Here is a 57,508-nt window from a genome sequence, read left to right as displayed (position 1 = left end):
CGCGCCCACGTAGTAGTTGCTGCGAATCATCTTGTAGCCCACCACGAGTCCCACCGTGACCGCGGCGATCAACGCCACCGACAGCAGCAGCCAGCGCAGTTTGTGCGACTTGGTCTCCACCGGCGGCGGTGCCGCGGCGGCCCGGCGCGGTTGCGCGCGCGGGGGACGCATGGCGGCGGCCCGACCCGCGGCGGTGTTCGGCGGCGGGGCGTCCTCCTCCTGCTCGGTGGAGGCGGCACCGGCCAGGATCGGATGACTCTGCCCGTAGTCCAGGTCGATCACGTCGGCCACGACAACGGTGACATTGTCGGGACCGCCTGAGCGCAAAGCCAATTCGATGAGCCGGTCGGCGCACTCGTCGGTATTGCCCTCGCGCATGGTGTTGCCGATGGTCTCGTCGCTGACCACATCGGACAGACCGTCCGAACACAGCAGATACCGGTCGCCCGCGCGGGCTTCGCGCATGATCAGCGTCGGCTCGATCTCGTTGCCGGTGAGTGCGCGCATGATCAGCGAACGCTGCGGGTGCGTGTGCGCCTGCTCGGCGGTGATCCGACCCTCGTCCACCAGCGACTGCACGAACGTGTCGTCGCGGGTGATCTGGGTCAGCTCGCCGTCGCGCAACATGTACGCGCGCGAGTCACCGATGTGCACCAGGCCGAGCTTGCGTCCCGCGAACAGGATGGCGGTGAGCGTGGTGCCCATGCCGTCGAGTTCGGGTTCGGCCTCGACATGGTCGGCGATCGCGGCATTGCCGGAATGCGTTGCGTGGTCGAGCTTTCCGAGGATGTCGTCGCCGGGCTCGTCGTCGTCGAGATGCGCCAGTGCGGCGATCATCAACTGGGAGGCCACTTCTCCGGCGGCGTGCCCACCCATGCCGTCGGCCAGCGCGAGCAGTCGTGCCCCCGCGTAGACCGAATCTTCGTTGTTGCCCCGGACGAGTCCGCGGTCGCTTCGCGCGGTGTAGCGCAGAACAAGAGTCACGATCGCAGCTCGATCACTGTTTTGCCGACCCGGACAGGAGTACCGAGCGGAACGCGGACGGCGGTGGTGACTTTCGCGCGGTCGAGATAGGTGCCATTGGTAGAACCGAGGTCCTCCACGTACCAGTCGTCACCACGCTGAGACAGTCGCGCGTGCCTGGTCGAGGCGTAGTCGTCGGTGAGTACCAGCGTCGAATCGTCGGCGCGTCCGATGAGAACCGGTTGCGTGCCGAGGGTGATCCGAGTGCCGGCCAGTGATCCATGAGTCACCACTAGATACTTGGCGCCCTTCTGGCTTCGGCTGAAGGAGGGCAGACCGATGGACCCGCGATTTCCGCGGGTTGCCCTCGGCTGAATCCGTATGCCGGATGCCGCGTAGATATCGCTGCGCAAGGTCCGCAGAACGGCCCAGACGAACAACCAGAGCAGCAGCAGGAACCCCGCGCGGGTCAGTTGCAGGATCAATCCCTGCACGGCGTTCCACCTCCTGTTCGCCCGGGTACGTCGATACGGCGGGTGCGGCGCGAACCACCCCCACCAGCGTGCTGGCTTGCGGGTCCCGAGGTCGGGACCGTGCGTGTAATGGCAGCATCATAGAGCCGACAGCGTCGACTCGAGACGTGCACCGCGCAGCTTACGGGATCAGACGATCCGGATCAGGATCTCGGAATGTCCGGCCCGGATGACGTCGCCGTCGGCGAGCTGCCAATCCTGCACGGGGGAGCCGTTGACCAGAGTTCCGTTGGTGGAACCCAGATCTGACAGCATGGCCGTCTGACCGTCCCAGCGCACCTCGATGTGGCGTCGCGAGACGCCGGTATCGGGGAGCCGGAAGTGGGCGTCCTGGCCGCGGCCGATGATGTTGGAACCCTCGCGCAGCGCGTAGGTGCGGCCGCTGCCGTCGTCGAGCTGCAGCGTGGCCGAGTAGCTGGACTGGGCGGGGGCGCCGTAGCCCGCGGCCTGCTGGCCGTAGCCCTGCTGCTGCGGTTCCGCGTAACCCTGCTGGCCGTAGCCGCCCTGCTGGTCGTAGGCGGGTTCGGCGTAGCCCTGCTGTCCGTATCCGGCCTGCTGGCCGTAGCCCTGCTGCTGCGGTTCCGCGTAACCCTGCTGGCCGTAGCCACCCTGCTGGTCGTACGCGGGCTGGTCGTAGCCGGGTGCGGGCGCGGGGGCGCCGTAGCCACCCTGCTGGCTGTACGCCTGCTGGCCGTAGCCGCCCTGCTGGTCGTAGCCGGGCTCGCCGTACGCGGGCGCGGCGCCGTACCCGGGCTGGCCGTAACCGGGCTGCGCGGGCGCGGCCGGGTCGTAGCCGTTCTGGTAGTCGCCGCCGTATCCGGGCTGCGCCTCGGGCGCGCCGTAGCCACCGCGGCCGTAATCATCGGCAGGGTAGGGAGCCCCCGGCGCGGCAGCGGGCGGCTGGTACCCGCGGTTGCGTGGATCGGACTCCGCGGGCTCTCGGCCGGGCTCGTAGCCTGAGTTATGCGTCATGGGGCCAGCTCCTGGTTGCGGGTGTGCGGGTCGTTGTGGCGGTTCGGGGCGAGGTGGGGCCGTCCCACGGCCTGCGTCGGGGTCGACGCGGCCGCTCGCTCTGAACATTCCGGTGTGCAGCGTAGGTGATGCCTCGAACGCCACGTGTACTTCGCCGTAGGTCTGCCACCCCTGCTCGCGGATGTAATCCTGCAAGTGTTTGGCGAACGCTTTGGTTGTCAGGTCGTGGTCGGCGTCGAGCTTGCCGTGATCGGTCTCGTTGATCGTGATCACGTAACTGTTGGGCGCCAGTCGATGCCCGCCCTCCAGATCCTGGATCTGATCTGCGGCTTCCCGCTGCAGCGCGGCCTCCACCTCCTGGGGGACCACACTGCCGCCGAACACCCGCGCGAACACGTCACCGACAGCGCCTTGTAGACGACGTTCGAATCTAGAGACGATCCCCATCACAGCCCTCCCTTCGGTGCGCGTGTCCGCCCTCCTCGACACACTGTTACGGCGTGTCCGAACCCGACCACGTTCCTTGCATGATATCCACGATCCTCCACCTGGGTAACTCCCGGCGGCTCCGCCTGGTTCCCCCGCCGAATTTCGCCGCATCGTCGCAGGTCAGGGAATCGATTTTATTTTCACACGCGGGGCATGTTAGATTTTTCCAGTCGCTCGGGCGAGTGGCGGAATGGCAGACGCGCTGGCTTCAGGTGCCAGTGTCCGTAAGGACGTGGGGGTTCAAGTCCCCCTTCGCCCACCAGACTAAAGGCTCGATCCAATCGGATCGGGCCTTCAGTCGTTTTCGGGCTCAGGGGCGGGCGATGCGAAGCAGGGCGGCCCGATCGTTGTGCGCGCGAGATTCAGGCCTTGTGGGCGATGAGCAGGTGGTGCGGGATGGGTGGATTCGGCAGGGTGCGCTGTTCGACGGTGAGTCCGGCGGCGGTGAGTGCCGCAGTGACCTCGGCGACGGGGCGCAGGGTGAATCCGTAAGGGGTGAAGGGCATTTTGCCCATCGCTTCGGGGTCGCCGATGCCGATCACCGCTGTGCCGCCCTGGCGTAGGACGCGGGCGAGTTCGGCGCAGGCGGCGGGGAGGTCGTCGAGGAAGTAGATGGTGTTGACGGTGATCGCCGCGTCCAGGCTCGCATCGGGGAGGGGGAGGGCGGTGAGGGTGCCGTCGGCGAGGGCGAGGCGGCGCTCGGCGACTTCCATGGCGAAACGGCCGCGGGCGCGGGTGAGCATGTCGGGGGACGGCTCGATGCCGTGGGCCACGCCTTCGGCGCCGATGCGGGCGAGCAGCAACTCCAGCCCGACGCCGCCGCCGAAGCCGATGTCGGCGACCGTCGCGCCGGTGGTGGGGGCTGCGGCCTCGACGGCCGCCGCGATGGCACGTTTGTTGCCGCGGTTGAGCACGAACGCCACGCCCTTACCGAGCACACCGTGCGGGTTGCCGAGCTGGCCGGCGATTGTCGTGAGCAGGCGATCTTTGACCCCGGTCATGTCGTCATCGTAGGGGGATCCACGCGTCGCCGATGCCGCAGCGTGATCGGAATACTTCTCTTCGGCCGGGAATTCGGGTTCGATACCGACCGTGTCGTCTGTAACTCGCGTTCTCGCCCTTGCCCTCGTATCGATGTGCGCCTGGGCGGGTCCGGCGTCGGCCGACCCGGTGACCGGTCCGCTCGCGACCAACCCCTTTCTCGGTCCGCTGGGGACGGCGACGATGCACGGCGACGCGGGGTCGTCGGATGTGACGCCGTTGGCGGGGCCTCGGCCGGGTGCGGCGGTCACGGTGTATCCGTTCGCGGCGGCCTGCCCGACGCTGCTGCAAGGGTCCGACGGGCTGGTGGTCGGGTTGTGCACGGCGATCGCGGGGCAGACGCCGACGGTATTTCTGTTCGACGCCGCGGCGACCGGGCCGGTCGGTAAGGCCGTGGCGTCGTTGCCGTTGGCCAAGGGGAGCCTGCTGGGCGGGGTGTACGCGTACCTCGACAACGAGGACCGGCTGGTGGTGGTCGACGGTGGGCGGCAGCTGTTGCGGGTCGCTCATGTGCGAAACGGGGACGGGGCGTGGCGGTTGGAGGCCGGCGTTCAGGCGGACCTGTCCGGTGCTATTCCGCAGGGGGACAACGTGACCGGGCTCGTACCCGACTGGGCGGGCAATGTCTGGTTCGCGACGGGGCGCGGGATCGTCGGGTTCGTCGATGCGCAGGGGCGAGTCGCGACGGTGACGCTGCCGTCCGGCGAGCAGGTGACCAACAGCATCTCCTCCGCACCCAATGGCGGTGTAGCCGTCGCCAGTTCGCACGCGCTCTACGAACTGCGAGCCGAAGATGGTCTGCCCCAACTGCTGTGGCGCGCACCCTACGACCGCGGGTCCGCGCGCAAGCCGGGACAGCTGGGCTGGGGGACAGGTTCGACACCCACCTACTTCGGCCCGGTGACCGGCGACGAATACCTCGCCATCGTCGACAACGCCGACGACCAGGTGAACCTGATCGTGGCACGCTCGGGCTCGGGGGCGCAGGTCTGCTCGATTCCGGTGCCGGTGCGTGGCAGTGAGAATTCGCCGATCGCGATCGGCTCGTCGATCTTCGTCGCAGGCACCTATGGCTACCCCTATCCCACCGTTCCCGAGGGCGCCGGACCTGCGGTTCCAGCCAACGCGCCGTTCCGTGGCGGGCTGAGCCGGGTCGATCTCACCGTCGGCGGGTGTGTCCCGGTGTGGGACAGCGCGATCCGCAGCGCCGCCGTCCCGCGACTGTCGCTGGCCGACGGCGGCATCCACACCGTTCGCCGCGTCGGACCCGACGTGACAACCCCCCTCGACGGATTCGACTATGTCGTGATCGACCCCGAAACCGGGGCTGTTCGCACCTCCACACCCCTGCCAGGCACTGTCGCCGAGGATCCGCTGCAGATGGCCGCGCTCATCGCGCGTGACGGCGCGCTGTGGCAGGGGACCATCTCCGGGGTCGTGCGCGTGGGTTGATCGTCGGCGGGCACGTCGTGTCCTGCCGGTGACCTCTTTGCCCCGTCGGCCGCCGAATAGTCCTCGCGGGCCGTAGATGAGTCGAACGTCACACTTGCCCACTCGGGGCCGTATTCCTGCTGTTCTCCTGCCGATTTCGAGGTGTTCGGCGGACCTTTCGCAACCGGTCATCCGTCCAGTTATGGGCCTCGAATCCGGTCTTTTCCCCGGATTGCTGAGTGGTGATCATGTTTGCAGGCCTGTAAACAAACTCGAGGTCTCTTTCGGCGTGTCAACTGGTCGGCAACTGTAATTCCGTTGCTGTAACCGCAGGTGAACGGCTATGGCGAGACCGCAGTGTGATCGGGGGCAACCCCGACCGATATTCGCCCGAGATAGCTGCGACGGATGAATGACTCGTTTTCGAAGGTTTGCCGGGGGTGAATTCTCGGTGCCGCCGACTGCTCGATCTCCGTGGTGCCGGAAGTTTGCTGCAGGTGTGAAAATTGGTGTGTCCACAGGCCTTTGCAGGTTCGCAATTCCTACCCCGGACCTGCGCGTTGGGGGTTGCGTGGGCATAACGATTGTGTACAGTTGACGGTAACGCTGGCCGCAGTTCGAGCCCGACTCGCTGCGGCCAGCGGAACTCAAATGGGGGAGTTCTTCACCGTCTCGTAACCTTCCGTAGCTGCCGGTTGTCCCGTGCTGTCCCGGGGCCGTGTGCTCGCAGTTGTCGGCCGCGCAAATGCACGCACACCTGCGAGCTCAGACGCGGTCGAGAACCTGTGCCGGTGCGCCGAGCCACCGCTGCGTCGGATCCGGCAGCGCGTCCGGTGCCACTGCCAGCGCATCCTGTTCCTCGGCCACCCGCCTGCCGATCCCGAACACGTAGAACAGGAACAGCGCCTCCGCCGCGAACCCGAACGTGATCCGCACGGGCGCGGGCAGCGCACTGGGCGTCACGAACCCCTCCAGCAGTCCACACACCAGCAGCACGCCCACCAGCCCCAGCGCCACGGTCGCGGTGGCCCGCCCCTGCCTGGCCATCGCAGCGGCCCTGCTGCGCCCGCCGGGGTCCACCAGCGTCCACCCCAGCTTCAACCCCACCCCGCCCGCCACGAACAGCGCGGTGAGCTCCAGCGTGCCGTGCGGCAGGATGAAGCCGAAGAACGAGTCCAGCCGCCCCGCGTCGGCCATCAATCCACCGGTTATCCCCAGATTCAGGGCATTCATGAACAATGCATACACAGCCGGCAGGATCAGTACACCGGTGAACAACGCGATCGCCGAGACCAGTGAATTGTGGGTCCACACCTTCGCCGCGAAGGCGTCGTTGGGGTGTTCGGAGTAGTACGTTTCGAACGAACCCCCAGGTCCGGTGACTGTGGACAGATCTCCGTCGGGTATCCCCAGGGCGTCGCGCGCCGCCGCGGACTTATCCACAAGCACGGCGATCACGGTCGAGACGGCGAGAAAAATCGCAGTTGTCCCCAACCACCACGGCCAGGCTCTATACACAGCCGCGGGAAAGTGTCGGGTGAAGAAACGGCCCACTTCCTGCCACGGTTGCGACTTCGCCGACAGCACCCGGCCGCGCGCTCGCGCCAACAGCGCGCTGAGCCGTTCCACCAGCTCCGGATCGGGCTGGTGGCCTTGCAGTTTCGCCAACTGTTGCGAGGTGGATCGATACAACCGCACCAGCTCGTCGGCTTCGGCACCGGTCAGCTTGCGCTGACGCACCAACTGATCCAGGCGGTACCACGAACGTTGGTGCGCCCAGCTGTAGGAATCGGTGTCCATATCGGGAATGCTAGCGATATGGCTGAATTCACCACCGGCGAAGCGGTGGCGCTGCACCTCCCGATCGCGCGCATCCCCAGCCGTGCGGGCGCTTTTCTGCTCGACCTGACGCTGCAGCTGATGCTGGCGCTGACGCTGCAGTACGCGCTGACGGTGATCCTGTTGGCCACCGACGCGGACTCCGCCTGGCTGTCGGTGAGCATGGTTGTCACGGTGGTGACCGTGCTGATCGCCTACCCGGTCTGCAGTGAAACCCTCACGCGCGGACGCTCACTGGGCAAGATGGCATTCGGTCTGCGGGTGGTGCGCGCCGACGCCGGGCCGATCGATTTCCGGCACGCGCTCACCCGTGGACTGGCGGGAGCCATTGTGGATTTCTGGATGCTCGGCGCGTTCGGCGCGGTCGCGGTGATCACGTCGCTGAGTTCACGCGACGGCAAACGGGTGGGTGATGTGCTGGCTGGAACGGTGGTTGTCCACAACCGGCAGGCCATGCCGTCACCCTCGCTGGCCGTCGCGCCACCTTGGCTCACAGCCTGGTCGGCGCAGCTGGATCCCACTGGCATCTCCGATGAAATGGCGGCGGCCGCACGCCGGTATCTCACCCGGCTGCCGACCCTGACCCCGCCCACACAGCACTATTTGGGCACTCAGCTCGTCGAGGCGATGTGTGCGGAACTGCGTTGTCCACAGCCTGTGGGCTACCCGCCGTATCACGTGCTCGGCGCGATCATGGCTCGGCGACAGCAGCTTTCGCGCGTCTAGATCCACAGCCTGTGGATGAATCACCTGTGGATGAATTCGGGTGTGTTCGAACGCGCCTGTGCACGAATCCCCCTGTGGATGAATCTGTTAGCGAACCGGTGGATGAGCTGTGAGTACCGGTGGAAACTCCCGTTATCCACAATGTGGTGTGGCTGTGCACAATTCGCGTTGTGCACAGCCCTACAGCGAGCCGGACTGCTTCAGTTCGAGGTACTCGTCGGCCAGCGCCTCTGGCAGCTGATCGGGGGCCGCGGCCACCACCGCCACCCCGCGCCGACGCAGCGATTCCTGCACCACAGCACGCTCGGCCAACACGGTTTCCGCGGCCGCCGCGGAGTACACCGCGGTCCTATCGCCCGCCGCCGCGGCGATTTCCGGGTCGGTGACCGACACGATCAGCACCCGGTGCCGTCGGGTCAAAGTCGGCAGCGCGGGCAGCAGATGTTCGGTGACGGTCGGCCCGTCCAGACTGGTGAACCACACGATCAACGCCCGCCTGCGAACCCGCGAAATCACCGTACGCACAAGGCCGGTCGTATCGGTGTCCAGCAGCTGTGGAGTAACGCCCGCGAGGGTGTGCATAAGTTTCAACGGCAGCTGATTGCCGCCCACGCCACTGACTTCCGCGCGCACCTGTTGGTCATAGGCCAACAGGTCGACGGTGTCGCCCGCCGCGGCAGCCAATCCACCCAGCAGCAGCGCCGCCTCGATCGCACTGTCGAGGCGCGTGCCCTCGCCGACCCGGCCCGCACTGGCCCGCCCGGTATCCACCACCATCAGCATGTGCCTGTTGCGTTCGGGCCGCCACGTGCGCACCAGCACGTCATTCGCCCGCGCGGTGGCCCGCCAGTCGATACTGCGCACGTCATCGCCCGCCACGTACTCGCGGAACGAATCGAACTCGGTGCCCTGCCCGCGCGTATTGGCGACGTTGCGGCCCTCGAGATGGTGCAGCCGCTTCACCTTCGAACGCAGCAGCTTCTCACTGCGGAACGCGGGCAGCGCGCGCACGCGAGCGGGCACATCGATACGGCTCTGTCGGCCCGCCAGTCCGAGCGGTCCGAGCAGCCGCACCGTCACCGGACCCGCGACGCGATCGCCGCGGTAGGTGGGAGTCAGCTTGGTACGCAACCGGATTCGCGTATGCGGCGCCAGGTCCAGGTGATGACCGCGCAGTTCGGCACGCGCACTATCGGGCCATGAATCCCACAACGTGCCGCGTACAGTGCCCGTACCGACATTGGTGACCGCCAACTCCACCTCGGCGCTGCGACCCAACCGCACCACCGTCAACGGCTCGCGGGTCACCGACAACGCATCGGCCCGCGCGGTCAACGCGATGTCGACCAGCAGCACCGTCACCAGCACCGCGCACGCGGCCAGCACACCCACAGCTGTCGGCACCACGAACATCACCACCGCCGCCGCGACCGTGGCGAGCAGCGCGAACCGGCCTGTGACCACCACGTCGCTAGACCGGAACCGGCACCGAGACCAGCAACGACGAGAGCACACCCTCGGTGCTCACCCCGTCCAGCTCCGCCTCCGGCCGCAACTGCAGACGATGCCGAAGCACTGCCATCGCAACGGTTTTCACGTCATCGGGCGTCACATACGCGCGACCGTTGAGCCAGGCGTAGGCGCGCGCGGCGGCCAGCAGCGCGGTCGCGCCACGCGTGGACGCACCGTGCGCGACGGCGGGGGAGGAGCGGGTCGCGCGGCACAGGTCCACGATGTAGGCCAGCACCTCCGGGCTCACCGTCACCTGTCCGACCGCCGCGCGCGCCGCCGCGATGTGCTCGGGCCCGGCCACCGGACGCAGCCCCGCCGCGCCGAGATCGCGCGGGTCGAAGCCGGCGGCGTGCCGCTGCAGGATGCGGAACTCGTCGTCGCGGTCGGGCAGCCTGATATCGACCTTGAACAGGAATCGGTCCAGCTGCGCCTCGGGCAGCGGGTACGTGCCCTCCTGCTCGATCGGGTTCTGGGTGGCGATCACCACGAACGGATCGGGCAGCGGGCGCGGCTGGCCGTCGACCGAAACCTGGCGCTCCTCCATCGACTCCAGCAGCGACGACTGGGTTTTCGGTGGCGTGCGGTTGATCTCGTCGGCCAGCAGCAGGTTGGTGAACACCGGACCCTTGCGGAAGGTGAACTCCGCCGAATGCGGGTCGTAGATCTGCGAACCGGTGACGTCGCCCGGCATCAGATCCGGGGTGAACTGCACCCGCGCGTGCTCGAGGTCCAGCGAGGTCGCCAGCGCCCGCACCAGCAGGGTCTTCGCCACGCCGGGCACACCTTCCAGCAGCACGTGGCCGCGGCACAGCAGTGCCAGCACCAGGTACAGCACGGCCTGATCGTTGCCGACCACCGCCTTGCCGATCTCGGTGCGCAACGCGGCCAGCGCCGCCGCGGCTTCGGTCGCGCTCGGTGGTTTCTGCAGGACTGTGTTGTCGGTCATCCGAGCTCCGTCTCGATCCATTCGAGGTGTGCGGCAATGTAATTCAGCGTCGTCTCGTCGGGCACCTCGCCGAACAGGACAGTGCCGATCTGCGTGGCGGGTACGTCGAGACGTGCCGCCACGGTATTCACGAGCTGATCGTCGGTGAACTCCCGGCCCAGCCGCGGCTTGATCCGCCGCAGCGTCGCCGCCCGCAAGATCCCCGCCACATGCGCCACGTCACCGGACTTGCGGTACAACCCCGCCTGACCAGCGAGCAGTTCGTTGGCGGGCACCTCGACCGGTCGCGGCTCGCCGACCAGCGCCCCCCGTCTGCGCGCCCGCCACCAGATCACCGCGGCGAACGCGAGCAGGAACTGCAGCCCACCGAACGCGAGCCACCCCGGCAGCCGGGTGAAGATCGAGTCTTTGCCGCTCCCGAAGTCGAAGTCGTTATCGGAAGGCGGTTTGTCGGGTGGGTCCGGTGGTGGGGGCAGATCGGGCGGTGTGGGTGCGGTAGGGGCGCCGCAGGACTGCATCGTGGCGTAGAGCAGCAAGGCGATAGCGAGTCCCGCGGCCAGCGCTGCCCAGAATCGCGGGCTGCGCAGAATCGCGGGCAGCGGCGGAAGTGTCTTGCGCTGCTTGGGTTCTCGTTCGACAACCTCGATCTCTTGTGGATCGAGGACGGGAGGTGGCGCGGATTGGGAGTAGCGATCGGCGTACTCGAGCCGACGGTATTCGTCCTCGGTAGCCGCGCGACCGCCGTAGACGACTTCATCGAAACTATGTGCGGCCGGGTGCAATTCGGCCGAATGCTCGGGCGGCAGTGCAGTGGTCGCGTCATCGGCGGTTTCCTGCGCCGTGCGAGAACGACGAACCGGCAAACTGCCGTCCTGCTCGAGCCCACGCAACACCGCACGAAAACGCTCACGCAACGCACGGTCGTAATCCCGTCTGCCAGCAGCACTTTCGGCAGCGGCACGATGCTCGGCAGCGGCACCGAGGCGTGGCTGCGGCGGAATCCCATCGGGCGGATTCGTCATCGCCGACCACCCGGAATCCGGATATCCAAGCCCTCACGCACACACCGTCGACTGATGTAGCAGAGCACGCGACTGTTCGCCTCGACGATCTCACTCACGATCACCACCAGCAGACACCCACCCACCAGCAACGTGATCACGGCCCACCGGTGCGTACCGGAGACATCGGTGAGAAAGAACGGAATCCCGAACGCGGGCACAGCAAGCGCCGCGAAAAGAAGCCGCTGAGTAAGCCACAACCCCGCAGTCGACCAGACCGCCCCGTGCATGAGCTCCTTCGAACGCCCAACGCCCACCCCGAAACCGACCCCCTCGGCAACGATCACCGGTTCGGTGACAAACCGCCGCGCCCGCACATTCGACAGCCAGATCAGCGCAAGCGGATACGTGATGATCAAAATGCTGCCCAACAGCAACACCCCGACCCCGCTGAGCGTGAACATGATCTGCGCCGAAATCAGCGCCCCCGCATGATGACTCGCACCCCGCAACCCATCGAGCACCCCATAACGAACACCTTTGAAATCAGCCAACGCGATCGCGATAGTCGCACCACGCAAAACCAGCCGAACCACCCACACACAGGTAGCAGTCGACAGCACCGCCGCCCACCCCGTCCCCGCATCAGACCCATCGGTGAGATGCGAAACCGTCCCGGTAAACGCAAGAACGACAAGAACCCCCACCACCAGCGCCCCACCGCCGAGCACAGCAAAGGCCCGAAGATGGGCCTGGATCAGCGCGAACGGCTCATCGAGCAACTCGCGAAAACGCAGCGGACGAACCGGCACCGTGGGTGGCGTCGGCGGCAGCGATGAAGACCTGCACGCCGGATCGATTCCCGCCCCGACGGCGCCAACCGTTTCGACGGGGGGACGCACGCGCCGAGTGTAACCAACCCGCCCCACCTAGACCCCGTATGTCTTTTCGTACGGAGGGGCCCGCCCCGATCTGGACTGAGTGGAGGGTGCGACGAAGGAGTACCCGGAGGGAGGGAAGATCGGGGGCCCGAAGGGCCCCGACTCGAGCGCGCCAGCGCTCCAACAAACACAGCAAGGCACACAGCCAAGGACCAGTCTCACCCAGGCAGTCCCTACCGAACCGAAAGCTTCGGCAACGCAACCCGAGTCGTCTTCAACCGCCCCCGCAACGTCACCTCTTCCCCCAAAACCCACTGCGCAGCCTCCCCCGCACCAGCCGCCTCCAACGTCGTGGCCGAACTCAACAACCGCCCCTCATACTGCTTCGACAACTCACAAAGCCGCGCAGCCTCATTCACCGCATCCCCGATCACCGTGAACTCGTACCGGTTGTGCGTCCCCACATTCCCTGCCACCACCCGCCCAGCCGCAACCCCGATCCCCGCATCCAAATCCGAAGCATCCTTCAACCGCCGCTGAATAGCCCGCCCACAAGACAACGCCGACCCCGCCAGATCCTCCAACGGTGCAGGCGTCCCGAACACCGCCAACGCCGCATCTCCTTCGAACTTGTTCAACAACCCCCCATGCCGCTCGACCTCGTCGACGACGATGTCGAAGAACCGGTTCAAAATCCCCACGATCTCCGGTGCGGGCAGTGTCGCCGCCATCGTCGTGGATCCGATGATGTCGATGAACAGCGCCGCGGCCTCGGTTTCGGTGCCGCCGAGTACCGGCTGTGACGCGATGGCCGCCATCGCCACGTCGTGGCCCACGTGCTTGCCGAACAGGTCCTCGATCATGGCTCGTTCGCGCAACCCGTGCACCATCATGTTGAACCCGCTCTGCAGTTCGCCCAGTTCGGTGCCGTCGTAGAGCGGGATCTCGGCGGCGAGGTCACCGTTTTCCACCCGGCGCAGCGCCTGCCGCACACCCTTGATCGGCGCGACCGTGGCGGCGACGACCTGGGCCATGAGGATCAACCCAAACAGCAGCGCCGACCCGCCGAGGCTGAGCATGCAGACCGCGAGTCGGGCCTTGCTCACCGCCGGGTCGGCCAGTGCCCACACCGCAACCGTCATCGACAGCGCGACCGGCACCCCGACCCCGACCAGCCACGACAGCATGGTGCGGCCGAATACGCCGATGCCGCGACGGCGGTGCGGGTCGGCGGCGAGCACGCGCGCGGTGACGGGGCGCAGGGCGAATTCGATGATCAGGTACGAGTTGGCGCACACGACGATGGCGGCGGCGCCGATCGCGAGCACGACCTTGGGGATGAGCGCGGGTTCGAGCACGCCGTAGATCACGGTGAGCACGATCAGCGTCAATGTCCACAGCACCGCCTGCTGCAACACCATCCAGCGCGGCGCCGACACGGTGACGCGCTGTTCGTGCGGCGTCGGCACCTGTTCGGTGTCGGTGGCCCAGCGCATCGATCGCACCCCGGCCACCGTGCCCCACACCGTGCCGACGGCCAGCGCCAGCCCGGCACAGACCGGCGTGATCACGGTGTTGACCAGCAACAATTCCCTGGTGAACACGGTGGGTCCCGGCAGCACGAAGCCGGCGAGCACCACGACCATGGTGATGCCGATGAGGTTGGCGATGATCAGCGGAATGGTGAGCAACAACTGCACTCGAACGCGGCGCGCCATCGACTTCTCGTCGACCGGTCCGAGCAGCGGGGAGCCCCACGGCGCTGATCTCACGCCGGCGGGTCCATCGCGGTTGATCACCCTCGAACTGTAAACCGGTCTACCCGGTACCGGCAGTAGAGTAGCTCAGGTCACTGCCCGCGTCGGGCCGCTATACAAACTGGTAGTCACCGGTTTTGTGATCATCCACCGGGCAGCCGCACGAGAACGCGTCTGCGCAGCTATTCGATGTACAAGTGTTCACTCAGCGCGCGGGCGGCAGCTGACGCGGATCGTTGCCGGGCAGTTCGTCGTGGCGGCCGGGCAGCTCGCCGTGCCCGTGTCCACCGGGCAGTCCATTGCCCTGACCGGCGGGCAGCGCGGAGTAGTTCGGCGCCGACTGGTACTGCCGCGGATCCGGATGGAACCGGCTGGACGGCGCGTCGACCACGTTCGAGGCGATCTGCTGCGCGTACGGCTGCTGCTGGTAGGCGCCGGGCGGCAGGAATCCCTGGACGGGCTGTCCCTGCAGCTGATATCCGGCGGGCACGGCCTGCGGCGCCGAGGAATCCTGCGTATCGACAGTGACCTTGCGAGTGCGCCGCAGCGTGAACGTCACCTCTTCGACCTCCTCGAACGCCTGGCGCGCGGTCCGCATGGGGTGCGTGGCCGAGTCGAAGGCGTTGGCCACGAACGCGGGCACCAGCGGACGAATCCACCGCGCGGCGGTATCGGTGAACGGCACCGTCCCGATGATCGGCAGCTCCAAGCCGCCACTGGGCGCCGGCTGAACAGGGGCCTGCTGCGCGGGCACCAACGCCCCCGAGGTCCCGGTGGGCAGCGCGTGCTGGACGTACCCGGCGGGCAGCTGCGATGTCACGTTCGGCTCCAGAGACACGGAGTCGTCCTTTCGATGCGGCTCGGAGAATCCGAGCTCGAAACCGCCGATCGCGGCGATGATCCTGGTGCGCTGACGTTCTCGATCGATCACGGTATCGGCCTCGATGGCCAATTGTGCGGCGGTGAGCTCGTGTTCGGCGCGCATCGCCGCGGTTTCGGTGCGGACCTCGGCGCGTTTCACCGCGATGGCGGCGTCGGCTTCACGCTGGGCTCGATCCGCGACCTCGGCGGCGTCGACGCGACGGTCCAGGGAGGTTTCCCCGCGCCACCAGCGCAACAGCAGCGGCAGCAGGGCGAGCACGACCCCGGCGACAAGAATGAGCAGTCGCAAAGCGGCGGCACCGGCGTGCGACGAGGTGTAGCTGTTCATGGCCAACCAGCGCGCGCCCAGCCCTCGGTCACCCTCGGCGAACGCGGTGGTCCGCGCGGCGGCCAGGGCCGCGGATTCGGTGCGAACCCGCTGGTCGAGACCCTCGATGCGACTCTGTGAGGTGGCCAGTTGCTTGCGGGCGTCGTCGAGCATGTCGTTGGCGGTCTGCGCTTCGGGACCGCGACCCGGTACGCCGGTGATCCTGGTCTGCGGGCATTCCGGTGTCGGGTTGAACTCGCACCGCGCGATCACCAGCGACCGGTCGATCTCGGCCTGCGACTTGGCGATGCTCAGGTCGAGCGCCCCGCGGTCGGCGGTGGCCAGGTCGAACGAGGTGCGCGCGGCGACCACGGCGGGCGCGTTCTCGGCGTCGGCGTGCGCGCGCACGTCCAGTTCCCGGTCGACGGTGGCGCCCAGCAGCACGGTGGCGGCCAGTTCGGCGACGAACGCCCCGGCCAGCACGCCGACACCGATCCGGGCGGCCATACCGAGCCGATCGTCGTCGGCACCGGGACGCGTGGTGGCCAACGCCCGCCCGAGCGCACCCGCCGCGACCACGACGACCAGCGCGAACAGCACCGCGAGAACCACCCCGCTCGAGGCGGCCAGCAGCGCGGCCATCGCCACCAGTCCCGCGATCACCGCGAACAGCGCTACCGCCGCACCGGTGATCAGATAGCGGCTCTGTTCATGGTTGTAGGCCAGGTCAGCGCCCGTTTCGGGGTCCCTACGCGCGGGCGTGGCGAGCCCGCCGCCCAGCCAGGTGAGTAAGCCGGTCATCAATTCTCCCCGGGTCGAGCTCCACAGGCATGGCGAAACTGTCATGGATTCGTGCTGTCAGCGTGACAGGCCGTCAGGCGACACACCGAGCGTCGAAGCCCTGCTTGTGGTCAGCCTCACAGTGATGTCAACCGGGCATGGTGCGTGCGTCCGACATTTCGGCGACGACCTCGGCGTGTCACACCCGGCGAGCCGAGGCGAACCGCCGCCCGCGCCGAATTTGTGTCCAAGGACACTGCCCAGAGTTAGCCAGTGGTGTGCTGTGGCGCACATTCGACAATACAGACCGTACGGTCGGCCCACTGGCGTGCTCGTCGGGGCCCGTGTCGGGAATATCTCACCGCCCACACCCCTGGTTAGCGGGGATAGCAGGTTTGACCAGGTCAAGGAACGGGAAATCTGCTGCGGTGCAGGTGAGTTGAGCTTTCGGCCTCGGGTCGAAGGCTGATCACAGGCTGCTCGTCGACGGTGTTCGCGCAGGTGAGCGCGGGTTGTTCGGGATCGATCCAGGCCCCGGTCTGCTTTACACTGGACGACGCGCGCGACGATGCAAGCGGCCGTTACAAAGCCCAGCTAGACGGGGTACTTAGCACAACCTTAGTTGGTTGGGTCTGCCGTCTGACTTATCGTTTGCTCTTACGCCGAACGCACCCATGTTCGGCACAACCACCCGATCGAGGGCCGGTGAAACCGGGCCAAGAGTAGCGGGTGAAACCCCGCACAGAGGTAAGGGATGAGTAAGCATCCCGTTACCTCTGAGCACCCCAACTACGTCAACGCCCCGAACCATCATCGCCGCTGGTTTGTGGATCGTACGGACGCAGTCTTGACGGAGGCGAAACGACGAAGGGCCCACGCTCAGCTCGCTGAGTGGCCGACATCGACAGCCGACTTTCTTGAAGGCAGAGGCATGACGCAACTTCCTGGCCACAGGTCACCCGGAGTCACCGGGCTCTACGATCCGGCATTCGAACACGACGCCTGTGGCGTCGCGTTCGTCGCCGACATGCACGGACGGCGCAGTCGAGACATCGTCGACAAGGCCATCACGGCCCTGCTGAACCTGGAGCACCGCGGTGCTGCGGGTGCCGAGCCGAACTCCGGCGACGGCGCGGGCATCCTGCTGCAGCTGCCGGACAAGTTCTTCCGTGCGATCCTCGCCGAAGAAGGCGCCACTTTCGAGTTGCCGCCGGAAGGCTCCTACGCCTCCGGTATCGCCTTCCTGCCGCAGGCCCGTCGCGAAGCCGCGCGTGCCGCCTACGGCGTCGAGAAGATCGTCACCGAAGAGGGTCTGGCCGTTCTCGGCTGGCGCGAGGTCCCCATCGACGAGTCGTCGCTGGGCGCACTGGCGCGCGATGCCATGCCGACCCTGCGGCAGATCTTCATCGGTTCGCCCAAGAACTCCGCCGAGCAGCTGTCGGGCATGGACCTCGAGCGTCGCGCCTACGTGATCCGCAAGCGGATCGAGCACGAGCTCGGCCAGGCCGGTCCCGGTGAGGGCACCGTCGGCAAGGAATCGGTGTACTTCCCGAGCCTGTCCGGCCAGACCTTCATCTACAAGGGCATGTTCACCACGCCGCAGCTGCGCGCGTTCTACCTGGACCTGCACGACGAGCGCGTGGAGTCCGCACTGGGCATCGTGCACTCGCGCTTCTCCACCAACACCTTCCCCTCGTGGCCGCTGGCGCACCCGTTCCGCCGGGTGGCTCACAACGGTGAGATCAACACCGTCACCGGTAACGAGAACTGGATGCGCGCCCGTGAGGCGCTGCTGCGCAGCGATGTGTTCGGCAAGGACGAGGCGGGCAAGAACCGTCTGCAGAAGATCTTCCCGGTCTGCACCCCCGGCGCGTCCGATACCGCGCGTTTCGACGAGGTGCTGGAACTGCTGCACCTGGGCGGTCGCGAGCTGCACCACGCCATCATGATGATGATCCCCGAGGCGTGGGAGCGTAACGAGAACCTCGACCCGCAGCGGCGCGCGTTCTACGAGTACCACTCGATGCTGATGGAGCCGTGGGACGGCCCGGCGGCGGTCTGCTTCTCCGATGGCACCAAGATCGGCGCTGTGCTGGACCGCAACGGTCTGCGCCCGGGTCGTATCTGGGTCACCGAAGACGGCCTGGTCGTGCTGGCCTCCGAGGTCGGCGTCCTCGACATCGACCCCTCCACCGTGGTCCAGAAGATCCGCCTGCAGCCGGGCAAGATGTTCCTGGTCGACACCGAAAAGGGCCGCATCGTCACCGACGAAGAGGTCAAGTCCGAGCTGGCCGCGGCCGAGCCGTACCAGGAGTGGCTGGACCAGGGCGTGAGCCGACTGGCCGACCTGCCCGATCGCCCGCACGTGCACATGTCGCACGACCGCGTGCTGATCCGTCAGCAGATCTTCGGTTACACCACCGAGGACCTGAACCTGCTGATCACGCCGATGGCCAAGACCGGCGGCGAGGCGCTGGGCTCGATGGGTACCGACACCCCGATCGCGGTGCTGTCGAACCGGTCGCGTCTGCTGTTCGACTACTTCTCGCAGCTGTTCGCGCAGGTCACGAACCCGCCGTTGGACGCGATCCGCGAAAAGGTTGTCACCAGCCTCAAGCGCAACCTCGGCCCCGAGGCCGACTTGCTGCACCCTGGCCCTGACTCCTGTCGTCAGATCGCGCTGGAACAGCCCATTCTCGACAACGACGAGCTGGCCAAGCTCGTGCACATCAACGACGACGGCAGCCAGCCGGGCCTGCGCTCGGTGGTCGTGCGCGGTCTGTACCCGGTCGCCGAGGGCGGCGAGGGTCTGCGCAAGGCACTCGAGGCCATCAACACCCAGGTGTCGGCGGCCATCGACGGCGGCGCGCGCATCATCGTGCTGTCCGACCGCGAGTCCAACGAGAAGCTGGCGCCGATCCCGTCGCTGCTGCTGACCTCGTCGGTGCACCACCACCTGGTGCGCGAACGCACCCGCACCATGGTCGGCCTGGTCGTGGAGGCCGGTGACGCCCGCGAGGTGCACCACATGGCCCTGCTGATCGGTTTCGGCGCCGCCGCGATCAACCCGTACATGGCCTTCGAGACCATCGAGGACATGCTCGAGCGCGGTTCGCTGGAGATGCCCGGCTCGACCGGCGACCACACCGCCGACTTCCGCAAGGCGGTCTCGAACTACTGCACCGCGGGCTCCAACGGCGTGCTCAAGGTGATGTCGAAGATGGGCATCTCCACGCTGGCCTCCTACAACGGCGCCCAGCTGTACCAGGTCATCGGCCTGGCGCAGGACCTGGTCGACGAGTACTTCACCGGTCTGCGCTCCCCGCTGGGCGGCATCGGTCTCGACGAGATCGCCGAAGAGGTGGCCATCCGCCACCGCGTGGCGTTCCTGGAGAACCGCAACGAGCGCGCGCACCGCGAGCTCGAGGTCGGTGGCGAGTACCAGTGGCGTCGTGAGGGCGAGTACCACCTGTTCAACCCGGACACGGTGTTCAAGCTGCAGCACGCGACTCGCACCGGTCAGTACTCGATCTTCAAGGAGTACACCAAGCTGGTCGACGATCAGTCCGAGCGCCTCGCCGCGCTGCGTGGGCTGTTCAAGTTCAAGTCGGGTCAGCGCGCGCCGATCTCCATCGACGAGGTCGAGCCCGCGTCCGAGATCGTCAAGCGTTTCTCGACCGGCGCGATGAGCTACGGCTCGATTTCGGCCGAGGCGCACGAGACCCTCGCGATCGCGATGAACCGCATCGGCGCTCGCTCGAACTCCGGTGAGGGTGGCGAAAGCCCCGCCCGCTTCGAGGTCGAGGAGAACGGTGACTGGCGTCGGTCGGCGATCAAGCAGGTCGCGTCGGGTCGCTTCGGCGTCACCGCGCACTACCTGACCAACGCCACCGATATCCAGATCAAGATGGCCCAGGGTGCCAAGCCGGGCGAGGGCGGCCAGCTGCCCGCGCACAAGGTGTACCCGTGGGTCGCCGAGGTGCGGCACTCCACGCCGGGCGTGGGGCTCATTTCCCCGCCGCCGCACCACGACATCTACTCGATCGAGGATCTGGCCCAGCTGATCCACGACCTGAAGAACGCGAACCCGCAGGCTCGGATTCACGTGAAACTTGTCGCGGAGCCGGGTGTCGGCACGGTCGCCACCGGTGTGTCCAAGGCACACGCCGACGTCGTGCTCATCTCGGGCCACGACGGCGGCACCGGTGCCTCGCCGCTGACCTCGCTGAAGCACGCCGGTGGTCCCTGGGAGCTCGGCCTGGCCGAGACCCAGCAGACGCTGCTGCTCAACGGCCTGCGTGACCGCATCGTGGTCCAGGTCGACGGTCAGATGAAGACCGGTCGCGACGTGATGATCGCCGCCCTGCTCGGCGCCGAGGAGTTCGGTTTCGCGACCGCGCCCCTGGTCGTCTCGGGTTGCGTCATGATGCGCGTGTGCCACCTCGACACCTGCCCCGTCGGCATCGCCACCCAGAACCCCGTTCTGCGTGAGCGTTTCACCGGCAAGCCGGAATTCGTCGAGAACTTCATGATGTTCATCGCCGAAGAGGTCCGTGAGCTGCTCGCCGAGCTCGGTTTCCGCACGCTCGACGAGGCCGTCGGCCGCGTCGACCTGCTCGACACCGCCGCCGCCAAGCAGCACTACAAGGCCGCCAAGCTGGACCTGTCGCCGATCCTGGACATGCCGGAAACGGCGTTCATGAACCAGGACACCCGGTGCACCACCACCCAGGACCACGGGCTGGACAAGGCGCTGGACAACGAACTGATCGCGCAGAGCGCCCCGGCGCTCGAGCGTGGCCAGGTCGTGAAGATCGAATCCAAGATCACCAACGTCAACCGCACGGTCGGCACCATGCTCGGCCACGAGGTGACCAAGCTCTACGGTGGCGCGGGCCTGCCCGACGACACCATCGACATCACCTTCACCGGTTCGGCGGGCAACAGCTTCGGCGCGTTCGTCCCGGCCGGCATCACGCTGCGCGTGTTCGGTGACGCGAACGACTACGTCGGCAAGGGTCTGTCGGGTGGCCGCATCGTGGTCCGTCCGTCGACCGACGCACCGGAAAGCTTTGTCGCCGAAGACAACATCATCGCGGGCAACGTGATCATGTTCGGCGCCACCAGCGGTCGCATCCTGATCAACGGTGTCGCGGGCGAACGCTTCGGCGTGCGTAACTCCGGTGCCACCGCGGTCGTGGAGGGTGTGGGCGACCACGCGCTCGAGTACATGACCGGTGGCCGCGTGGTCATCCTCGGTGACACCGGCCGCAACCTCGGTGCCGGCATGTCCGGTGGTGTGGCCTACATCTACGACCCGGAGGGCAAGCTGCCCGGTCGGGTCAACCCGGATCAGGTCGATGCGATCGAGCAGCTGTCCGGTGACGACTTCACCTGGCTGCGCGACATCATCACCACCCACCGTGACGAAACGGGATCGGCTGTGGCCGAACGCATCCTGAGCGACTGGTCCCAGCAGGTGAACCATTTCGTGAAGGTCATGCCCCGCGAATACAAGAAGGTTCTGCTCGCCATCTCCGAGGCCGAAAAGGCCGGCAAGGATGTCGACACCGCGATCATGGAGGCGGCTCGTGGCTGACCCACAAGGTTTTTTGAAGCACACCTCGCGGGAAACCCCGGCCCGTCGTCCGGTCGATCTGCGACTGATGGACTGGAAAGAGGTCTACGAGACCGAGTCCTTCACCAAGCAGACCCTGCAGACCCAGGCCAGCCGTTGCATGGACTGCGGAATTCCCTTCTGCCACCAGGGTTGTCCGCTGGGGAACCTGATTCCCGAGTGGAACGACCTGGTGTACAAGGGTGCGTGGCGCGAAGGCATCGACCGCCTGCACGCCACCAACAACTTCCCGGAGTTCACCGGTCGGTTGTGCCCCGCCCCGTGTGAGGCGTCCTGCGTGCTGGGCATCAACCAGCAGCCGGTCACCATCAAGCAGGTCGAGGTCGAACTCATCGAGAACGCCTTCGACGAAGGCTGGGTCACCCCGGTGTACCCGACCCGCCTGACCGGCAAGAAGATCGCCGTCGTCGGTTCGGGTCCGGCCGGTCTGGCCGCCGCCCAGCAGCTGACTCGCGCCGGTCACACCGTGACCGTGTTCGAGCGCGACGACCGCATCGGCGGCCTGATGCGCTACGGCATCCCGGAATTCAAGATGGAGAAGTCGGTCATCGACCGTCGTCTGGCCCAGATGGAGGCCGAAGGCACCATCTTCAAGACCGGCGTCAATGTCGGTGTCGACATCACCGCCGAGCAGCTGCGTGAGCGTTTCGACGCGATCGTGCTGGCCGGTGGCGCCACCATCGCCCGCGACCTGCCGATCCCCGGGCGTGAGCTCGACGGCATCCACCAGGCGATGGAGTTCCTGCCGCTGTCCAACCGGGTCCAGCTCGGTGACGACATCGCCGACGAAGAAGGCCTGCCCCCGATCCACGCCAAGGGCAAGAAGGTCATCATCATCGGTGGCGGCGACACCGGCGCCGACTGCCTGGGCACCTCGCACCGCCACGGCGCCGAGTCGGTCCACCAGTTCGAGATCATGCCGCGTCCTCCCGAGGAGCGCGCGGGCTCGACCCCGTGGCCGACCTACCCGCTGATGTACCGCGTCGCCTCGGCACACGAGGAGGGCGGTGAACGCCTGTTCTCGGTGAACACCGAGCGTTTCGTGGGCAAGGACGGCAAGGTCACCGGGCTCGAGGCCCACGAGGTCAAGATGTCCAACGGTCGTTTCGAGAAGGTCGAAGGCACCGACTTCACCCTCGAGGCCGACCTGGTCCTGCTCTCCATGGGCTTCGTCGGCCCCCAGAAGCCCGGCCTGCTCACCGACCTCGGCGTCGGCTACGACGGCCGCGGCAACGTCCAGCGCGACAAGAACTGGGCCACCAACATCCCCGGCGTGTTCGTCGCCGGCGACATGGGCCGCGGCCAGTCCCTGATCGTGTGGGCCATCGCCGAAGGCCGCGCCGCCGCCTCGGCAGTCGACAAGTTCCTCGAGGGCGAAACCGCGCTGCCCGCGCCGATCCCCCCGACGGCTGTCGCCCAGCGCTAACCGCTGAACCCGAAGGCGCCCGCGGACTTCCGAGTCCGCGGGCGCTTGTCGTGATGGCACCTTCGAGGGCTACTTTTACCCTCTCAGCGGTAGCATAAAAGTATGGCCGTGGTGGACGAGGCACTGACCGAGCACGTCGCGCGATGTGCTCGTCGCGCCGCGTTGGGCGAGCTCCTCGCGTCCTGGGACAAGGAGCTGGGGCCGATACCGGACGAGGATGCCTCGTACGCACGCTCGGCTTTCGATGAACGGGATGCGGATTCTCGGATGCGAGACGGCGGCTGATCAGTCTAGAACTCTGGCGCCGATCTCCAGTCGTACCTAATCAGGTACCACTCTGGTACTATTAAATGCATGACTACTGCGTTGACCGCCACTGATGCCCGCAAAGGTCTGTTCCCGTTGATCGAGCAGGTCAACCAGGATCACACCGCCATCGAGATCGTGTCCAAGAAGGGCAATGCCGTTCTGATGTCCAAGGAGGACTACGACGCCATGGTGGAGACCGCGTATCTACTGTCGAGCCCGGCCAACGCCGCCCGACTATTACGAAGCCTGGAAGCGACCCGCCGCGGTGAGTATACCGAGCGGGCGCTGGTCGAGTGAAGATCACGTTCACCGAAGACGGCTGGGACGACTACACCCACTGGACAATGACCGACCGGCGGAAGGTGAAGCGGATCAACGAGCTGATCCGCGACATCACCCGCGACCCATACGACGGCATCGGCAAACCTGAACGACTGAAGCACCTCGCCGACAACGCCTGGTCGCGACGCATCGACCAAGAGCATCGCCTGGTCTACGTGGTTATCGACGACACCGTGGTGGTACAGCAAGCCCGGTTCCACTACTGACAGCCGTATCACCTGCGGACCTCGGCTCTCCGGCGTCTTACCTTGTGGCACTTCACAACTGGTTTCGGGCATACGCGCCCCTCTGCTAGCTTCAGCTAGTTCTCGAAGTACTGCGTTCCCGAAAGAAGTGAATATGCGAAAGTTGTTGGAAGCCACGGTCATTGCCGCCATCGCGGCTGTCTTGCTGGCTCCCGTCGCGTCGGCTCTCCCGCCGGCTCCCGCCATCGGCCCACTGGATTTCGGGTCGGCTGGTATGCCGAATGTGGGAAATGGGACACCTTACTTCCCGCCGCTCGACGCTGAGCTGGCGCAAATGGTGGCTCGCCCTGGCGATTACGCGGGTCGGCGGGCAGACGTCTACGGTGAGGTGACGCACGCGTACGTGAACGCCAGCGGGCAGGCAGTGATCGAAGCACGCATCGGCACCGGTTCGGACGCCCGCACCTGGAACGCCGCTGTGACCCTCACCCCCGATGTGGGCGTCAACCTGACAGACATGGCCCGCGGCCAGCGTTTCCGCGCGACCGTCACCAACTCGGGACAGGTCAACAACGACCTCGGATCGACTGGTGCGAGGACCGAGTTCGTGGTGGCGGAAATCGCTCGCATGTGATGAGTAGTCGCTCAATATTTGTCATTCCCCCCACACACGGCGGATCGGCCGTGGAAACCGGACACGTTGCCGGGTACCTGCGGGTTTGCGGGGAATGTGCGTGGGGGTATGAACGGGTATGTGGTGCAACAGGTTCGGTGCCTCGGCAAACGACCTAGCTCATCTCCGGTGCAGCACATAGACTTTCCGTGTCTAGGTGTAACCGGTGATCCGAGGGGGAGCTGTGCCGTTGCCGCCGGGAACGTTGGCGAACCTTCGCCGAGCCGCGCAGGGCGGTGACGGTACCGCCATGCACAATCTTGCCCACTTCTACCACGACCACAGCGATTTCGAGGCGGCGGAGCTGTGGTTTCGGCGTGCCGCGGCGGCGGGTCATACGCGGTCGATGAACAATCTCGCGGTGCTGCTGGATCAGTTCGGCGAGCTCGACGAGGCCGAATCCTGGTACCGCCGTGCGGCCGCGGGCGGCAACAGCAACGCCATGTACAACCTGGCCACGATGCTCTACCAGTCCGGGGACCGTGTGGACGCCGAGACCTGGTACCACCACGCGGCCATGGCGGGCCACGTGGACGCGATGTACAACCTGGCGCGCCTGTGCGAAGACCAGCGCCGCTTCGACGATGCCGAAGCCTGGTACGGCGAGGCCGCCGATCACGGTGACATCGATGCCGTGAACAACTTGGGCATGCTGCTGCGAGACCGTGGCGCCACCACTGAGGCCCGCCGCTGCTTCCGTCGCGCCGCAGATCTGGGCCACCCCCGTGCGATGGCGAATCTGGCCGCCCTGCTGGAATCCCAAGGCGCGCACCGGGAAGCGCAAGCCTGGTACCGCCGCGCGGCCGGCTGATTCGCACTATTGCGTTCCCATCGATGGGAACAGTGCGCGTTCGATTCGGCGATGCTTGCGAAGAATCCGAAACGATAGTTCGCCCGGTAATCGCTGAACAGTGGAATCGCACAGTGATCACCGGTTATAGCGGGTGGCAGCGAACCATCGGGCGAGTTACTGAAAAGTATTGATACCGCGCGGTTTACCAGCAAACCTCAGCAAACATATTGTGCGACAGCAATTTTCCGGCGTTCGAGATGCGGCGAATAGCCCGCGGGTATACCGTCGTTCCCGATCGACAAACGAGGACGTTCGGGGGCGCGGTGAATTCACTTGATGGCTGCTTGAAGCGCATCATGGACATTCCCGGGGCGCGCAGTGTGACACTGGTGGACGGGGCGAGTGGGTTGGCCATCGCAGGGGCGGGCCAGCGCCACGGCATCGACGAACACGAGGACGCGGCGGGCACCACCGATGTGGTGCGCGCGGCGCTGGGGTGCACCGCGCTGGGCAGCGCCGACGACGACCTCACCGAGATCGTGGTGTGCCGGACCAGGGGTTTTCACCTCTTGCACCTGGTCGACGGTGACTTCGACGGCCGACTGTTCATGCACGTCGAATTCGACGGCGACACCGGCAATCTGGGCATGGCCCGCTACCAACTGCGGTCGGCGCTGGAGGAATTGACGGGCGGGAACCGATGAGCGTGGCACTGGCCGACGAATTGCATCGCCTCGGCGAAGAAGGCTCCACCGGCATATTGCGCGCGGGCGACGGCGAATTCCACCTGGTGCGCGGCACTATCGCATCGGTGGGTTGCGAGCGAACCATCGGCCTCGACAGATTGGCCGTGGAGGCCGGTGTAGCAACGGCGGAGGATTGGCGCAGAGCGGGTGCGGGCGACCCCGGCCCACTGCTCCATCGCCCCCAACTGGAAACACTTGCGCTGCTGTCGGTATTCGACGCCGCCTATTTCTTGCTGGCCTCCGACGACGAGCCGGAATTCCTTGCCACACCGGAACATTGGCTGGCGCCGGTCTGTCACATCGCCCCCCGCGCGCTCGTGCACGAATGCGAACGCCGCAGCGACAGCGACGACAGCGCGTGGTCCGCTGACCTGGTGACCATGGTCCCGGTCGTGCCCGCACGGAGGGTCAAGCGAAACCACCTGTTGCTCACCGGAAGTCAGGTCGAAGTTCTGGCCGCGGCCGACACGCGCCGCAGCATCGCCGACATCGCCAGGGATCTGGGCCGCACCACCTACGGCTGCCTGGTCGCCGTGCGCCAACTCACCGCCGCGGGCGTGATCGAGCCACCGCAGCAGGTCCAAGGCGAACACCGCGGCCGCCACCTCACGCTGGCGCCAACACCGGCCGACCACGAACCGTCGAACACTTCGACACCCCACGTGCCCTCGCTGCCCAAACGCATACCCGGCAGCTTGGGACCGGTCCGCTCCCCGCAGGGAACGGGCGCACGATCGGGCAGGCACGCGATCGACGAGGAAGCGACCGCGTCCACCCAGTTTCGCGTAACCCGTTCCCACCCAGGACAACCCGAACAGTGGGAACAGGTGGATCGCGAAATACTCATCCGGCTCAGGGCGGCGTTGGAGGAGCTTGCGTGACCGTGCGGAAGAAACTGCTCGGTGAATGGAGGGGAAGGTTGACCAAGGTGCCGATGACCGCGCCCGACAACGGCAGGCCGGAACACGGTGCGCCACAGCACTATCCGGTGGTGCAAGCCGAGCTGAAGTCGTTGCGTGAGCGACTACCGCAGATCGTGGGGTCGCTGGTGGCCTCGGGTGACGGTCTGCTCATCGAACACGACCTGCCCGCCCACTTGGAACCGGCGGGCATGGCCGCGCTGTCGGCCGCGCAGTTGTCGCTGTCGTACCGACTGGCCAACACCGCGCACGGCGGCGGCTTCAACGAGGTCGTCGTGCACGGCACGGAGGGGCAGGTGGTGATCTACGCCGCCGGCTACACCTGCCTTGCCGTGCTCGCGGGTCCGGAAATAAACGTCGGCCGACTCCACCTGGAGTCGCGACCGGTAGCACGCGCCATCGCCGCCCATCTGGCGACGCCGGCACTCGAATGAAAGGCACGACATGTCGAATATGGATCTGGCTCTGAAGGACATGATGGTGATCGACGGCGCGATCGGCGCCGCGATCGTGGACTACAGCAGCGGTATGGCACTGGGAATGCTCAGCAGCAGCAAGTCCTTGGACCTGCAGGTCGCCGCGGCGGGCAACACCGAGGTGGTGCGAGCGAAGATGCGCACCATCGAGCAGCTGGGCCTCAACGAGGAGATCGAGGACATCCTCATAACCCTCGGCACCCAGTACCACGTGATCCGTCCGATGACCGGGCGCAAGTCCAAGGGTCTGTTCCTGTACCTGGCCCTGGATCGCGGCCGCGCCAATCTCGCGCTGTCGCGGCACAAGCTCAAGGGCATCGAAGAAGACCTCGAGGTCTAGGGGTTTCGTCCCAGGGGGATGTCGGCGGCGCTGGTGTGCCGCCGACATTTCCATGTCTTCGGTTCGAAATGAACGCTGGGACAACTGATCGACCCGTGCTGTTCGCTCGCGCACGGGACAATATCGGTGCGTCGAGTCACAAGATCACCGGTCATGTGGCACGGCGGGACCCGGACGCCTATTGTGATTCGCGGCGAGGTCTGGGGCCACAACGTCAGGTATCGGGGTTTGCCCGTGCACGCGCGGGCAAGGTTGGACTGGAGCGGTATGCAGGTGAAGAAGGTTGTCGCGGCTATGGGAGCGTTCGCCGCGACGATGTCCGGAATTGTTGTCGGCAGCTCGAGCGCGCACGCGGCGCCGGCCTGCCCGAGTCTGTACGTAGTAGCCATTCCCGGCACGTGGGAAACCGGCCACGACAAGTCGCCCGGTCCCGGCATGCTCGCCGGTGTCACCAACGGCCTACCCCGCAACACCGACGTGGACTACGTCACCTACGCCGCGACCGCGTTCCCCTGGGAAGGCGATGTCTACGGCAACTCCAAGAAGCAGGCCGTGGATGCCGCGCGCTCGCTGATCACCGCGAAGCTCGCGTTCTGCGGCGACACCAAGGCCGCCATCGTCGGCTACAGCCAGGGTGCCGACGCCGCAGGCGATCTGGCCGCCGAGATCGGCACCGGCATCAGCACGATCCCGCAGGACCGGGTCGCCGCGGTCGGCCTGATCTCCGATCCGCGCCGCTCGCCCTCCGACGTGCAGGTCGGCCCGCACGCCGCGGGTGCCGGTGCCGGTGGTGCTCGTCCGGGCGGCTTCGGCTGGCTCAGCGACCGCACGCGCACCATCTGCGCGGTCGACGACCTGTACTGCGCCACCGCCACCGACGATTTCGTAACGCGCTTCGCGGGCTTCCTTGCCCAGAGCTCGGACGCCAACCCGGCCAACCTGTGGCGCTACCAGATCGAAGCGGGCGCCATCATGAACGACCTGATGATGCACGGCGGCGTGCCGACACTGGGCGCGCAGCTCACCGACGCCGCCAACCAGAAGCGGGCCAAGGATCTCGAGCAGTTCTACCGCTCGCAGGCGCACACGCTGTACGGCAGTTACTCGGTGGGTGGCGGGCAGACCGCTATCTCGTGGATGCACAACTGGATCGCTCAGCAGGCCTGACGTTTCCTGGAGCCCGGTGTCGCGTGCTGCGGCGCCGGGCTTTTTGCTGCGCTGGGTCTATTTGCGAGACAGGGCTCGTGGCAGCAGGTCCCAGACGTGGCCGTTCTCGTTGATGGTGGCCGCTGTGCGAGTGCCGGTGCGTGAGTACAGGATTCGCGTGACCGAGCAGTAGTCGATGGGGAACGTCAGCGGTCGCGGTAGGCCGAGGACGGCGGCGAGCAACACATTGACGACACCGCCGTGAGCGAAGGCGACGACCGTGTCATCGGGAGCCGTTGTGGCAACCAGCTTGTCGACGGCGGTGAGCACCCGCGCGGTGAACGCCGGCCCATCGATCTCATCGGGCAGATACCCGGCCTTGATCCGCGCATATGCCTGCGCCAGCTCGGTTTTCGCATCCTCGATCGGAATGTAAGCGGGCAGGTCGCGATCGTATTCGGCCAGATCGTCGATGACCTCGACGGCCAGTTCGCGCGCGGTCGCGGTCGGCAGCGCGGTATCGCGGGCCCGGCGCTGCGGGCTGCTGACAATCCGGGTGATCGCGTGCGGCGCCAAAACGGCCGGAACCCGGTCGGCCTGCAGACGCCCGATCTCGGTGAGACCGGGGTCCGCGCCGGTGGTAACCCCCACGACGCGTTCGGGCTGGGCATGACGCACAAGAATCAGCTGCACCCCCACACCCTAGGGGCCCCGGCTGGAACTACGGTGCCTCGTCCAATTCCTCGCGGGCGGTGACCTCGTCGGTATCGACCACGATCATGTCGCGCCCCTTCTCCACCAGCACATCGAGGTAGCCCGGCGACACCCGCATGACGTACCCGACCACCGGCCCCTTCTTGGTTTCGATCCGCTCCAGCGGCGCCCACGGCACCCGCAGCACCGCGGCGAAAACCAGCCCGATCACGGTGATCAGCACGACCGTGCCCGCGATGTACCAGTGCGCGACGGCCGCGCCCCACCGGTCCTGACCGTGCGCGCCCGCCCGCAGCAGGAACGTCACCACCGCCACGATCACCAAGGTCAACACCAGCACCCACCACATGTGGAAGCTCAGCAGCAGCGACACCGCGAACAGCGTGACGATGATCAGCCACGCGAGGTTGCCCGCGTTGTCCCACGTGGGCCTACCCATCCGGATCCGGGTGACGATCGCGGCGGGCCACAGCACCGCGATCGCCGCACCACCGAGCACCGGGTCGGCCATCAGGGTGCCCAGCACCATGCCGACCACGTCTTCGAGGCTGAGGATGTCGGCGAGCGCGAAGGCGCTGTCCCACTCGTAGTCGGAGATCGCGAACATGCGCAGCAGCAGGAACACCGCACCGACCATGGTCGCCGACAGCCCCTTGACCAGCAGGTAACCGTCGCGGGACTCGCTGCGTTCGCTAGCCATGTACGCAGGCTATCGCCGCGAGCCCCGGATCAGATCATGGCTGGCCGTTGCCCTTCTTCTTGTTCTTCATCAGGTAGATGCCACCCACGATCAGCACCACCACGACCAGGCAGCAGATGCCGCCGATGATCATGCCCTTGTTGTTCTTCTTCTTTTTCGCGAGCAGGTCCGTGGTGGCGTTGACCGCGTCCGAGCTCGCTACGGTGTCGATGAACACGTGCGGGTCGACCAGTGCGGCGGTGGTGAGCAAGTCCAGGTACATGTGATCCCATCCCGAGTATTGGTGATCCGACATCCCTCCCGGCGCCGGAACTCCGAGACTAGCGCTGTCGCTGTAGGTTTCGGAGCAGATAGTGATCGCCGGTGTGCTGCGATTCGTTTACAGCTGTACCCGTTTCTACCGCGGTTTCACCAACGGGAACGGCAGCGTTTCGCGAATACTGCGCCCGGTGATCAGCATGACCACCCGGTCGACGCCCATGCCGAGCCCGCCCGTGGGTGGCATCGCGTGTTCGAGGGCCTGCAGGAAGTCCTCGTCCAGTTCCATCGCCTCGGGGTCGCCGCCCGCGGCCAGCATCGACTGTTCGGTGAGCCTGCGCCGCTGCTCGACCGGGTCGGTGAGTTCGCTGTAGGCCGTGCCCAGTTCGACGCCCCAAGCCACCAGGTCCCACCGTTCGGCCAGCCCGTCGATGCTGCGGTGCGAGCGGGTCAGCGGGGAGACCGAGGTGGGGAAGTCGAGGTAGAACGTGGGGTAGGTGGTCTGTGATTCGACCAGGTGCTCGTACATTTCCAGCACCACTTGCCCTGCGTCCCAACCACTTTGATAGAGCACGCCCGCTTCGTCGCACAATTCACGCAGTCGGTCCACTTCCGTGCGCGCGGTGATCTCGGTGCCGATCGCTTCCGACACCGCCCCGTGCACGGTCTTCACCCGCCACTCACCGGAGATGTCCACGGTCTCGAAGCCGTCGTCGGTGGGCCGCAACGCCACCTCGGCACCGTTGGCCGCCATCGCCGCGTGCTGGATCAGTCGACGGCACAGGTGCATCATCTGCAGGTAATCACTGTGCGCCTCATAGGCTTCCAGGATCGTGAACTCGGGATTGTGGCTGAAGTCCACGCCTTCGTTGCGGAAGGTGCGCCCGATTTCGAACACCTTCTCCATGCCGCCCACGCACAGCCGTTTCAGGTACAGCTCGGGGGCGATGCGCAGGTACAGGTCCAGGTCGTAGGCGTTGATGTGGGTGCGGAACGGGGTGGCGTTGGCGCCGCCGTGCACCTGCTGCAGGATCGGGGTCTCCACTTCCAGAAAACCCCACGCGTACAACGAGTCTCGCAGCGAATGCAGCACCGCGCTGCGCTTGGCCATCAGCTCCCTGGTCTCCGGATTGATCGCCATGTCCACGTACCGCTGCCGGACCTTGGCCTCGGAATCGGCCAGCCCACGCCACTTGTCGGGCAGCGGGTGCAGGCACTTGCCGTTCATCCGCCAGTCCTGCGCCAGCAGCGACAGTTCGCCGTTGCGGCTGGTGCCGATCTGCCCGCTCACCTCGATCAGATCGCCCAGATCGAAGAATTCGGTGAACTCGTTGCTGCGTTCGTCGCCGACCCGGTCGCGGTCGATCACCAGTTGGATCTCGCCGGTCCAGTCCCGCACCACCGCGAAGATCACGCCGCCGTAGTCGCGAATCCGCAAGATACGCCCCGCGATTCGCACCGTGGTGCCCTTGGGGCAGCGGCGAGCTTGGGCGATGTCGTGGGTCGGCGGGTAGGCCACCGGGTAGGCGTCGATGCCGGTGGCGGTCAGGCGGTCGAGTTTGTCCAGGCGCACCCGCACCTGCTCCGGCCTGCGCGGACCCTGGTCGGTGTCGGCGCCGTCGGGCAGTTCCGGCGGGCTGCCGTCGCCGTGCAGGCCGGCGACGGTCGCGGGCACGGCCGAAGCGAGGCCGGTGTGCACGGCGGCGTCGGGCTCCTTGCCGATCCGCGGCAGGAAACCCTCCGCCAGCCCACACGCCATCGCCACCCGCGGCAACTGCCGACTGTCCTCGTACAGGAAGAACCGCGGCACCCAGCGCGGGTGGTACTTCACATTCGAGCGATACAGCGCCTCGAGCTGCCACCATTTCGAGAAGAACAGCAGCACCCGCCGCCACGCCCGCAGGATCGGGCCTGCGCCGATCTGCCCGCCCTCCTCGAACACCGAGCGAAACACGGCGAAGTTCAACGAGATTCGGGTGATCCCGTACTGGTCCGAGGTCAGCGCCAGCTGCGAGATCATCAGTTCCATCACGCCGTTGGGACTGCTCGGATCGCGCCGCATCAACTCCAACGACACCCCCGTGCGACCCCACGGCACGAACGACAACATGCCGCGCACCTGGTCGTCACCGTCGACGGCCTCCACCAGCAGGCAGTCCCCGTCGAGCGGGTCGCCGAGTCGGCCCAGCGCCATCGAGAACCCGCGTTCGGTCTCGGTGTCGCGCCAGGCGTCCGCGCGGGCGATGATCGGCGCGTACTCGTCGGCCGGGATGTCGCGCCACCGGCGCGCCCGCACCGAATACCCTTGCTTGCGAAGACGATTCGCGGCCTGACGCACCTGCTTCATGTGCGGGCCCGCCAGCGAGAACGTGCGGGTGTCGAGGATGGCCTCGTCGCCCAGCCGCAGCGCCGACATCCCCGCATCGCGGTAGGCGGTCGCGCCGATCTCGCTCGCGCCCATCACCGCGGGCGCCCACCCGAATCGGTCGGCCTGCTGCAGCCACGCCCGCACCGCGCCCTGCCACGATTCCTTCGAACCGATCGGATCGCCGCTGGCCAGGCACACCCCCAGCTCCACCCGATAGGTGATGGCGGCCTTGCCGTTCGGCGCGAAAACCACCGCCTTGTCGCGGCGGGTGGCGAAGTAGCCCAGCGAATCCTCGACATCGGCGGTGGCCAACAGGCCGCGGATGGCCGACTCGTCCTTGCCGGTCATGGCGTTGTCGGCGCGCTGGGAACGCAACAGCACGATCACCGCGGCCAACAGCGCGATCGCACCGAACAGGCCCAGCGCGAAATTCACCAGGTGCGGCGGCCGCCCGTCGAAATGCTCGTTGTCGACCAGAACCGCACCCGACACCCGATACATCGACCACAGCGGACGCTGCCACCCATCGGAAATCAAAGTGCCGGGGAACAATTCGATCAATCCCCAGCCGACCAACCACCCGACACCAAGGCCCGCCACCAACACCCCGAGCGCCTTCCACAGCGCCCCCGGCCGCACGCGCGTATAGAACTGCTTGTGCGCCACCACCAACAGCACGACCACCACCACGTGCACCACGCACGCGACCAGCGCGTCGGTGTCGTGCTTGTCGGTGTACTCCGCGACATTGGCCAGCGCGAACAACACCATGTAGCCCACCAGTAGCCACCACGCGATCCGCTTCCGGCTCGCGGTCGCACCGGCCAGCAGACCGACCACCAACGCCCACACGAGACTGGTCTCGGGGGCGTCGAAGTAGTACTGGTCGATGTAGTGGCGCGGCACCTGCGTGAGATGCCGCAGCGCAGGCGACAAACTCCACAGCAGGCACAGCACCGAGAACACCCCCAGCGCGGTGCCGATGATGTGCGGTAGCTCGGACAACCGGCCGTGTGGGCGGTGCACGGTCGACCCGCTGCCCGGCTGCGCCGAAGGCTCGACGGTTGGCTGCTGCTCGGTTTGCACGGAAGTCACCGGTCCAGTGTGCGTGCCCGCGGCGTGGAAGGTGGGGGCGGTGGGCGCGGCGTGTCCGTGGGCGGGGGCGGTTGCTCGCGGAAACAGGGGAGAGGGTAAGTATTAGCGCATGTCGGAACCAGTCGATGTGCCTATTGATGACGTTGTCATCCGGCTCGGGCAATTCTTGAAGCTGGCCAACCTGATCGATTCGGGGGCCGAAGCCAAAACGGTGATCGCGCAGGGGTTGGTGCGGGTCAACGACGAGGTGGAGCTGCGTCGCGGGCGGCAGTTGGAAGTTGGGGATGTTGTGTTGTTGGCGGGGAACAAAGCGCGAGTGTCTCAGGGATAGTGCCCTGACTTCGGGGTTTGAGTGGTCCCAGATTGTTTGAGGCTGTGTTTTTGGAGCGCTGGCGCGCTCGAGCGCGGCCCCTGAGGGGCCGCGAGTTAGCCACCGTTGCTGGAGGCTGCGCCTCGGACGCAACGGCGGCTAACTCGCGGCCGGGCCGCTACGGCCACTGCGTGGCCGCTGCTCCCTATGGGTCGCAGGTGGGGGTGGGTTTTGTGTGGGCGTGGCGGAATTGGGGAGTTCAGTCCTCCGCGCGGACTACTACGCCGTCGGAGTCGCTGTAGAGCATTTCGCCGGGGATGAAGGTGACGCCGCCGAACTCGACCGGCACATCCTGTTCGCCGCTGCCGGTTTGGGTGCTCTTGCGGGGGTTGGTGCCCAGGGCTTTTACGCCGATGTCGAGGGTGCGCAGGATCGCGGAGTCGCGGACCGCGCCGTTGACGATCACGCCGGCCCAGCCGTTGTCCACGCCGCGGCCCGCGATGATGTCGCCGACCAGGGCGGTGTGGACGCTGGCGCCGCCGTCGACCACCAGGACCCGGCCGTTGCCCGGAGTGCTCAGGGTCTGCTTGACCAGCAGGTTGTCTTGGAAGCAGCGGATCGTGGTGATCCGGCCCGCGAACTCGGCGCGCCCGCCGAACTGGATGAACTGCGTATCGCAGCTGCGGATCTGCGGGCCGATCTCGTCGGCCAGATCGGCGGTGGCCACAACATTGCCTGATTCGGTCATGACTGAGATTGTGTCAGGCCGGTCCGGTTTCGCCAGTGCGAGGCTGTCAGGCTCGGCCGTGCCGCTGCTCGTACGCGGTGCGCTGCACCTGTTCCTTGGCACGTGCGCCCGCGTCGGCCAACTCGGGGTCCAGATCGTGGCGCAGCAGGCGATTGCGGCGGAACACGTACGTCAGCGCGATGGTGAAGTAGATCAGCGGCAGATACAGCAGCGCCGCCATCGACAGGCCCATCCACGCGGGGCCCGGCACCAGCAGGAACAGGGCCATCACCGGCAGCAACGGCACCAGGATGCGCAGCAGGTAGCGGCGGGTGGCGCCGGGGCCGGTGAGGTCGCGCAGCACCCAGTCGCGCATCGACGGCGGCAAGGTCCGGCCGCAGATGTAGCCGAGGCGTTCGGGGAAATTCGGGGTGCTGCGCGCGCTCATCTCAGGACTGCTGTTCGCGGTAGTTCTTCTCGATCTCCCGAATGAGGGAATCGGTGGTGTGCTTGACGGCGATCTTCACGAACGGCTCGATGGTCTTGCCCAACACCTTGCCCGCGATACCGCCACCGACATTGAAGTCGATCAGCGCGTCGACGGTGCACGTCGCGTCACCGGTGGGAATGAACTTGAAGGTCGACACGATCTCGATGCCCTTGATCGACTTCGTGGCGATCAACCGGCCCTCTTCCCAACCCACGACTTCGATGCGCGAGGTCAGCGACGCGGGGCCCAGCTTCATCTTCCCGTCGAACTTCGCGCCGACACCGTCGGTCTGCGCGGTGACCGGGGTGAAGGACTCGATGCCGTACCAGAATTTCGGCAGATTGCGGTAGTCGTTGATGAACGCGAACGCTGCTTCGGCGGGGGCGTTGCCGTTCTCAACAATCCTCACTTCGGTCATGCTCGTCACTGTAATAGGTGCCGGATGTCTGAAATAGCGCTCGACACCGAACGTGACCGAGGCGACTACGCGGTGACGGCCAGGGTTGCTGCCAGGCCGAATGCGACTGCCATGACGGTTACCTCGAGGGTTGCGTTGCGCAGGGAGGTCTCGGCGGTGGTGCGGTGGGTGGTGGCTTTGTGGACCCAGGTTCGGCGCCACCACCAGCCGAGGGCGATCAGGGCGCACAGGATGGTGAGCTTTGCCAGCAGGATTCTTCCGTAGCCGGTGGTCAGCAGGGGGGTGAGGCCGCCTAGGCGCACCAGGCCGTTGATGAGGCCGGTGAGTGCGACGATGGCGACCAGGGGAGCGGCGGCGGTGGAGAAGCGGGGGAGGGTGGTGGCCCAGGCGCCGCGGGTGCGCAGGGTCAGGGCCATGGCCAGTAGGAGGCCGAGCCAGCAGGCGGCGGCCAGTGCGTGCAGGGCGGCTAGGACCGAACCCAGGGTTTGTTGGGACATGTGGCCGGTGATCGGGCGTAGCGACAGGGCGACGGCGGCGAAGACCAGCACGAGGTCGGCCGACGCTATGTCGGGGCGGCGGAAGGCCATGGCCGCGTAGCAGGCGATCGCGCCGGTGCAGAACAGGATCGCGATGCCGATCTGGCCGCCGCTGAGTCGGCCCAGAAAGGTGGTGAACTCCGAGGCGGTGAGCTCGGTGACGGTGACGCCGACGATCTCGGCGGCCTCACACAACAGCAGCGCGAACTCCGCGGCGAACCAGATGCCGGCCAGCACGGCCAGTGGGCGCCAGGCGACGGTGAGCCGGTCATCGAGGCGGGGCAGCGCGGCCAATCCGAGCACCACCGCGCCCGCGCCGTCGGCGGTGACCCGCGCGAACGCCACCCACGGAAAACCGTTGGTATGACGCAATATCCACGCCGAGACCACGCCCGTGAGTGCGGCAATGACGACCGGTGCCAGGACCCGTGTAGAGCCGGGTACCCGGCGACCGGTCGTCATCGAACTACTACTTCTTGCGACCGGAACGGCCGCCGAGCAAGGCCACCGCCAGGCCCGCACCGAACAGCACCACACCGCCGACGATGAACACCCACACGGGCACACCGCCGCCGCTGCCGCCCTCGGACTCATCCGCACCGGGGCGCGCTCCCGGCGTACCGGTGCCCGCCTTGCTCAGCGTGAAAGTCCTTGTCCCGGTGACAGAGTGACCATCGGCGGAAGTGACCCGGAACGCGATCGTGTACTCGCCAACCGGTCCCAACTCGCCGACTTCCACACTGACAGTTCGCCCTTCGACCTGCGCGTTGCCCTTCGACCACAGCCTGCCATCCGGGCCGATCACGGTCAGGGTCGGAAAGGTCTGCTGCAGTTCCTCATTGAAGGTGATGCTGGCCCGCGCCGGGCCCACATCGACGGTCGACTTGTCCTCAGGCACGCTGCTCACCGCACCCGAATGCGCACTGGCCGAACCCGCCGCCGCGAACGCGCAAGCGAACAGCATGGCGAGCAGGGTCACCAGCAGGCGCGCGGGGGTGCGACGTCGTGCGGAGGGGCCGAGTGTCGTGGGCTGGGGCGAACCGCTTGCGCCGCGCATCACGACGACCGCTTGGATCGGAACACCAGACCGAGGCCCAGCGCCGCGGCGAACAGGCCGAGCGCGAGGCCGATACCACCGAGCCAGCGCGCGACAGTGTCTGTCTCAGCGGGACGTTCGGCCGAAGCGACCTGATGATCGCTACCTTCGGCACCGCTCTTCGCGGTCAACGTGAGCGCAGGCGCCGGGTGTTCAGGCTCGGCACCGTCAGTGCTCGGCTGATCCCAAGCAACGACCTTCCCATCGCTATACGTCTGCTGCGCAGGGAAATTCACCGTCTCCTGGTCAGGCAGCGGCCCGATCGAGAGCACGAACCGCTGGAACTGCCCCGGCCCGACACCCGTGTTCCCGGGTTCGACGGTCCAGACAACGGCCACCGACTCGCCCTTGTCATTGCGCTCGACCTTCGAGGTCCATCCCGGCATCGGTTCGGTCCGAACGCTTTTCAGGTTCGGCACGGTGACGCGAAGCCCCGTGGTCGACGCGGTGTCGGATTCGGTGGGCACCTTGAAAGTGGCCACGGTGTACTTGCCCTTGGCAGCGCCCGGCGCGTCGACGGTCACATGCGCGGCGGCCGAACCGCAAGCGGCCACGACCAGTCCCGCCGCGAGTGCGACGGTGCCGGTGCTACGAGTAATGAAGTTGTGCAATGGATTTGCCTTGTCGTCCGAAGAGTCATGTCATCGCGAATCAGGCGAATGACGGCGGCGCGCGCGGACATCGCGCACCGTTCGCACGTGCCACGCGAACAACGCGGACAGTGGCAATCCAGCGAGCAACCCGTGCCCCGATAACAGGCGAAGGCGCACCGAGCACCGCCCGAACAACGCTGGACGCAACGAGATACAGCCGCTCAGCAACGAGAATCAGTGCAGCACAAGCAAATGCCGCAACCAAGTGCGCCGCGATCATCGGCACGCTCGGCAGATGAAACCACCCGCCGTGATGATCCAACGTCGCCGACAACGCGAAGTGCCCAGCCCACTGTCCCGTGATCAACGCACCGGCCGTCCGCACCACCGGGTGCCCGCTCATGGTCGGCACAAGCTCGCGCCATCGTCGGCCAATCTTCGGCACCGAATCATGCACGGCCGCACCGGACTTCGTCGCGAACACTCCCGCTATCGCGGAAACCAGCAGCAGCAAAGCAACTTCCGCAGACCGCGGCACCCCACCATCACCGACCCCGTGCGCGGCGACAGCCAGCGCCCCCACGAGTACGCCGCAGCCACCACCGCGCAAGCGGGAGGACAGCTGCGGCGTGATCACAGGATCAGCGAACGCCCAGGCGGGCGAGCACGTCGTTTTCCAGCACCGTGAGCTCGGCCGAGATCGACGCGTGCACAGCCTTGCGCCGCGCGGCGGGCATCTGCTCGGCGGTCTTCACCGCGACGTTCAGATCGGCCAACCGCGAACGGGCCGCTTCGACGAACTTCTTGGTGTCGCCATCGGCGCCCTTGTCGGCCGCGATCTTGTCCAGCGCTTCCTCGGTATTGGTGATGCGCGCCTGCAGCCGCGCACCGTGCCCGCTGAACTCGCCCAGCTGGTCCATCCCGATGCCCAGCTGCTGCGCCTTGCGCGCGTCGAGCTGCCCGCGCACCAGCGTCGCCCCGCGGTAGGCCAACGGCGCCAGCACCGGGATCAGCACCCGCGCGACCCCGATGTACTTGCGGATCTGGCCCGCGCTGAACAGTTCGCGCTCGGCCTTGGCCGCGGCCTTCTGTGCGGCCTTCTCCTCGGCCTGCAGGGTCGCGATCTGCGCCTTGGCCACCTTGTCGGCCGTGCGCGCCTGTGCCTTGGCGGTGCGCCGGTTCACGCGCTCGCCCGCCTTGGCGGCTTTGCGCTCGTTCTTGGCGCCCAGCTTCGCCTCCACCGCCGCTTTGTGCTTGAGCGCTTTCGCCTCAGCGCGACGGCTGGGCCGCCGCTTACGCTTGCTGAACAACCCCATGAGATCAGGCCCTCCGTCATGCTCGCCATGTCATGAGGCAGCACCGCCTCCAAGCGGCCTGCCGTTCTTCGTAGCGTAGTGGGCTCAGGGTAGCGATTGGGCAATGTGTCGGGGGGAGAGGCCATACTGCTTGCGTGCGACCAGCCGAGGACGACTTCGACGGCGAGCCGGAGCGTAGCCCGGCCCGCCCTTCCGCTGCGCCCGATCGCGGTCCCGACAGCGGGGGTTCGCGCACCGCGTTCCTGGACGCGCGCTCGCTGATCGGGTGCAGGCACCGCCTGCGGCTGGACGCGCAGCATCCCGGCGTGCTCGCGCAGGTTCGCGAGGATCCGGGCGTGCAGCAGCGTCGCGACGCCGCCACCGCCCATCGCACCAAGATCCGCGACGAACTGGTCGCCGCCGCCCCCGCCGACTGGGTGGTGATCGACCCGGAACTGCGCGGTGCCGCCAAGGCCGCCGCGACGATGGCCGCCATCGAGTCCGGCGCCGCGCGCATCTGGGGCGGGCTGCTGCCCCAGGAAGCCGACACCGGTCGACGCGGCGGTGTCGAGTTTCTGCTGCGCGACAACGACCGCGGCGGTTACATCCCGATCATCGTGGTCAACCACAAGGTCACCGACCCGCGCAGGCCCGACCCGGCCGATTTCCACCCGCTGACCTCGAACCTGTTCCACTGGCAGCCCAGCCGCGACAAAACGGTGAAACTGCGCCCGCAACCCCGCGACCAGCAACGCCTGGCCCACCTGTACCGGATGCTGCAGCGGTACGGCATGGCCAGCCCCGCCCTGATCGGCGGCGCGATCGGCCTGGCAGGCGACCGGATCCTCGTGCACGACCTGACCACGGTGCTGGCCGATTACGACCAGCGTTACGCCGACCGCATCGCGGTGGTGCGCGGCGAACTGCCGACCCAGCCGTCCAAGGTGCCCGAGTGCAGGCAGTGCCCGTGGTGGGTGCGTGGGGCCGACGGCGAGCCCAGTTGCGAGGCGACTTTGGCGCAGATGCGTGACGTCAGCCTGGTCGCGCCGGGTTCGCGCGCGGACGTTTTGCGCCTGCACGGCATCGAAACCGTCGACGAACTCGCCGCATGGGAAGGCGAGGACCCCGAGGACTGGCAGCACGGCCCCTTCGCCGAAACCGTGGTCACCGCCCGCGCCTGGATCGACGGTGCCCCGCTGGTGCGCCGGTTCGAGCAGGTCAGCGTGCGCCGCGCCGACGTGGAAATCGACGTCGACCTGGAGAGTTACCAGGAGGACGGCGCCTACCTGTGGGGCACCCTGCTCGACGGCGTCTACCGCCCGTTCGTCACCTGGGATCCCCTGCCCACTCCCGACGAAGGCCGCTCGTTCGGCGAGTTCTGGACCTGGCTGATGGAACGTCGCGCCGAAGCCCACGCCGCGGGCAAAACCTTTGCCGCCTACTGCTATTCACGCACCGCCGAAGACAAGTGGCTGTACGAATCGGCCCGCCGGTTCGCCGGCCGCCCCGGCATCCCCACCCACGAGGAAGTGCGCGCCTTCGTCGATTCGAAGGAATGGGTCGACATGTTCCAGGCTGTCACCGAGCAGTTCATCTGCCCGAACGGCAAGGGCCTCAAGAAGATTGCCCCCGTCGCGGGCTTCGGCTGGCGCGATCCGGAAGCGGGCGGCGAGGCGTCGATGGGCTGGTACCGCCGGGCCGTCGGCTACGACGACGACATCGACATGTCCCAGCGCACCCGCCTGTTCGTCTACAACGAAGACGACGTTCGCGCCACTCAAGTCCTGCGCGAATGGATGTCGAAGCGCGCAGTTGCCGAGGTTCCCTCACTGGCGGATTACGGCGCGGCGCGACCGGCGGACCCGGAGGAGGTAGCGCAGCGTAACCACGCAGGGTCCTCGGGAGCGCCGCAGAAGGCACCGTAATAAAATCGGCGGCGTGACTGAGCAGAACGTCGAAACCCTCGAGTTCCAGGCCGAAACCCACCAGCTCCTCGAGCTGATGATCCACTCGGTCTACTCCAACAAAGACACCTTCCTGCGCGAGCTGATCTCGAACGCCTCCGACGCGCTGGACAAGCTCAAACTTGCCGCCTACCAGGACAAAGACCTGGGCGCCGACACAGACGACCTGCACATCGAGCTGGAGGTCGACCAGGACAAGCGCGTCCTGACCGTGCGCGACAACGGCATCGGCATGTCCCGCGCCGAAGTGATCGACCTGATCGGCACGCTCGCCAAATCCGGCACCGCCGACCTGCGCCGCAAGCTCACCGAGGCCAAGTCCGACGCCGCCGCCGAGGAACTGATCGGCCAGTTCGGCATCGGTTTCTACTCCACCTTCATGGTCGCCGACAAGGTCGTCCTCACCACCCGCAAGGCCGGCGAAACCGAAGGCACCCGCTGGGAAGCCGCCGCGGGCAGCTCCACCTACTCCATCGACACCGTGCCCGACGCCCCCCAGGGCACCACGGTGACCCTCGAACTCAAGCCCGCAGACGAAGACGACCACCTGTTCGATTACACGCAGGAATGGAAACTGCGCGAGATCGTGCGCAAGTACTCCGACTTCATCGCCTGGCCGATCCGCATGCAGGTCGAGCGCACGGTCACCGAAGGCGAAGGCGAGGACAAGGTCGAGAAGATCCTGGTCGAAGACCAGATCCTCAACTCGCAGAAGGCATTGTGGACGCGTCCACGCAGCGAGGTGAGCGACGAGGAATACAAGGAGTTCTACCACCACGTCTCGCACGCCTGGGACGAGCCGCTCGAGATCATCCCGATGAAGGCCGAAGGCACCTTCGAATACCAAGCGCTGCTGTTCATTCCGTCGATCGCGCCGTTCGACCTGTTCACCCGCGAGCACAAGCGCGGCGTGCAGCTGTATGTGCGCCGCGTGTTCATCATGGACAACTGCGAAGAACTCATGCCGGAGTACCTGCGGTTCGTCAAGGGAGTCGTTGACGCCCAAGACCTTTCGCTCAATGTCTCGCGTGAGATCCTGCAGCAGGACCGGCAGATCCAGATGATCCGCAAGCGTCTGGTCAAGAAGGTGCTGTCCACGATCAAGGACATGCAGTCCGCGCAGGATCAGACCAAGTACCAGACGTTCTGGTCGCAGTTCGGTCGAGTCCTCAAGGAGGGCTTGCTGTCCGACACCGACAACCGCGAAACCCTGCTCACCGTCTCGTCTTTCGCGTCCACCGCCTCGGAATCCGAGCTCACCACGCTCGCGCAGTACGTGGAGCGGATGAAGGACGGCCAGGACTCGATCTACTACATGACCGGCGAAAGCCGTGCGCAGGTAGAGAACTCGCCGCACCTGGAAGCCTTCACGGCCAAGGGGCTCGAGGTCCTGATCCTCACCGACCCCGTCGACGAGATGTGGGTCGGCTCGGTTCCCGAGTTCAAGGGCAAGCCGTTCCAGTCCATCGCCAAGGGCGAGGTCGACCTGGAAACCGAGGACGAGAAGAAGGAAACCGAAGCCCTGCGCGAACAGCAGGACAAAGACTTCGGCGACCTGCTCACCTGGCTGGGCAGCACGCTGGGCGAGGTGGCCAAAGAGGTCCGCCTCACCAACCGCCTCACCAGTTCCCCCGCCTGCCTGGTCGGCGACGTCTACGACTTCACCCCCATGCTCGAACGCATGTACCGAGCGTCGGGTCAGGCCCTGCCCGAGTCCAAGCGAATCCTGGAACTCAATCCCACCCACCCGCTGGTCACCGGCCTGCGCGACGCCTACGACGCCCGCAAGTCCGACGCCGAAGCAGGCAAGGTCCCCGAACTCGCCGAAACCGCCGAACTGCTCTACGGCACAGCGGTTCTCGCCGAAGGCGGCGAACTCAAGGACCCGGCGCGGTTCGCTCAGTTGCTCACCGAGCGGCTGACCCGCACGGTCTGAGCCGGCCCATCCGAAACTGCCCGCTACCGAATTCCGGTAGCGGGCAGTTTTGTTCACGCGAAATACGTGTGCCGAGGTCCCTGAACAGGTTCACCATGGAGTGATGGTGGGGCACAACATTCGTCGAGCAAGACCCGACGACTACGACGACATCATCGCCGTGGTCGACAACTGGTGGGGCCGCGCAGCGGTCCACAACCTCCCCCGAATGTTCCTCGACCACTTCCACCGAACCAGCCTGATCGCCGCCGACGACGACGGCCTCGCCGGCTTCCTGATCGGCTTCGGCTCCCCCTCGGACCCCCGCACCGCCTACATCCACTTCGTAGCCGTCCGCCCCGAAACCCGAAAATCCGGCCTGGGCCGCACCCTCTACGAAGCCTTCTTCACCCTCGCCCGCTCCGACAACCGCACCACAGTCACCGCCATAACCTCCCCCACCAACTACACCTCAATAGACTTCCACCGCAGCCTGGGCTTCACCGTCACCGGCCCCATCCCCAACTACAACGGCCCAGGCAGATCCCTCATAACCTTCACCCGCCCGGTATAGCCAGCCGGGGGACCGGCGTAATCACGCAATCGGTGGCTTTCGAATCAGTTTTCTGATTTTTCGAGCTCCGATTGCGTGATTTCGCCGGGTCTTCGGCAGGAACTAGCGCGGGGCCATGCGCAGCGCGCCGTCCATGCGGATGGTTTCGCCGTTGAGGTAGTCGTGCGACGCGATGTACTCCACGAGCTGGGCGTATTCGTCGGGGCGGCCCAGGCGGGAGGGGAAGGGGACGCCGGCTTCCAGGCCTGCGCGGTATTCGGGGGTGACGCCGGCCAGCATGGGGGTGTCGATGATGCCGGGGGCGATGGTGTTGACGCGGATGCCGAACTGGGCGAGGTCGCGGGCGGCGGGGACGGTCATGCCGTGGACGCCGCCCTTGGAGGCGGAGTAGGCGATCTGGCCGATCTGGCCTTCGAAGGCCGCGACCGAGGCGGTGTTGATGACCACGCCGCGCGAGCCGTACTCGTCGACCGGTTCGGTCTTGGCGATGGCGTCGGCGGCCAGGCGCATCACGTTGAACGTGCCGAGCAGGTTCACGGTGATGACGGTGCGGAACAGCTCGAGGTCGTGCGGGCCGTTCTTGGACAGGATGCGTCCCGCCCAGCCGACACCGGCACAGTTGACCACGATGCGCAGCGGCGCGGGACCCTCGGTGACCTGGGCGATCGCGGCGGCAACCTCGTCGCCACTGGTCACGTCGGCCGCGATCAGGGTGACACCGGCGGGGACGTTGTCGCCCGCACGCTCGATCGACGCCGGAACATCCAGCCCGAACACGGTCGCACCCGCATCAGCCAGACGCTTGGCGGTAGCGGCACCGAGGCCGGAAGCGCCCCCGGTAACAATGGCTGCGGAACCCGAAATCTCCACGAACGGTCCAATCTGTAGGTGAGGCGGCTTATTGCGCCGCTTGCCAATAAGGGCACCTTAGCGCGTGCGGGGTGTGGTCTGGAACACCCATTCCGGGTGGGGTTCAAATCACCGTGAACACCGGTGTTTACCGGTGGTAGCGTGCCGTCATGAGATCGTTCGCCGGTCGAACCGTGGCCGGACGTAAGGTCCTGATCACCGGGGCCGCACGCGGGATCGGGGCCGCGCTGGCTCGGCGGTTGGCCGCGAGCGGGGCGCACGTCGCGCTGCTCGGGCTGGAACCGGAACTGCTCGCCGAGGTTGCCGCGGAATGCGGTGGGGTGCCGTGGCGGTATTGCGATGTGGCCGATCGGGCGCAGGTCGACCGGGTGGTCGAGGCGCTGGTGGCGGAGCTGGGTGGGCTCGATGTGCTGGTGGCCAATGCGGGCATCGCCAAGCAGATGGCGATGATCGGCGGGGACATCTCGGTGCTGGAGGAAACCCTGGCGGTCAATGTGCTCGGCGTGGCCTATGTGGTGTCCGCGGCCGGCGCGCATCTTTCGCACCCGCGCGGGTATGTGCTGATGATGTCGTCGATTTCCACCTCGGTCCAGCTGCCGCTGGGCGGTGCGTACAGCGCGTCGGCGGCGGCGGTCGCGTCGCTGGGCGCCACCTTGCGCACGGAATTGCGGTCCACCGGCGCGAAGGTGGGTGTCACCTATTTCGCCGGGATCGACACCGAGATGACCGTGCGCGGTTTCGGTACCGCGGCCGCGCGCACGGTGCTGGGGGAGACCTCGCTGACCGGGAACTCGCCGATCGGACCCGCGGTCGAAGCGATGGAACGGGCGATCGCGCGACGACGCAAGACCGTTGTCTCGCCGTGGTGGGTAGCGTTGGTCCGACCGTTCCGGTTGCTGGCCCAACTGGTCGTGCAACGAGTGCAGGGCGACCGCCTGGCCCGCGCCGTCGAGATCGCCCGCGTCGAAGACGTCCCGTTCACCACCGAACAACCCGCCCGACCCCGCAAAATGGAACGTCAGTCCTGACCGTGAACCCCCCGTGGCGTCAGCCGCAAGAGTTACGGAGTCACCATCGTGAGCGAATCACTGCGCCAGCTTCCCCGTGGACGGCACCACCTGTCGCGCGAAGAAGTGGTGGCTTCCCAGCGTGAACGCATTCTGATCGCGCTGGGCGAGGCGATGACCGTGGGCGGTTACGTCGGCACCCCGGTCGCGGCCGTGCTCAAGCGAGCCGGGGTTTCACGGGAAACTTTTTACGAGCTGTTCCGGTCGAAAGAGGACTGTTTCAACGCGGCCTTCGACCGGGTGTCCCAGTCACTGGCCGAGAAGCTGCAGGCCGTGATCGCTGAGTGTGCCGACACCGACGCGCTGACCAGAATGGACCGCATCCTCACCGCCTACTTCGACCACATGATCGACGACCCCGCCTCCGCGCGCCTGTTCCTGGTGGAGGTCTACGCGGTGGGCCCGTCGGCGATCGAAGCGCGAATGGCCTTGCAACACCGTTTCGTGGCGGTGGTCGCGGCGATGCTCGGCGCGGAGACCGAGGAACAGCAGTTCGCGTGCGCGACCCTGGCCGCCGCGATCGGCGCCATCGTCACCGGCCGGATCGCCGCCGACGACCCGGAAAGTCTGCGCGGCATCAAGGACCAATTGATCGCGTTGGCCGCGCGCTCGGGCACGCTCTACGGCAACGCTTTCGCCTGATCTCTCAGCTCGCGATCTGGGCGAGCTCCCGGTCGTGCGCGGCAGGCTTGCCACCCCGACGCCACACCACGACCCCCGCCATCGCGGGCGCGATCAGAGCCAGCCCCGCCGAACCCCAACCACCCAGCCCGGGCACGAACGCGTCGAGCACAGTCTTCGCCGCGAAGAACAGAAACAGCAGACCCGAAGCGATAGCGATCCCACGCTCGGGCAAATGCTTGCCCGCCAGCTTGCCGACCGCGATCGCGAGCCCGCCCGCGGCGACCATGCCCAACACCGAGCCGATCCACACCGCCAACCAGCTGTTGTGCGAGGCCAGGGCGGCGGCGGCGAACATGGTGCGGTCGCCGAGTTCGGCGAGGGTGAACGCGGAGATGACCACGAGCAGGGCATTGCGCGCACTGGGCGCGAGCGGCGCGTCGTCGACGTCATCGGTGCTGGTCAACGCGTCGCGCAAGGTCCACAGGCCGACCACGAGCAGGGTGAGTGCGGTGATCACGGCGATGACGTTCGCGGGAAGTGCGGTGCCGAGGAAATGGCCGACGCCCGCGGCGATGAGGTTCACGGCAACACTGGCGACGCTGATGCCCGCCAACACCACCCACCAGCGGTAGCGCAGCGAGAAGGTCAGGGCCATGAGTTGCGATTTGTCGCCCAGTTCGGCGAGGAAAATGACGCCGAAACTCAGCGCGATGGTGGCGATCATGGATTCAGCTCCCAGGGAAATACTCCGGCCTGCGGCTGAGACGGGTGCCTTCAGCCACACCGGTCAACGGATCGGTTGTGTGGCCGAAGGTCTCGCCCACCGGTGGTGACCGGTTCGCGCAGCCGGACCGCGCCTGAGGCGGCGATCAGTATGTCGACTGTGCGATTGCGGGCTACTCCCCTTCGCTGTTGACCACTGTAGTCCGGTTGCTCCTGGTATGCCAACCTCGAGTAAGCCAAATCTCAATGGACACAAGAAGTTTGGGCACGCGGCGGTGATAGTTCGGTTTCCCTGATTCGGACATCACGCAAGCCCTTTGCCGGCCGTTCGCTGAGCCGGCGAACCGTGAAAGTTTCAGGCCGCGAGCAGCATTGCGAGCACGGCCGTGTCGGGATCGCTGATCAAATCCATCCCCACCCGACTCACCAACGACGTAATCGTGCCGTCGAGTTCGGCCTCGGCCCACGCCGCACGATGCTCCAAACCCAGATGCGGCACACCGGGCAACAGCACACAACCCGACGCCGCCCCCGCGCATTCGGGCAGCGACGGCCGAGTCTCCGACGGCGGATGCAGCATCAGCAACGCCGGCGGCACATGCGCGGCGAACCGACCTGGTTCGATCGCCTCCGCCCCCAGTACCGGCCCCTCCGCCATCACCAGCCCGACCGTGCCCGGTTCGGGATCGTCGGGCAGCTCCTCGCGCACCCCGAACACCGTGCTGGTCACCAGCAACCCTGGCATCGACGCCACCCGCACCGCCAACACCAACACCTGCGCCCACTCCTTGGTGGTATCGGGCCACCGCCCCGAAACCACGAACCCCCGCAACTGACCCCGCGCCTGAAACGGCGTGATCCCGATCGGACCCTGCGTGTTCATGATGGCCTCCCGACTAACGGGGGCGACTGTGCCCGTATACACAGGAAAGCCCTATACCCATCTGGCACACAAGTACCAACGAGTGCCAGAACGGGCAATCTACGCAAAAAGACCCCCCAGTTTCCTGGGAGGTCTTTCGCGCAACGCCTGATTTCGCGAGGACATGGGTAACTCGTCGGGCACGCCCAGAAGCCTGGGGCACCCGACCGCCGGTCCGGTTACGAACCTGCGGCGCTACCTACGACCGGCAAAATACCCGGAGAGGCGGATCAGAAGATCAGGCCCTTGCCCTGCGTCACGGCGCGGGAGAAGCGGTCCTGCACGTCAGCCCAGTTGACGACGTTCCAGAACGCGGTCACGTAATCGGCCTTGACGTTCTTGTACTGCAGGTAGAAGGCGTGCTCCCACATGTCGACCTGCAGCAGCGGGATGATGCCGGTGGGCACGTTGGCCTGCTGGTCGTACAGCTGGAAGGTCAGCAGCTTCTGGCCCAGGGTGTCGTACCCGAGCACGGCCCAGCCGGAGCCCTGCAGGCCGTTGGCGGCAGCGGTGAACTGCGCGCGGAACTTGTCGAACGAGCCGAACTGGTCGGCGATGGCCGCGGCCAGGTCGCCTTCCGGTGCGTCGCCGCCGTTGGGGGACAGGTTCTTCCACCAGACGGAGTGGTTGTAGTGGCCACCGAGGTGGAAGGCCAGGTTCTTCTCGAGCAGCAGGATGCTGGCCAGATCGCCGGACTCACGGGCTTCCTCGAGCTGTTCGAGGGCCTTGTTGGCGCCTGCGACGTAGGCCGCGTGGTGCTTGGTGTAGTGGATCTCGTTGATCTCACCGGAGATGTAAGGCTCCAGTGCGCCGAAGTCGTAATCGAGTTCCGGCAGCGTGTAGACGGCCACGATGTCCCTTTCCGTATGTCGGGCTGTGTGCGCCCAGTTCGGACGACAACACCAACCATCATTCGTACACCCGCACCGTGCAACCCGCGACCAGCGCCCCCGCATTCCCCCACCGCTACAGCGGCGGTGCGATATCCGCCTTCGACGTCCGTGCGTCACCCGAAGCGTGCGCGTCCCACCAGCGCCGACCGCCGTCGATGAACTCCGCCATCGGGATCTCCCGCCCGGCCGGATCGGTCACCACGATCTTGTCGAACCACACCCGCACATCCAGTTCGCGCGGGTCGATCCCCTCTTCCTGCGAGAACTCGATGACGTGCGCCGCGATCCGCTGGTCGAGCACGGTGTCGAAGCTGAGCAGTTCGCTCCACAGCGTCCAGCCGCTGTCGTCGAGGTCGATGAACTCCCACCCGTGCAGCCCGCCGCCGCCGAAGCTCTCGATGGCCTCGTCGAGCTGATCCAGCGTCAGCGGCAGCACGCGCGGGTCGACGTCGTCCCAGCGCTGGATGCGCAACGAGGCGGCGACCCGGGTGACTCCGGTGAAGGTCAGCAGCACTTTCGTGTCGATCGGTGCTGGTCCATCCGTGGGTAACGTCAGCACCTCGAGTGCGAGCTGCAGCCGTCCTGCCTCGGCATCCACATCTACCCCTAGACACGTGGATTCGGACAAAGCGGTATTCAAGCCGTTGATGTCGAAACTGTCGAGTAGCCCCCTGCTCACGTTCATGCGCTCAGGCTACCGATCCGACCGCCCAGATCCCAGGATTTAAGATTTTCTCTATTGATCTCGTTTTTATGGAACCGAATGGGCCCCGCTTGCGTCCAAGTAGATGTCGGGACAGTTCGAACTTGCGAATCCCGACGTCAGCGGCGAACGACCGCTCCGGGATGACATGGAGGGGAGTCTCGGATCGGTCGTTCCCGAACAAGCCCACGGGGCTGTCAGCGCGGTTGACGCCCGCCCCCGGCGAAAGTGTGCTGACCGATTGCTGGACCTCGCCGATTCGATCGTCGCAGCACAGGCTCGCCCGGGCACGCGCGCGGCATGGCAGGATCGAGGCGTGACGAGCTCCGATGTCCCCACGGTGCCGGTGGGTGCGGTACCCACCGCGTTCGACCGCGCGGACCCGGCGCCGGGCGCGCAGCTGCTGGACGTGCGCGAACCCGACGAATGGAACCTCGGGCACGCCCCCGGCGCGATCCACATCCCGATGGTCGACGTGCCCGCCCGCCTGGACGAGCTCGATATCGACGCCGAGCTCTACGTCGTGTGCAGGCAGGGCGGTCGTTCCATCGAGGTCGTTCGCTACCTCGCCCATATCGGGTACGAAGCTGTCAACGTCGCGGGGGGAATGGTGGCCTGGCAGCAGACCGGCCGCCCGGTCGTCGCCGACGGCGAACATCAAGCCAAGATCTACTAGTCCGGAAGCGGGGTGCGCGGGTGAGTTCGGTGGTGCAACCATGTGCGCGCTGTGGTGCGCGCTGGGCCGTGCAGGGCGCGCCGATGCACTGGTGCCCGCGCTGCCGTGGCGTGCTGTTGTCGCCGGGCAAGGTCGACGCGCCGCCCACCCAGCGCAACTACCGCTGGGTCGCCCGCAGACCCGACCACCGCACCCGCAAAGCCGCAGGCACCACCCAGGCCCCCCTGGACCCGACCCCGCGCTACACCCAGACCCCACGCTGGGGCCTGCTCGACCCGCCCGCGATGCCCGCGCCCGCCCCGCAGCGCCCGCTGCGCGGCCTGGCCGCCCACCGCGACCGCCTGCTGGTATGGACCGCCCTCGCGTTCCTGCTCGCCGCCTGCGCCGAATACGGCCGCTACCTGATCCTGTTGCAGAACCGCACCCGCCTGATCCCCAGCTGGCTGCTGTGGTTCTCCGACGCGACCGTGTGGATCTTCGGCCTGCTCGCGCCGATCTGCGCACTGGTGACCGCGGTGTCGCTGGTGGCCTGGCTGATCGAAGCGCGCAAGGCCGTCTTCGCCGCGCACGGCAGGCGTGATCCGCGCAGGCGGTGGTCGCTGATCGCGGGCTGCCTGGTGCCGGGCGTGAACCTGGTCTGGCCGGGTGTGTTCCTCACCGAACTGATCGGCGCTAAGCCCGAACCGCGCAAGCTCAAAGCCGTGCGAATCTGGTGGGCCGCTTGGGCTTTCAGCGGTCTGCTGTTGATCGCGGCGACTTTGTGGCGCGACGCCGGAACACTGCAGGCCGAAGCCGACGGCGTCTCGTTCAGCGGCTTCACCAACCTGTGCGCCGCGGGTTTCGCGGTGCTCACGCTGTGGACCGTGCGCACGCTGGAAGGCCGTGACCTGCGCGGACAGACCAGGTCGGCGCATCGCTGGGTGATGGCCGCCGATCCCGCCGAGGTGGTGATCGCGCCGGTCGAGCCGGGCGCGATCCCAGAGCCGATCGATGAGGTCGAACGCGCGAATTCCGGTCGCATGGAGCAGAATTCGCAAGAGGAGGTCGGGGCCAAGTGAGCCAGAGCAATCGCCCGCCATTCGTGGTGGCGCATCGTGGTGCGTCCGCGGCGAAGCCGGAGCACACCCTCGCCGCGTACGAGTTGGCGTTGCAGGAGGGGGCAGACGGCGTCGAATGCGACGTCCGGCTCACCCGCGACGGACACCTGGTCTGCGTGCACGACCGCACCATCGACCGCACCTCCGACGCCACCGGCCTGGTCAGCGAACTGACCCTGGACGAGTTGCGCGACACCAACTTCGGCACCGAGGACGAACCGCAGTCCGTGCTCGCCCTCAGCGACCTGATCGGCCTGGTCCTCGACTGGCGCACCCGCCCCACCAAGCTGTTCATCGAGACCAAGCATCCCGTGCGCTACGGCGCGCTGGTGGAGAACAAGGTGCTCGCCGAACTGCAGCGTTTCGGCATCGCCACGCCGGCCTCGGCGGACCATTCGCGCGCGGTCGTGATGTCGTTCGCGGCAACCGCCGTGTGGCGAATCCGCCGCGCCGCACCGCTTCTGCCGACGGTTCTGCTGGGGGAGTCCTCGCGATTCCTCGGTGGCGGCGCGGCCACCACGGTCGGCGCTACTGCGGTCGGGCCGTCGGTGAAAACCCTTCGTGAGCACCCGGAACTGGTCGACAAAGCCGCGGCGGCGGGCCGGGCAACCTACTGCTGGACCGTCGACGATCCCGAAGACGTGACCCTGTGCGCGGACCTAGGCGTCAGCTGGGTCGCGACCAACCATCCGGGCCGAACGAAAGCACTACTGGCGCAGGTCTGACAGCCCGCACGCGACGTCCTGTCGACACCATTTCGCAACTCCACAGGGGTCGCGGTCAGCGAACATGCCGCACGCCCATAAACTCCCCCCGTGGGTAAAAGCAAGCGGAACAGTCCGAAGCCCGACAGTAATCGGGCTCAGCGTCTCGCGCAGCGGCGTGCGGCGCAGGAGCAGGCATCAACGGCTGTCACCCGGCCGTTCGAAGGGCTTGCCGCCGAATGTGATCTGGTGGCGCTGCGGGAGTTCGTGCCGTCGGCGACCGCGACCTTGAAGCTCGCGCCCGGTGTGGCCGCGCAGCGTGAGGTCACCCTGGCCACCGTGCTGCCCGGTGCGGTCTCCGCGCTGGTGCGTGCCGGTGACGAGCCCGTCGGTTTCGTCGGCACCCAGATGCAGTTCCGTGGGCAGGACCCGTCGGCCGATATCGCCGCCGCGATCCTGTGGACCCAGTCCGCGGAGCCCGGTGAGTCGCTGGAGTCCGCCGAGTCGATCGAGGGTGGGCCGCGCCTGGCCGATGTCATCGATCCCGGTGCCGACCTGGAACTGACCGTGCACCAGGACTTCGACTGGTGGGTGCCCGAGGGCGTCACCCCCGATCCGCAGGTGGCGGCCACGATCGAGCAGGCCAAGCAGGCCATCATGCCGTCGGCGCGCCTGAACCTGGGCCCCGATTCCGTCGGCGCGGCCTGGTGGGTCGACGCGGGCGAGAAGGCGCATGTGCGCTGGGTGCGTCCCGAGGACGAGGACGCGCTGATGCTGGCGCTGGCTCGCGTGCACGCCACCGGTGGCCTGCACATGGGCGAGGGTTCGCGTTTCGCGGGTTCGTTCCGCACGCACGGCCTGCTGGTGCCGGTGTTCGATCTGGATCCCGAGCGCCACCCGGCCGAGTGGGAGGCCCCCGCGCGTGAGTTCGGTGCCCGCCTGGCCGAGGCACTGGCGTCGGACGAGCCGATGACCACCGAGGAGCGTCGTTCGCGCGATGGTCTGCGTTCGCGTCAGGTCACCCTGCGCTGAACTTAATGAAACATGCCTCTTTCACAGGGGTGTGACGGCTAGATTCACGATCGAGCCGGACACTCGGTGATCGAACGAAAGAGGCATCGTGGAATTTCTCGGATCTATCGCAGGACTGGCCCAGATCGTGATCGGCACCCTTTTCGCCAACACGGGTTCGGGCGGTTCCGGCTCCGGCTGGTGATATGCAGAAAGGATTCGGCTCGCCGCGTGCGAGCCGAATCCTTGTCGCGTTGGATAGCTAGACGCTGCCGCCGGCCACCGACGGCGCGCCGGACGCGTCCTTCGGGGTGCTGAGCTCACGCCACATGAACGCCTCCAGGTCGAACAGGTTCGACCCGGCGCGATCGGCGATATTGAGCAGCGTGGTCATGTGCGCGACCTCTTCGACCTGTTCCTTCAGGAACCACTGCATGAACTGTTCGCCGAGGTAATCGCCCTCTTCACGAGCGGTGCTGGCCAGCTGGACGATCTGATCGGTGACCGTCTTCTCCTGGGCCAGTGCCAACTCGATCGGCTCGCGCGCGGATTCGAACTTCGACTTCGCCGCGTCGATGCCCGAGATCTCGACGCTGATGTCGCGGTCCACGAAATACTGCACGATCATCATCGCGTGATTTCGTTCTTCCACCGACTGCGCGTAGAAACGCTTGGCCAGCTGCGGCAGGTCGTTGTTGTCGAACCACACCGCAATGGCGATGTACTGATGTTCGGCGTTGAACTCATGCCGGATCTGGTCTTGGAGCAGAGTGTGGAACTTGCTTCGCGGGGCTTCCGGATGAATCGACATGCGGCCACATTAATGCTGGTCACACCGCGTTGTCATCCAAGTGCAACCTTATTGAGGGCAGTATTGCCTAAGTAAGCAATTCCTAATATGCGCCGACGCGCAGCGTTCCTCAGCTGCGCACGGCCGGAGCGAAGGCGGAGGTACGCCTAACTCGCGCCTGCCATTCGGGGTGCGGTGGTGTCCACGGGGGCCTTGCCGCGCAATTCGCGTCGAATGAATTCCTCGACGTCGAACAGGTTGTCCTGCCGGTCGAGCACGGTCAGCAGCGTGGTCATCCCCGCGACATCGTCGACCTGTTCGCCGAGGAACCACTGCATGAATTGCTCGCCGAGAAAATCATTCGCGACACGCGCGGCCGCGACCAAACCGCTCAGCTGCGCGGTAGTGACGCGCTCACGATCGAGCAGGAACGCGATCGCCGCGCGTGGGTAATCGAAATCCGGGCGCACCTCGTCCAGCCCGCCGATCGTGAACGGCACATCGCGATCGAGCAGGTACTGCACCATGCGCATCGCGTGCCCGTGGTTGGCCGTGGAGCGCGCGTAGGTCTGCGCGGCCAGCTCCGGTAGGTCCTGCGCGTCGAAGTACACCGCGGCGGCCAGATACTGATGTGCCGCGGTCAGACCGTTCCTGACCTGGTCACGAAGCAGTTCGTCGAATGTCGAGTTCTCGGCCATACCTCGACGTTACCGCGTGAGCAGCTCCTCCGGGATCTGCTGATCGGTAGCCAAGGCTTCGAAGAACCCGGTCGCCTTCGCCTTGTCCCACAGCAGCACATTGCCCACGTCGGTGTCGTCGAATCCGCCGATCGGCACGCTGGTGGTGACGGTCTCGCCGCGCATCGCCCAGCCCAGTGCGGCCAGGTTCCAGATGTGGTCACCGTTGTCGACCTTCAGCGACCCGGCGACCCCGGTGGCCATGGGCCACAACGCGAACGGGTTCGCCAGCGTGCCGATGCTGGTCGCCTTCTTCAACAGCGCCGCCATGAACATGCGCTGATGGTTCATCCGGTCCACGTCGGCATTGGGCGTCGCGCGGGTACGCACGAAACCCAGCGCCTGCGGGCCGTTCAGTTCCTGGCAGCCCGCGGGCAGATCGAGCCCGGCCAGCGGGTCCACGATCGGCTGGTCCAGGCACATCTCGAGCCCGCCCAGCGCGTCGACCACGCCGGCGAAACCGCCGAAACCGATCTGCGCGTAATGGTCGATCCGCACTCCGGTGGCCACTTCCACCGTCTGGACCAGCAGTTCAGGCCCGCCCAGCGCGAACGAGGCGTTGAGCTTGTCCTTGCCGTGGCCGGGAATGCTCACGTAGGAATCGCGCGGGAGGCTGACCATCGTGGTCGGACCCGACGACGGGATGTGCACCAGCATGATCGTGTCGGTGCGCTCGGGGCCGGTGTCGCCGCCGGTCGCCAGTTCCTGCTGGTGCTCTTCGGACAGGTCGCCGCGGCCGTCGGAGCCGACCAGCAACCAGTTGGTGCCGGGGGTATCGCGCACGCGGTCGCTGTAGTTCGTCAGCGCGGCGATGCGGGTCAGCGAGTTGTCCAGGTGCACGACCGCGGCGATCATGCCCACGACCAGCAGCCCGATGATCACCATGAACCACCGGAACGGATGACGTTTGCGCCTGCGTCGCGGCGGTTGTGCCTGCCTGCCCGGGGCGACGGGCGGGCGGTTGCGTCGAGGCGGGACGCCGTCGTGATGGGGGACCGGTCGCTGCGTCGGCGCGTGCCCGCCCTGCTCGCGACGGGGCGGTTCCCGGCGCGGCGGCGGCTGATTCGGCGGCGGACGACGCGGCGGGAACTTCTCGGGCGGGGTCTGCGAATAGGCCAGCGGCTGATCACCGGAGTTGCCGCGGTGCATCACCTGCGTGGGTTCCACGTGCGACGCGCCGCGCCGAGGCGCCGGGTTGTAGCGGACCGTCGGCCCGTCCTGGGGATCCGGACGGCGATCGTTGCCGGGCGGACGACCGTAACGGGGGTCTGGACCGCGGCCCTGCGGCGGCATGGGAGGACCACCGGGGCGGCCCATAGGCGGCGGCACCCGGCGTGTACGGGGGTCCTCGCGGGGTTCGTCGCCGTTCATCACCGTCAAACTCTACTGATCGTGGGGGACGCGCAGCGGTTCTGCGCGCTCGGTCACTACTGGATACCCCGTGAGAGGGTGCGTGTTAGCGCGAAACGCGCCGATGTGGTGAAACTCGCCGCGACACGCTGTCCGCGCGATGTGCGGAAGCCCCGCTCACGGCGTTGACGGCTCAGTCCGCATTGCTAGCTCAGCGCGTTAGGGCTCAGGGCAGCCAGCCCACTCGCCCCCGCAGCACGTTGTAACCGAGGTAGGCGACCGCGTCGATCGTCGCGTGGGCCAGAATCAGCGGCCACAACCGGTTCGTCCGCTGCCAATATCGGCCGAAGATCACCCCCATCACCACATTTCCGAGCCCCCCGCCCAGCCCCTGATACAGGTGATAACTGCCCCGCAGCAGCGCCGAAGCCGCCAGCGAAGAATTCTCCGACCACCCCAACTTGCGCAGCCGCGTGATCAGATACCCCACCACCAGCACTTCCTCGGCGACCGAATTCGCACACGCCGACAACACCAACACCGGCAACCGCCACCACTGCTCCGCCAACGAACTAGGCACGATGGTGACACTGACCCCCATCGCATGGGCGATCAGATAAAGCCCCAACCCCGGCACCCCGATCACCGCGGCCAGCACCAACCCCGCCACCACATCCCCACGCCGAATCCGAGCCAGCCCGATCAACCGCGGCCCGATCCCGCTGCGCCACAACAGATAAAGCCCCAGCGCCGCCCACGCCAACAGCCGCGTCACTCCGACGAGCTGAAACAGCAGATCCAGAAACGAATTATTCGACCGAGAGGCGTTCAACGCCACGGTCCGCCCACCGATCCCACCCGGCGACAACGCCGAATCCAGCAGCGACAGACCGGCACTGATCCCACTCAACCCGAAGGTAACCAGCAGAACGACCGCGATTTCCACCCGCAACCCGAACCGGTCCCGCTCGCTCAACTGACCATCCGAAGGATCCACGCGCATGCCGCGCAGTGTAAGCACCGAACCACCGAGGGATGCGTAGCCACCGCACCAGCCCCCGACACCACCCCACCTTTTGAGCCGGGTAACCACCGACAAGGCCAGACCCAAAGAGACAGCGCCTTTTCGGTTCGGGTAGTCACCAGGAAGTCCCTACCAAAGGGCCCCGCCCTGATCTGGACTGACCGGAGGGTGCGACGAAGGAGTACCCGCAGGGAGGGAAGATCAGGGCCC

The 57,508-nt window shown here is 66.7% G+C and carries 56 protein-coding genes and 1 tRNA gene (1 of these 57 cut by a window edge); 25 read left to right on the top strand and 32 right to left on the bottom strand.

What is annotated here, in order from left to right:
- From ACFWVD_RS21055 to ACFWVD_RS21045, 3 genes are all read right to left on the bottom strand, one after another.
- On the bottom strand, positions 1–984 hold the 5' portion of the coding sequence (locus ACFWVD_RS21055; RefSeq protein ID WP_379245242.1) for a PP2C family protein-serine/threonine phosphatase. It extends 465 nt beyond the left edge of the window; only the first 984 of its 1,449 coding nucleotides appear in the window; the start codon lies at positions 982–984; the stop codon falls past the left edge of the window.
- Positions 981–1,457, bottom strand: a complete 477-nt coding sequence (locus tag ACFWVD_RS21050) for an FHA domain-containing protein (protein WP_062992366.1) — start codon at positions 1,455–1,457, stop codon at positions 981–983. Before ACFWVD_RS21050 ends, ACFWVD_RS21055 begins: the two co-directional genes overlap by 4 nt.
- A gap of 168 nt (positions 1,458–1,625) precedes the next feature.
- Positions 1,626–2,915, bottom strand: coding sequence for an FhaA domain-containing protein (locus tag ACFWVD_RS21045; RefSeq protein WP_379245240.1), 1,290 nt, complete (start codon positions 2,913–2,915; stop codon positions 1,626–1,628).
- 218 nt (positions 2,916–3,133) lie between these two features.
- Here ACFWVD_RS21045 and ACFWVD_RS21040 point away from each other — a divergent pair.
- Positions 3,134–3,219, top strand: a tRNA-Leu gene (locus ACFWVD_RS21040).
- A gap of 100 nt (positions 3,220–3,319) precedes the next feature.
- Here the strand turns inward: ACFWVD_RS21040 and ACFWVD_RS21035 are convergent.
- Positions 3,320–3,958 carry a class I SAM-dependent methyltransferase gene (locus ACFWVD_RS21035; protein ID WP_379245238.1) on the bottom strand — a complete coding sequence of 213 codons (639 nt, stop codon included), beginning with the start codon at positions 3,956–3,958 and terminating at the stop codon, positions 3,320–3,322.
- Between the two features lie 133 nt (positions 3,959–4,091).
- Here ACFWVD_RS21035 and ACFWVD_RS21030 point away from each other — a divergent pair, with 133 nt between their 5' ends.
- Positions 4,092–5,450, top strand: coding sequence for a hypothetical protein (locus tag ACFWVD_RS21030; protein WP_379245456.1), 1,359 nt, complete (start codon positions 4,092–4,094; stop codon positions 5,448–5,450).
- Between the two features lie 744 nt (positions 5,451–6,194).
- On the opposite strand, the gene ACFWVD_RS21025 is transcribed toward ACFWVD_RS21030, so the two are convergent.
- Entirely contained in the window at positions 6,195–7,229 is a 1,035-nt protein-coding gene (locus ACFWVD_RS21025) for a stage II sporulation protein M (protein ID WP_379245236.1), read from the bottom strand.
- 18 nt (positions 7,230–7,247) lie between these two features.
- On the opposite strand from ACFWVD_RS21025, the gene ACFWVD_RS21020 reads away from it, so the two are divergent.
- On the top strand, positions 7,248–7,994 hold the full coding sequence (locus ACFWVD_RS21020; protein WP_379245234.1) for an RDD family protein: 747 nt from the start codon (positions 7,248–7,250) through the stop codon (positions 7,992–7,994).
- A gap of 180 nt (positions 7,995–8,174) precedes the next feature.
- On the opposite strand, the gene ACFWVD_RS21015 is transcribed toward ACFWVD_RS21020, so the two are convergent.
- The 6 genes from ACFWVD_RS21015 to ACFWVD_RS20990 all read right to left on the bottom strand — a co-directional run bounded on the left by ACFWVD_RS21015 (position 8,175) and on the right by ACFWVD_RS20990 (position 16,081).
- On the bottom strand, positions 8,175–9,461 hold the full coding sequence (locus ACFWVD_RS21015) for a DUF58 domain-containing protein (protein WP_379245232.1): 1,287 nt from the start codon (positions 9,459–9,461) through the stop codon (positions 8,175–8,177).
- A gap of 4 nt (positions 9,462–9,465) precedes the next feature.
- A complete protein-coding gene (locus ACFWVD_RS21010; protein WP_379245230.1) occupies positions 9,466–10,452 on the bottom strand; it encodes an AAA family ATPase in 987 nt (328 codons plus the stop codon).
- Positions 10,449–11,474, bottom strand: a complete 1,026-nt coding sequence (locus tag ACFWVD_RS21005) for a DUF4129 domain-containing protein (RefSeq protein ID WP_379245228.1) — start codon at positions 11,472–11,474, stop codon at positions 10,449–10,451. Before ACFWVD_RS21005 ends, ACFWVD_RS21010 begins: the two co-directional genes overlap by 4 nt.
- The gene (locus ACFWVD_RS21000; protein WP_379245226.1) at positions 11,471–12,355 is read right to left on the bottom strand and encodes a hypothetical protein; all 885 of its coding nucleotides are present in this window, start codon (positions 12,353–12,355) and stop codon (positions 11,471–11,473) included. Before ACFWVD_RS21000 ends, ACFWVD_RS21005 begins: the two co-directional genes overlap by 4 nt.
- 212 nt (positions 12,356–12,567) lie before the next feature.
- Positions 12,568–14,133: an adenylate/guanylate cyclase domain-containing protein gene (locus ACFWVD_RS20995; protein ID WP_379245224.1), complete on the bottom strand. Its 1,566-nt coding sequence runs from the start codon at positions 14,131–14,133 to the stop codon at positions 12,568–12,570.
- 163 nt (positions 14,134–14,296) lie between these two features.
- Positions 14,297–16,081, bottom strand: a complete 1,785-nt coding sequence (locus ACFWVD_RS20990) for a DUF4407 domain-containing protein (RefSeq protein ID WP_379245222.1) — start codon at positions 16,079–16,081, stop codon at positions 14,297–14,299.
- Between the two features lie 910 nt (positions 16,082–16,991).
- Here ACFWVD_RS20990 and gltB point away from each other — a divergent pair.
- The 12 genes from gltB (at position 16,992) to ACFWVD_RS20930 (ending at position 29,075) form a co-directional block, all read left to right on the top strand.
- Entirely contained in the window at positions 16,992–21,659 is a 4,668-nt protein-coding gene (gene gltB, locus ACFWVD_RS20985) for a glutamate synthase large subunit (protein WP_379245220.1), read from the top strand.
- Positions 21,652–23,124: a glutamate synthase subunit beta gene (locus ACFWVD_RS20980; RefSeq protein WP_379245218.1), complete on the top strand. Its 1,473-nt coding sequence runs from the start codon at positions 21,652–21,654 to the stop codon at positions 23,122–23,124. The genes gltB and ACFWVD_RS20980 overlap by 8 nt, the downstream gene beginning before the upstream one ends.
- A gap of 102 nt (positions 23,125–23,226) precedes the next feature.
- Positions 23,227–23,409, top strand: a complete 183-nt coding sequence (locus tag ACFWVD_RS20975; RefSeq protein ID WP_379245216.1) for a hypothetical protein — start codon at positions 23,227–23,229, stop codon at positions 23,407–23,409.
- Between the two features lie 69 nt (positions 23,410–23,478).
- Positions 23,479–23,730 (top strand): type II toxin-antitoxin system Phd/YefM family antitoxin, encoded by a 252-nt coding sequence (locus ACFWVD_RS20970; protein ID WP_379245214.1) that lies wholly within the window; start codon positions 23,479–23,481, stop codon positions 23,728–23,730.
- Positions 23,727–23,981, top strand: coding sequence for a Txe/YoeB family addiction module toxin (locus ACFWVD_RS20965; protein WP_379245212.1), 255 nt, complete (start codon positions 23,727–23,729; stop codon positions 23,979–23,981). The genes ACFWVD_RS20970 and ACFWVD_RS20965 overlap by 4 nt, the downstream gene beginning before the upstream one ends.
- 133 nt (positions 23,982–24,114) lie before the next feature.
- Positions 24,115–24,594, top strand: coding sequence for a hypothetical protein (locus ACFWVD_RS20960; RefSeq protein ID WP_379245210.1), 480 nt, complete (start codon positions 24,115–24,117; stop codon positions 24,592–24,594).
- Between the two features lie 205 nt (positions 24,595–24,799).
- A complete protein-coding gene (locus ACFWVD_RS20955; protein ID WP_379245208.1) occupies positions 24,800–25,444 on the top strand; it encodes an SEL1-like repeat protein in 645 nt (214 codons plus the stop codon).
- A 305-nt stretch (positions 25,445–25,749) separates the two neighbouring features.
- A complete protein-coding gene (locus ACFWVD_RS20950) occupies positions 25,750–26,130 on the top strand; it encodes a hypothetical protein (protein ID WP_379245206.1) in 381 nt (126 codons plus the stop codon).
- Positions 26,127–27,053, top strand: a complete 927-nt coding sequence (locus ACFWVD_RS20945; protein WP_379245204.1) for a hypothetical protein — start codon at positions 26,127–26,129, stop codon at positions 27,051–27,053. The genes ACFWVD_RS20950 and ACFWVD_RS20945 overlap by 4 nt, the downstream gene beginning before the upstream one ends.
- Positions 27,050–27,526 carry a roadblock/LC7 domain-containing protein gene (locus tag ACFWVD_RS20940; RefSeq protein WP_379245202.1) on the top strand — a complete coding sequence of 159 codons (477 nt, stop codon included), beginning with the start codon at positions 27,050–27,052 and terminating at the stop codon, positions 27,524–27,526. Before ACFWVD_RS20945 ends, ACFWVD_RS20940 begins: the two co-directional genes overlap by 4 nt.
- Before the next feature lie 10 nt (positions 27,527–27,536).
- A complete protein-coding gene (locus tag ACFWVD_RS20935) occupies positions 27,537–27,908 on the top strand; it encodes a hypothetical protein (protein ID WP_379245200.1) in 372 nt (123 codons plus the stop codon).
- A gap of 267 nt (positions 27,909–28,175) precedes the next feature.
- Positions 28,176–29,075 carry a cutinase family protein gene (locus ACFWVD_RS20930; protein WP_379245198.1) on the top strand — a complete coding sequence of 300 codons (900 nt, stop codon included), beginning with the start codon at positions 28,176–28,178 and terminating at the stop codon, positions 29,073–29,075.
- 57 nt (positions 29,076–29,132) lie between these two features.
- On the opposite strand, the gene ACFWVD_RS20925 is transcribed toward ACFWVD_RS20930, so the two are convergent.
- From ACFWVD_RS20925 to lysX, 4 genes are all read right to left on the bottom strand, one after another.
- The gene (locus ACFWVD_RS20925; RefSeq protein WP_379245196.1) at positions 29,133–29,747 is read right to left on the bottom strand and encodes a histidine phosphatase family protein; all 615 of its coding nucleotides are present in this window, start codon (positions 29,745–29,747) and stop codon (positions 29,133–29,135) included.
- 28 nt (positions 29,748–29,775) lie between these two features.
- Complete coding sequence (locus ACFWVD_RS20920) at positions 29,776–30,468, bottom strand: hypothetical protein (protein WP_379245194.1); 693 nt, start codon at positions 30,466–30,468, stop codon at positions 29,776–29,778.
- Positions 30,469–30,502: 34 nt separating this feature from the next.
- The gene (locus ACFWVD_RS20915) at positions 30,503–30,730 is read right to left on the bottom strand and encodes a hypothetical protein (RefSeq protein WP_379245192.1); all 228 of its coding nucleotides are present in this window, start codon (positions 30,728–30,730) and stop codon (positions 30,503–30,505) included.
- Between the two features lie 135 nt (positions 30,731–30,865).
- Positions 30,866–34,189 (bottom strand): bifunctional lysylphosphatidylglycerol synthetase/lysine--tRNA ligase LysX, encoded by a 3,324-nt coding sequence (lysX, locus tag ACFWVD_RS20910; protein WP_379245190.1) that lies wholly within the window; start codon positions 34,187–34,189, stop codon positions 30,866–30,868.
- Between the two features lie 109 nt (positions 34,190–34,298).
- Here lysX and ACFWVD_RS20905 point away from each other — a divergent pair, with 109 nt between their 5' ends.
- Positions 34,299–34,520, top strand: a complete 222-nt coding sequence (locus tag ACFWVD_RS20905) for an RNA-binding S4 domain-containing protein (protein WP_379245188.1) — start codon at positions 34,299–34,301, stop codon at positions 34,518–34,520.
- A 238-nt stretch (positions 34,521–34,758) separates the two neighbouring features.
- On the opposite strand, the gene rraA is transcribed toward ACFWVD_RS20905, so the two are convergent.
- From rraA to ACFWVD_RS20865, 8 genes are all read right to left on the bottom strand, one after another.
- Complete coding sequence (gene rraA / locus ACFWVD_RS20900) at positions 34,759–35,247, bottom strand: ribonuclease E activity regulator RraA (protein ID WP_379245186.1); 489 nt, start codon at positions 35,245–35,247, stop codon at positions 34,759–34,761.
- Positions 35,248–35,293: 46 nt separating this feature from the next.
- A complete protein-coding gene (locus ACFWVD_RS20895) occupies positions 35,294–35,674 on the bottom strand; it encodes a DUF5313 family protein (protein WP_379245184.1) in 381 nt (126 codons plus the stop codon).
- Between the two features lies 1 nt (position 35,675).
- Positions 35,676–36,134, bottom strand: a complete 459-nt coding sequence (locus ACFWVD_RS20890) for an SRPBCC family protein (protein WP_379245182.1) — start codon at positions 36,132–36,134, stop codon at positions 35,676–35,678.
- A 65-nt stretch (positions 36,135–36,199) separates the two neighbouring features.
- Entirely contained in the window at positions 36,200–37,132 is a 933-nt protein-coding gene (locus ACFWVD_RS20885) for a copper resistance D family protein (RefSeq protein WP_379245180.1), read from the bottom strand.
- A gap of 7 nt (positions 37,133–37,139) precedes the next feature.
- Entirely contained in the window at positions 37,140–37,634 is a 495-nt protein-coding gene (locus ACFWVD_RS20880; RefSeq protein WP_379245454.1) for a copper resistance CopC family protein, read from the bottom strand.
- A gap of 92 nt (positions 37,635–37,726) precedes the next feature.
- Positions 37,727–38,377 (bottom strand): YcnI family protein, encoded by a 651-nt coding sequence (locus ACFWVD_RS20875; RefSeq protein ID WP_379245178.1) that lies wholly within the window; start codon positions 38,375–38,377, stop codon positions 37,727–37,729.
- 40 nt (positions 38,378–38,417) lie between these two features.
- Positions 38,418–38,996: a hypothetical protein gene (locus ACFWVD_RS20870; RefSeq protein ID WP_379245176.1), complete on the bottom strand. Its 579-nt coding sequence runs from the start codon at positions 38,994–38,996 to the stop codon at positions 38,418–38,420.
- 4 nt (positions 38,997–39,000) lie between these two features.
- On the bottom strand, positions 39,001–39,675 hold the full coding sequence (locus ACFWVD_RS20865; RefSeq protein ID WP_379245174.1) for a DUF6474 family protein: 675 nt from the start codon (positions 39,673–39,675) through the stop codon (positions 39,001–39,003).
- Between the two features lie 134 nt (positions 39,676–39,809).
- On the opposite strand from ACFWVD_RS20865, the gene ACFWVD_RS20860 reads away from it, so the two are divergent.
- From ACFWVD_RS20860 to ACFWVD_RS20850, 3 genes are all read left to right on the top strand, one after another.
- Positions 39,810–41,579: a TM0106 family RecB-like putative nuclease gene (locus ACFWVD_RS20860; RefSeq protein ID WP_379245172.1), complete on the top strand. Its 1,770-nt coding sequence runs from the start codon at positions 39,810–39,812 to the stop codon at positions 41,577–41,579.
- Positions 41,580–41,592: 13 nt separating this feature from the next.
- Positions 41,593–43,554 (top strand): molecular chaperone HtpG, encoded by a 1,962-nt coding sequence (gene htpG, locus ACFWVD_RS20855; RefSeq protein WP_379245170.1) that lies wholly within the window; start codon positions 41,593–41,595, stop codon positions 43,552–43,554.
- Positions 43,555–43,657: 103 nt separating this feature from the next.
- Complete coding sequence (locus tag ACFWVD_RS20850; RefSeq protein ID WP_379245168.1) at positions 43,658–44,107, top strand: GNAT family N-acetyltransferase; 450 nt, start codon at positions 43,658–43,660, stop codon at positions 44,105–44,107.
- 102 nt (positions 44,108–44,209) lie between these two features.
- Here the strand turns inward: ACFWVD_RS20850 and ACFWVD_RS20845 are convergent, their stop codons facing one another.
- A complete protein-coding gene (locus tag ACFWVD_RS20845; protein ID WP_379245166.1) occupies positions 44,210–44,977 on the bottom strand; it encodes an SDR family NAD(P)-dependent oxidoreductase in 768 nt (255 codons plus the stop codon).
- 149 nt (positions 44,978–45,126) lie between these two features.
- Between ACFWVD_RS20845 and ACFWVD_RS20840 the strand changes: the two genes are divergently transcribed.
- Positions 45,127–46,005, top strand: coding sequence for an SDR family NAD(P)-dependent oxidoreductase (locus ACFWVD_RS20840; protein ID WP_379245164.1), 879 nt, complete (start codon positions 45,127–45,129; stop codon positions 46,003–46,005).
- A 48-nt stretch (positions 46,006–46,053) separates the two neighbouring features.
- Complete coding sequence (locus ACFWVD_RS20835; protein ID WP_379245162.1) at positions 46,054–46,686, top strand: TetR/AcrR family transcriptional regulator; 633 nt, start codon at positions 46,054–46,056, stop codon at positions 46,684–46,686.
- 4 nt (positions 46,687–46,690) lie between these two features.
- Here ACFWVD_RS20835 and ACFWVD_RS20830 read toward each other — a convergent pair whose 3' ends face one another.
- From ACFWVD_RS20830 to ACFWVD_RS20815, 4 genes are all read right to left on the bottom strand, one after another.
- Entirely contained in the window at positions 46,691–47,392 is a 702-nt protein-coding gene (locus tag ACFWVD_RS20830; protein ID WP_379245160.1) for a TMEM165/GDT1 family protein, read from the bottom strand.
- Positions 47,393–47,746: 354 nt separating this feature from the next.
- On the bottom strand, positions 47,747–48,274 hold the full coding sequence (locus ACFWVD_RS20825) for a peptidase (protein ID WP_379245158.1): 528 nt from the start codon (positions 48,272–48,274) through the stop codon (positions 47,747–47,749).
- A gap of 269 nt (positions 48,275–48,543) precedes the next feature.
- Complete coding sequence (locus ACFWVD_RS20820; RefSeq protein WP_379245156.1) at positions 48,544–49,164, bottom strand: superoxide dismutase; 621 nt, start codon at positions 49,162–49,164, stop codon at positions 48,544–48,546.
- Between the two features lie 115 nt (positions 49,165–49,279).
- Complete coding sequence (locus tag ACFWVD_RS20815; protein ID WP_379245155.1) at positions 49,280–49,891, bottom strand: hypothetical protein; 612 nt, start codon at positions 49,889–49,891, stop codon at positions 49,280–49,282.
- 334 nt (positions 49,892–50,225) lie between these two features.
- Between ACFWVD_RS20815 and ACFWVD_RS20810 the strand changes: the two genes are divergently transcribed.
- From ACFWVD_RS20810 to ACFWVD_RS20795, 4 genes are all read left to right on the top strand, one after another.
- The gene (locus tag ACFWVD_RS20810) at positions 50,226–50,585 is read left to right on the top strand and encodes a rhodanese-like domain-containing protein (RefSeq protein WP_379245154.1); all 360 of its coding nucleotides are present in this window, start codon (positions 50,226–50,228) and stop codon (positions 50,583–50,585) included.
- 20 nt (positions 50,586–50,605) lie between these two features.
- Positions 50,606–51,643, top strand: coding sequence for a DUF4328 domain-containing protein (locus ACFWVD_RS20805; RefSeq protein WP_379245153.1), 1,038 nt, complete (start codon positions 50,606–50,608; stop codon positions 51,641–51,643).
- Positions 51,640–52,407: a glycerophosphodiester phosphodiesterase gene (locus ACFWVD_RS20800; RefSeq protein ID WP_379245151.1), complete on the top strand. Its 768-nt coding sequence runs from the start codon at positions 51,640–51,642 to the stop codon at positions 52,405–52,407. Before ACFWVD_RS20805 ends, ACFWVD_RS20800 begins: the two co-directional genes overlap by 4 nt.
- A 90-nt stretch (positions 52,408–52,497) precedes the next feature.
- Positions 52,498–53,418, top strand: coding sequence for a DUF5926 family protein (locus ACFWVD_RS20795; RefSeq protein ID WP_379245149.1), 921 nt, complete (start codon positions 52,498–52,500; stop codon positions 53,416–53,418).
- A gap of 241 nt (positions 53,419–53,659) precedes the next feature.
- Here the strand turns inward: ACFWVD_RS20795 and ACFWVD_RS20790 are convergent, their stop codons facing one another.
- The 4 genes from ACFWVD_RS20790 to ACFWVD_RS20775 all read right to left on the bottom strand — a co-directional run bounded on the left by ACFWVD_RS20790 (position 53,660) and on the right by ACFWVD_RS20775 (position 57,277).
- Positions 53,660–54,208 carry a ferritin gene (locus tag ACFWVD_RS20790; RefSeq protein ID WP_378637846.1) on the bottom strand — a complete coding sequence of 183 codons (549 nt, stop codon included), beginning with the start codon at positions 54,206–54,208 and terminating at the stop codon, positions 53,660–53,662.
- A gap of 146 nt (positions 54,209–54,354) precedes the next feature.
- The gene (locus ACFWVD_RS20785; RefSeq protein WP_379245147.1) at positions 54,355–54,885 is read right to left on the bottom strand and encodes a ferritin; all 531 of its coding nucleotides are present in this window, start codon (positions 54,883–54,885) and stop codon (positions 54,355–54,357) included.
- 9 nt (positions 54,886–54,894) lie between these two features.
- A complete protein-coding gene (locus ACFWVD_RS20780) occupies positions 54,895–56,295 on the bottom strand; it encodes an LCP family protein (protein ID WP_379245145.1) in 1,401 nt (466 codons plus the stop codon).
- Between the two features lie 205 nt (positions 56,296–56,500).
- On the bottom strand, positions 56,501–57,277 hold the full coding sequence (locus tag ACFWVD_RS20775) for a CPBP family intramembrane glutamic endopeptidase (RefSeq protein ID WP_379245143.1): 777 nt from the start codon (positions 57,275–57,277) through the stop codon (positions 56,501–56,503).
- Positions 57,278–57,508: the final 231 nt, after the last annotated feature.

It is taken from the genome of Nocardia sp. NPDC058666 (assembly GCF_042714895.1).
In the GTDB taxonomy this organism is placed as follows: Bacteria; Actinomycetota; Actinomycetes; order Mycobacteriales; family Mycobacteriaceae; genus Nocardia.
This window is presented reverse-complemented; position numbering and strand designations above follow the sequence as displayed.

Coding starts and splice junctions, on each gene's coding strand:
- ACFWVD_RS21005 (WP_379245228.1), bottom strand. CDS start 11,474: ATGACGAATCCGCCCGATGGGATTCCGCCGCAGCCACGCCTCGGTGCC.
- ACFWVD_RS20790 (WP_378637846.1), bottom strand. CDS start 54,208: ATGTCGATTCATCCGGAAGCCCCGCGAAGCAAGTTCCACACTCTGCTC.
- ACFWVD_RS20895 (WP_379245184.1), bottom strand. CDS start 35,674: ATGAGCGCGCGCAGCACCCCGAATTTCCCCGAACGCCTCGGCTACATC.
- ACFWVD_RS21025 (WP_379245236.1), bottom strand. CDS start 7,229: ATGGACACCGATTCCTACAGCTGGGCGCACCAACGTTCGTGGTACCGC.
- ACFWVD_RS20930 (WP_379245198.1), top strand. CDS start 28,176: ATGCAGGTGAAGAAGGTTGTCGCGGCTATGGGAGCGTTCGCCGCGACG.
- ACFWVD_RS20775 (WP_379245143.1), bottom strand. CDS start 57,277: ATGCGCGTGGATCCTTCGGATGGTCAGTTGAGCGAGCGGGACCGGTTC.
- ACFWVD_RS20840 (WP_379245164.1), top strand. CDS start 45,127: ATGAGATCGTTCGCCGGTCGAACCGTGGCCGGACGTAAGGTCCTGATC.
- ACFWVD_RS20815 (WP_379245155.1), bottom strand. CDS start 49,891: ATGAACGTGAGCAGGGGGCTACTCGACAGTTTCGACATCAACGGCTTG.
- ACFWVD_RS21010 (WP_379245230.1), bottom strand. CDS start 10,452: ATGACCGACAACACAGTCCTGCAGAAACCACCGAGCGCGACCGAAGCC.
- gltB (WP_379245220.1), top strand. CDS start 16,992: ATGACGCAACTTCCTGGCCACAGGTCACCCGGAGTCACCGGGCTCTAC.
- ACFWVD_RS20920 (WP_379245194.1), bottom strand. CDS start 30,468: ATGGCTAGCGAACGCAGCGAGTCCCGCGACGGTTACCTGCTGGTCAAG.
- ACFWVD_RS20780 (WP_379245145.1), bottom strand. CDS start 56,295: ATGAACGGCGACGAACCCCGCGAGGACCCCCGTACACGCCGGGTGCCG.
- ACFWVD_RS20890 (WP_379245182.1), bottom strand. CDS start 36,134: ATGACCGAAGTGAGGATTGTTGAGAACGGCAACGCCCCCGCCGAAGCA.
- ACFWVD_RS21035 (WP_379245238.1), bottom strand. CDS start 3,958: ATGACCGGGGTCAAAGATCGCCTGCTCACGACAATCGCCGGCCAGCTC.
- ACFWVD_RS20975 (WP_379245216.1), top strand. CDS start 23,227: ATGGCCGTGGTGGACGAGGCACTGACCGAGCACGTCGCGCGATGTGCT.
- ACFWVD_RS20935 (WP_379245200.1), top strand. CDS start 27,537: ATGTCGAATATGGATCTGGCTCTGAAGGACATGATGGTGATCGACGGC.
- ACFWVD_RS20865 (WP_379245174.1), bottom strand. CDS start 39,675: ATGGGGTTGTTCAGCAAGCGTAAGCGGCGGCCCAGCCGTCGCGCTGAG.
- ACFWVD_RS21030 (WP_379245456.1), top strand. CDS start 4,092: ATGTGCGCCTGGGCGGGTCCGGCGTCGGCCGACCCGGTGACCGGTCCG.
- ACFWVD_RS21045 (WP_379245240.1), bottom strand. CDS start 2,915: ATGGGGATCGTCTCTAGATTCGAACGTCGTCTACAAGGCGCTGTCGGT.
- ACFWVD_RS20830 (WP_379245160.1), bottom strand. CDS start 47,392: ATGATCGCCACCATCGCGCTGAGTTTCGGCGTCATTTTCCTCGCCGAA.
- ACFWVD_RS20785 (WP_379245147.1), bottom strand. CDS start 54,885: ATGGCCGAGAACTCGACATTCGACGAACTGCTTCGTGACCAGGTCAGG.
- ACFWVD_RS21020 (WP_379245234.1), top strand. CDS start 7,248: ATGGCTGAATTCACCACCGGCGAAGCGGTGGCGCTGCACCTCCCGATC.
- ACFWVD_RS20990 (WP_379245222.1), bottom strand. CDS start 16,081: ATGACCGGCTTACTCACCTGGCTGGGCGGCGGGCTCGCCACGCCCGCG.
- ACFWVD_RS20885 (WP_379245180.1), bottom strand. CDS start 37,132: ATGACGACCGGTCGCCGGGTACCCGGCTCTACACGGGTCCTGGCACCG.
- ACFWVD_RS20945 (WP_379245204.1), top strand. CDS start 26,127: ATGAGCGTGGCACTGGCCGACGAATTGCATCGCCTCGGCGAAGAAGGC.
- ACFWVD_RS20960 (WP_379245210.1), top strand. CDS start 24,115: ATGCGAAAGTTGTTGGAAGCCACGGTCATTGCCGCCATCGCGGCTGTC.
- ACFWVD_RS20915 (WP_379245192.1), bottom strand. CDS start 30,730: ATGTACCTGGACTTGCTCACCACCGCCGCACTGGTCGACCCGCACGTG.
- ACFWVD_RS20850 (WP_379245168.1), top strand. CDS start 43,658: ATGGTGGGGCACAACATTCGTCGAGCAAGACCCGACGACTACGACGAC.
- ACFWVD_RS20880 (WP_379245454.1), bottom strand. CDS start 37,634: ATGCTGTTCGCTTGCGCGTTCGCGGCGGCGGGTTCGGCCAGTGCGCAT.
- rraA (WP_379245186.1), bottom strand. CDS start 35,247: ATGACCGAATCAGGCAATGTTGTGGCCACCGCCGATCTGGCCGACGAG.
- ACFWVD_RS20905 (WP_379245188.1), top strand. CDS start 34,299: ATGTCGGAACCAGTCGATGTGCCTATTGATGACGTTGTCATCCGGCTC.
- ACFWVD_RS20970 (WP_379245214.1), top strand. CDS start 23,479: ATGACTACTGCGTTGACCGCCACTGATGCCCGCAAAGGTCTGTTCCCG.
- ACFWVD_RS20825 (WP_379245158.1), bottom strand. CDS start 48,274: ATGAACACGCAGGGTCCGATCGGGATCACGCCGTTTCAGGCGCGGGGT.